The sequence below is a fragment of the Photobacterium damselae genome (assembly GCF_003026815.1).
Classification (GTDB): domain Bacteria; phylum Pseudomonadota; class Gammaproteobacteria; order Enterobacterales; family Vibrionaceae; genus Photobacterium; species Photobacterium damselae.
The window spans coordinates 57,672-115,342 of record NZ_PYOG01000007.1; the positions used below are offsets into that span (position 1 = coordinate 57,672).

A 57,671-nucleotide genomic window follows, 5' to 3' on the forward strand; every position below is an offset into this window, starting at 1 on the left:
TTCCTGACTGTGCTGACAAAGTCACCCTCATATTGCCTGTTCCTTCATTAGCATCAACATCACTAATTCTGAGGCTGTTAATAAGCAATGGGGTATCTTCATTTACACTAAGTGGAGAGCTCGGTACTGTGTTTATTGGTGCATCATTTTCAGGGGTAATATGCAATGTGATAGGTTGGTTAATAGCCAGAGCATCAACGGCTGGGACTCCGTTATCTACTGCTCGAATATTAAAATCTAAAACAATCTCACCATTAGCATCAACTGGATTAAAGACGAGATCATCCAGATCACTGCTCGCAACGGTAAGAACCCAAGAACCATCACCTTGTTTTACCGCACTGCCATTATTTGGCGCATCAAATGTACTGGAGTCAGGCACATTGGTCACTACGATCAATAGCGTTTCTGGTGGGTTTTCTATCACATTACCAACAGGTGGAACCACACTGTCACTATCATCTCTGGCCTGTAATTTTAAGGATATATCAATAGGGCTGTTCTCTTTCCCTTGATATTCAGTGGTGATATCTGAATCGACTCGGTCAGCAATGGGCTCTATATTAAAATTAAGTTGAGTACTTTGCTCTTTAACATCTGGCAATAAATCTTCTTTGGTATAAACCGTTAAATTAATATCAAGCGTTCCGCTAAAATCTTTCGGTGGCACCAGCGACACACCTGCCAGCGTGCCCGTTTGTTGACCTGAAGGAATGGCAATAGACCACTCTCCACCACCTAAATTTTGAGCTGGTGCCGTTAATGTAAAACCATCTGGGATGTCAGTTAACTTAACTGATACAATCGTCTCAGAACCATCGATATCCTCCATAGAAAAGCCAATACTGCCTAAGGAAATACCGTTAGTTTGATCTTCATTACCTGAGATCACTGCTTGGTCACCAGTAAAGATCACCTGATCATTAACGGGAATAATATCAAAGCTTACCGTTGCGTTTACCGTACCGATATCTTGCGCTGTTGGCGGCGATGTTAGTGTGTAGTCAACGTTATCTTCAATGGTACCGGCAACACTGATATCAACAGAGCCACTATAATCCTGATGAGGCTTAAATAAGATGTCACCAAAACCGGCTGACGGTACGGTAATAGTTTGAACTTCACTTAGATTACCGCTGCCATCATCTTGTAAGAAGGACCCTTTAGTGATATCAACGGTGAGCACCGCTTGAGTCATGGTTTCCAAACCTTCGGCCGTACTGGTGCTAATATCTGCAAGAGAAGAGCTTAAATCAAGTTGAATAATCCCGTCTTCATATGCTTGATTTGGAATAATAACTTCTGGCTTTCCAGTTTCATCTGTTGGAAATTTATCACTGTCCAAACCTTGAGTTTCCACAACCCCAATGTCCAAACTTGGTGCTCCTACAGGAGGAACATCGACAATCGGAGCTATTCTCACCGTCACAGGCAAATCTTTTAGCTCTGTATCACCGCTGTTTTTATCTGTTGTTACAATACGAGCATTAAACTGAAAATCACCTGCATAATCTTCAGGTAAATTTAACGAAATAGAGTTCAAATTGACGGACCCCGTCACCCCATTATCAATGATATCCGTACTCCAAACATACTCGCCTTTAACAAAGTCAAAACGCATCCCATTTATTGATGCACCATTAGGTAAGTCACTACTAGCGATAACAATCGACAGAACATCATTAGCCTGATCGTGATCGTTTGCTCCAATAACTAAATAGTCATCTAACTGTTCACCCAAATTAACTGTTTTATCTTCATCTCCGGTGATAACAAAATCGATAGGATCAGTACTGATATCTCCTGCCATATCTGGAGAAGAGGAAGTATTCGGTGAGAAATCGAGAGTAATGGTGTCATTGAAAACCACTAAATTACTCACATCGCCTTCACCATTATCGCCTAAATCCTGTACTTCAGCCCAAATCGTAACATCAACAATTTTATCAAAACCATTTGGAGCTATAATTTTGAGATTACTTAATTCAGAAGCAGTTACTGTCCAATCACCTTTACCATCATTGGTCCCACCAATAACCACAAAGTCATCATTTATTGGCGTGCCATCGGTGGCTGTATCAGGAAAATCAATCACAACTTCATAAATAACTTCATGACTTTGATTTTCGATAACAGTTGAATCAAGTGCTTTAGAAAAACTTAATTGACCTTGAGACTGAGCACCTGAGGAAAGGTCAATGACACCATCTGTTGTACTGGTAATATTAGTAATAACCGTTCCATTATCCGTAACTTGAAGCTCACCATCTGGTTCAACGACAGCTTGGATATCAACGGTTAATGTTCCTGTTATCTCTTTTGTTGCAGTAGGCTCACCATCATTGTCTGTTTGTTCTATGGTTAGTATCGAATGAAACGTTACGTCTCTATCTGAATTATCAGGAGCCCGAATTTGAAGCAAACTGCCCGACTGAAGAGCATTCACTTGCAAAGGCGTTAATGTGACAGCCCCACTCACTAAAGATAATGGTGAACCATCGATTAATAGCTGATAGTCACTTGGAACATCTTTAAATTGAATACCCACAATATGTTCTTGGTTATCAACAAATCCTTGCGCAGTACCAGGCTTCCAATTGACCGTATTATTTTGATCCTCAAAAGCATGGCCTGAGGTGGTAATAGAGTAATCCCCCGCATCAATTACTGGGGCAATATTAATCAAAATATCACGTTCAAAGGTTTTTACATCACCGTCATCTTCAGTTACAACTACGCGTGCTTTTAGCGGTATGTCTTCTGTGCTGTGTTGTGGGGGAACTACTTCTATATTGGCAAGCGAAGCAATGGAAACTTCATACATTGGATTGCCATGGCTATCGACACCTGCATAAACAAGGGAAGTGCTATCACCAGTTTTATCTCGCAGAGTAACCCCGACAGGAATATCGTAAATCACCATACTGAGTGATTCAGAATGATCGATTGGCTGACGTAAAGGTATTTCACCTGTTATTACGTCAAAATCGAGCGTTGCTGTCGTGTCTTCTAAAATGAGCGTTTCGATTCCTTTATCTGGCGTATTATCAATAAATGCCCATTCCCCAATATCCAGAACACCATTGCCGTTAGGATCGATATCGATCACCACACTGGGAATATCTGATACGCCTTTCAAGGCAACTTCGATTGGTTTAGCTGGAGTAATAAATATATCTTGCGCTGGATTTAAGAGGCCCGAAGGATCGGTTAACGTGGCGTCATCTTTAACGACACCTTGCACGGTAAAAGAAAAATCTAAGTTACTCTCAGGTGTAGGTTTTAGAAATGCATTTCCCAATTCACTATAGAGAATTTCATAAACTCCAGAGCCTGGTGTTAACTCTGCAACCTCGACGCCATTTAGTAATAATTCACCATCAATAGGAAGATCAGAAAAACGTAAATACAACGTCTCGGAACCGTCAGTATCTACGGTATTGGCTAAAGTAATATGGCCAGATAACGCTATCAGCTCATCTTCTAACGATTCAACCCGAGTTACTTTTAATGTTGTGGAATCGGCAATCGGTTCTACGTTAATTACAATCTCTTTTACAATAGAGTCTGCAGTGCGCTGACCAGAAACATAAACGTGTTTTTCTTTACTTTCGGCCACAACTTCAAGCTTAATATCACCACTAAATTGGTCATTAGGATTTACAGTCACTGAATGAATATGCTTTGCCGCAATTTTATATTGGTTATTTCCTAAATCTGAAATCCCCGTACCTTCCAGCACACCATTAATATTGCCATTACTATCAGGTACCATAGTAATAATATAAGAAAGTGTCTCGGACCCATCCGTATCATTTAAATTGGCTTTTAGCTGCAGGGCAACATTAGCATCATCTTCAGCAACCGAGTAATGCGTTATTGTCTGAGCATCATCCCATGTAGGTACATCAGCAATTCCTTCCACCGTGATAGTAAAACTGGCAGTTTGTGTTGGGTGATCTTGAGCGGCTCCGGATGTTGTTCCCACAGTGATCGCAATGTCGTAGTTCAGATCACCATTAATCGTTGAGAAATCAGCATTCGGGATAAAACTAACACCCACTAATTGATAATTCACACCGTCACTACTGATAAAAGCTGAAGGTGGTACAACATATGACAGACCATCAGAGCTCAGCGCTAATGGCGATCCATTGTAATAAAAGATGCCATGAACGGTCGCGGGTATGGGTATGAGAGCAGTATCAATAAACTCGCCACGATCATCATCACCAATACTGATTTGTACATCAATAGGCTCACCAATAGCAGGATTAAGTAAGCTTTCATCAGGATCAGGGTGACGCCCCTCATCTTCATAGGCAATGACAGGGCTGGTCACAATCACAACTGGGTCTTGGTCGCTAATAGTTAAGGTAATATTACGTAATTCTGTATCACCATCGCCATCGGTTACTCGATACTGCACAACATGTGTTAGAACCTCATCAATATGCTTGATATGGGGCTCGGGTTCAAAAGAAACTTCTCCTGTAGCTTGGATGGCTAAAGCACCAAGTAACTGCCCCGTATCATCATGAATATCGAAATAATTAATACCAGAGCTTGTTAATGCATGCTCTTGATTAAGATCGATGATAGCAACCACTTTTGCGCCATCAGCCCCTTCGCCAGCAACAGAAAGTACATCTTGTTGATTCGTTGCGCTGTCTCCTTCTGTGATAGAAAAACTAATATTTTCTCCATTTGGCAGATCATCAACGATAGTAACAGGTAAGGTAACATGTGCACTAAGATCGTTATCCGCATCAACGGCTTGTACAGGTAACCGAACCGTTAACTCATCAGCCCCTTGCAGTGGGTGATCAATTGCACCTAACAAGGTAAATTGATAGTGGCCAAGTGTTGAAAGCGAAACGGTAAAGATAACCCGACCACCTGCTACTCCCTGATATTGACCACTGCCCAAATCTTGCAGTAAAACGGGCTCTCCTTGGCTTTTAACATGGGTATTATCAGAAGAAAACTGTTTATTATCAAAGAGGTAGTTAATGACAGCATCACTTCCTTCTTTTACCGCTACTATACCGCTAGCCGTTTGTTCTGGTTGATTTGGCGTTGACCCTTGGTGATTAGCTCCCCCGCTATCAATATCACTTTCTTCCACTTTAAGAGGTTCTGTTGAAATAATCTGAGGGAAAACACCATCATTAATTGTGACGGAAACAGGAATGGCATTGGTCAACCAATCTTGATCGGTATCTTGAATTTGTAATTGCAGATCAATCACTATCTGCTCACCATTAACACTCACAAATCCAGAACTATCGGCGGTTTGGTTATGATTTAGAGGCTGATATTGTCTAACCGTTACCGATACATCTGCATCCAATCCATTTACACTATTGGTGGCCGTTAGTACTAACTCAAGATAGGTATCAGTCCCTAGCGAACCAATAAGAGTCGATGTGGCAGCATCATAGTGATAGCTTAATATTTGCCCATTTGACGTTACATCATTGGTCAGTTCATTAAGTAAACTGGCAAGCTGACTTGATGCTATCGTTATTGAGTTTGGCTCCAACCGATCAATACCCGCACTTACCGTTAACTGAGCAGTATCAGAAACGGGATAACCATCTATGCTTCCTCTTATTTCACTCAGGCTACCTTCCGTAATATCCAGACTTTGATCTCCTGTAACAGAGCCATCAGAATCAGTACCATCAGAAATAATAATTTGTAACAAACCATCGGTAACAGTGACATCATCATCCTTGTCAGTAGCAATAACGGCGAGGCTCAACTCTGTCGTATCAGAGGTATTTGTTTGGTCTAACGGTTGAGTTTGCACAATTTGATAACCGCCATCAGTTTGTACCGTAACCGTCAATACAGTAATAGAGGGATTATCTTTTCTTACTAAAGTCAGTTGGTTATCCACCACTTGATACTGAGTAGAGTAGCCATGACTGGTTAACCCATCTAAACTTGGTTGCTTGGTGGCAAAAACCAAAGATGCAATAACATCACTACCGATATTTAGACCAATCGCACCATCAGCAGTGCCTACTTCCACTAAAGTTGTGCCAGGATCCGTTGTAAATTGAGGTATATCACCATCATCAATGCGAACGGTAATATCTAAAGGGTGTGATAGCGGATCACCATCGGTATCAAACAATTGCAGAGGCATGTCGAACGCGATTTCAGTACCATTTGCCGTTACATAACTACCGCTATAAGGAAGATGATCAAGCGGAAGATGTTGCTCTAAATGATATAGAACTTGAACATTGCTGTTGTCTTGCGTTGGTGTAATGGTTAGGGCAAATACCAATTGACTCGTACTGACCGCGTTAGCCTGCCATGTCATCTCTCCCGTGGCACTATCTTGAGTAAAGGTTACCGATAAGGCATCACCTTGGGAGGTGAGTTGTTCTAATTCTTGGATGATCTGGTTTTTCAAACTGGCATCAATGGCTAATGAACTGGCAACTAAGTCATCATCGGTTGCCAACAACACCCACTTTTTCTCTATTTGCACCGGGTATTGTTGTGTTGACGGACCAATTTCAGGTGGTACTAAATCACCTTCAACAACCATCATATCGCCCGTTGTCCCGTCAGGATTTTCTCCATCGGTAATTTCTAACGATAAGGTGGACACTTTACTTCTATCGCCATCAAAATCGATCACATCAACCGCTAAATCGATGTGAATTTTATTGCTACCTGCAGGCTCATCCAACGGTAAATACTGTTTGATGACATAACGTCCATCATCAGCGATCTCTAACGACAATACCGGGGTTGTGGTACCTAAAAGAACCAATGTCATTTGATTGGGATGACTGGCATCGAACAGTACTTCGGTTGCTTGGCCGTTACTGGTTAATCCTGCAAATGCGTTTTGAGGATCATTAAATTCAACCGTTTTTATCTGATCGCTATTGGTATTAACGGTCAATTGCCCTGTAATTTCTTGAACTTGAGGGTTTTGTGGATCGTAACTTTCTGTCCAAGCAATATTGCGCCCCACAATACTCGGTGGCTCACCATCTTGTAAAATAACCTGCGCGGTTGCGGGTACATCAAGAAAATCATCATCACTATCGTGGCACTGAAAAGGAATGTCTATGGTGATGGCATCATCGGTAACTTGAACATATTGGCCTCCGGCATACACATTAGGATCGTGATCCAGCGGCAAATGTTGTTCGGCAGCGACCGTTAATTCTACCCCCAGCCCACCACCAGAAGTACTCACTGCGGTTGGCGTTAGCGTAACGGTTAATACCGTTTGGTTTTGACTATCAACGCCGGTTAATAACACACTGTATGGGGAAGATATACTGCTTACCGTAAAGGTTAGAGCTAAACCTGAAGCGGTTAATTGCTCCAACTCAGCCACCAATAACGCTACTTGCCTGCTATCGATGACGACGCTATCTGGCACCAAATCATCATTTAAAGCGGGGATTGTTACCGAACCTTGACCTTGTGTTGGGTAGGTCATTGGATCGAGGTCGCCCTCTTGATTAACGGCCTGAGCGATCAACCCTTGTCCATCAGGATTGATACCATCCAATATTCCTATCAATAGATGACCAACATTACTGGTGTCATCGTCTTTATCTGTCACCGTCACATCGAGTGATAACTCGGTTAGGTTGGTCGTTGGGTCTTGATCTATAGGATGATACTGAGTCAGGCTGTAACTGCCATCAATGGCTAAAGTCACATCAAATACGGTTTGCTCAGCCGTGGTTGCCGTTGCGGGAATATAGACGGTCAGGACATTACCCGAGACTCTAAAATCAGTTTGGTGACCATTACTGGTAAGCCCTTGTAAACTGGCTTGATCTAACAAGAAGTTAGCATGGTCTATTTTATCACTGCCAACAATAACATTGATTTGCCCAGTAACGGTTTGAGTCGCAAGTGTTTCAGTAATAAGAGTCTGAGCACCATCTTGCAGCACAGGATCATTTCCATCCAAGATATCGATAACTAACTCACCGATATTGCTTTGGTCATTATCTTTATCTGTCGCCTGAACCTGTAAACTAAGCGAGATCAGGTCTGTGACAGTTGGCTGATTTAGGGGCAAGAACTGATCGACTTGATAGGTACCAGCCTTATCTATGGTCACTGTCAGCACATTAGCATCACTACCAACAACCTTAAGTGCTAACTCATTATCTGTAACGGTAAAATACGTTGCCTCATCATTGCTTAATAAACCTTGTAAGCTGGGTTGATCAGATAGAAAAATTAATTTCGCAATCTCATCACTGCCGACATTCAGTCCAGCAGAGCCTGTTGTTGAACCAATTTCCGTTAACTGAGTACCACCGCCAGGAGCAAAATGGGGAATATCACCATCATCAATGCGAACGGTAATATCTAAAGGGTGCGCCAGCGGATCACCATCGGTATCAAATAATTGAAAAGGCATATCGAACGCGATTTCAGTACCATTTGCTACCACATAACTACCGCTATAAGGGAGATGATCAAGTGGAAGGTGTTGCTCTAAATGATATAGAACTTGAACACTACTGTTGTCTTGCGTTGGCGTAATGGTTAGGGCAAATACCAATTGACTCGTACTGACAGCGTTAGCCTGCCATGTCATCTCTCCCGTGGCACTATCTTGAGTAAAGGTTACCGATAAGGCATCACCTTGGGAGGTGAGTTGTTCTAATTCTTGGATGATCTGGTTTTTCAAACCGGCATCAATGGCTAATAAACTGGCAACCAAGTCATCATCGGTTGCCAACAACACCCACTTTTTCTCTATTTGCACCGGGTATTGTTGTGTTGACGGACCAATTTCAGGCGGTACCAAATCACCTTCAACAACCATCATATCGCCCGTTATCCCGTCAGGGTTTTCTCCATCGGTAATTTCTAACGATATAGTGGACGCTTTACTTCTATCGCCATCAAAATCGATCACATCAACTGCTAAATCGATGTGAATTTTATTGCTACCAGCAGGCTCATCTAACGGTAAATACTGTTTGATGATATAACGTCCATCATCGGCAATCTCTAACGACAATACCGGGGTTGTGGTACCTAAAAGAACCAATGTCATTTGATTGGGATGACTGGCATCGAACAGTACTTCGGTTGCTTGGCCGTTACTGGTTAATCCTACAAACGCGTTTTGAGGGTCATTAAATTCAACCGTTTTTATCTGATCGCTATTGGTATCAACGGTCAATTGCCCTGTAATTTCTTGAACTTGAGGATTTTGTGGATCGTAACTTTCTGTCCAAGCAATATTGCGCCCAACAATACTCGGTGGATCACCATCTCGTAAAATAACCTGCGCGGTTGCGGGTACATCCAGAAAATCATCATCACTGTCGTGGCACTGAACAGGAATGTCTATGGTGATGGCATCATCGGTGACTTGAACATATTGGCCTCCGGCATACACATTAGGGTCGTGATCCAGTGGCAAATGTTGTTCGGCAGCGACCGTTAATTCTACCCCCAGCCCACCACCAGAAGTATTCACTGCGGTTGGCGTTAGCGTAACGGTTAATACCGTTTGGTTTTGACTATCAACGCCAGTTAATAACACACTGTATGGGGAGGATGTACTGCTTACCGTAAAGGTTAGAGCTAAACCTGAAGCGGTTAATTGCTCCAACTCAGCCACCAATAACGCTACTTGCCTGCTATCGATGACGACGCTATCTGGCACCAAATCATCATTTAAAGCGGGGATTGTTACCGAACCTTGACCTTGTGTTGGGTAGGTCATTGGATCGAGGTCGCCCTCTTGATTAACGGCCTGAGCGATCAACCCTTGTCCATCAGGATTGATACCATCCAATATTCCTATCAATAGATGACCAACATTACTGGTGTCATCGTCTTTATCTGTCACCGTCACATCCAGTGATAACTCGGTTAGGTTGGTCGTTGGGTCTTGATCTATAGGATGATACTGAGTCAGGCTGTAACTGCCATCAATGGCTAAAGTCACATCAAATACGGTTTGCTCAGCCGTGGTTGCCGTTGCGGGAATATAGACGGTCAGAACATTACCCGAGACTCTAAAATCAGTTTGGTGACCATTACTGGTAAGCCCTTGTAAACTGGCTTGATCTAACAAGAAGTTAGCATGGTCTATTTTATCACTGCCAACAATAACATTGATTTGCCCAGTAACGGTTTGAGTCGCAAGTGTTTCAGTAATAAGAGTCTGAGCACCATCTTGCAGCACAGGATCATTTCCGTCCAAGATATCGATAACTAACTCACCGATATTGCTTTGGTCATCATCAAAATCTGTCGCTTGTACCGATAAAATAAGTTGTTCAAGATTCGTATCTGTAGGCTGATTAAGAGGAAGATACTGGTTAACGGTATAACGTCCATCAAGATCAATTTCTACAGTAAGAACGGTTTGCTGACTCCCCTCTACTTTCAATGAAAGCTTATTTGCCACAACCTCATAATAGGTAGGAAGACTATTACTTAATAATCCATCTAAACTACTCTGTTGCGGTAAGAAATCCAGCGTCTTTAATGCATCACTACCAAGATCTATGGCCAGAGATCCATTCCCTCGAACTGGTTGGGTACTGTTATCTAAAGGATCGGTGATTGATATACTTGATGATGCTGCAAGTTGTGGTGCCATACCATCTTGTATGGTGACATCAAGCTGCGCCGGTTTTTGTAATACATCACCGTCTGTCGTGGTTGCTTGTAGTGACAACGAAAAATTCAGTAACTCACCATTCATAGTCAGGTGCTGAGTGCCTAACCCTGCTGGCAATTCATCAATTGGGATATTCTGCTCAATCGATACATTCACCGTGATATTTAAAATATCGCTCTGACTTGGAGTTAAAACTAACTTTAATGCTGGCTGCCCAGTTTCAAGCAGACCTGTCAGTGTCAGTTGCCCAGATGGTAATTCAACAACAGAAAACTGCAGCGATTGTCCTGCACTGGTTAGCAAATTAAGCTCATCCAGTAATGAATTAAGATCAGATTCAACAAAATGAAGGGTATTAGCAAGTAAGCGGTCAAAACCGGCATCTATAACAAAAGAGGATTGATTTGAAACAGGATATTGCTCTGCTACTACTGCGCTATCGAGATCCCCCTCAGTTAAAATAATATCTCCAGTATTACCGCCAGGAGGAGCATTACTGTCTTCAATAATAACGGTTATTGTGCCGATATTACTGTTATCACCGTCGAAGTCCGTAACAAAATAGTTCAGAGGTAAGATAAGATCAGCTAACGTTTCTGATTGATCCACAGGAAAATAGGATGTCACCACATAATCACCTGAGGTTTGTAACTCAACCGTCAGTATTAAGGTATCGGGATGATCAACATAACTTAGTGCCACTCGGTTACCTTCCACTTGATATTGAGTGGCGAGCCCTTCACTGGTAATCCCAACTAAGCTTGGTTGTAACTCTGAAAATGCAATTGAAGCAATATTATCACTGCCAATATCAATGTGAGTAACCCCTGAGACACTATGAGCCGTTAAACTTTCCTCAATTCTAACCGTGCTATCGCTTGAAACATTGGGCAATACACCATCATTGATAATCCCTTCTATGGCTAGACTATTAAGCGGCGCATTATTGCCAACATCATATATTTCAATATCAAATAAAATTCTTAGCTGTTGCTCTGTAATTGAAATAAACGAAGAATCTATCTTATCTCGATGATCTATTGGCATTTGTTGATTAATGGTCAACGTAACATTAGCATCGATACCATTATTGGCTTGTGAGGCAGCTAAAACAAAGCGAATCACTTCATTTCCATCAACTGTACCCACCAGCGATTGAAAATCAGTATCATAGCTAAATATTACTTTTTGTTGGCTCGATGTGATTGTTTGATTGAGTAAATTCAGTAATTGTCCCCGACTTTCTGGCGCAAATTGAACCGATTCAGGGTTTAAAGGGAGAGAACCCGCGTCAACCAAGAGTATGGTCGATGCTGTAATAGGGTACGTTTTAGGTTCCAGATCACCTTCAGTTAATTCAATAGCACCAGACTCACCGCCTTCAGATGGAAAGTAAACCTCTGGATCATCATCAAAAGCCTGAGCTTGGGGTTGATAGTACGTTTCAAAACCCGCTTCAGCTAATAGTTGGTCATTATCATATTGAATTTCAACATCACCTGTATTGGCGGCGTGTTCACTGATATTTACACTAGAGTCGCTACCTGCATCTGGTGGCGTAAAAGCTTGAGTAGGATCTTTACCTTCTAAAACTAAATTAAAAAACTTTTGAATATCTAAATTGATTTTAGGTGCTTCGTTAAGGGCCTCATTTTCAATCAAGACATCAAAAGGCAACGTAAAACCAATTCCTGTTAAATCAACAAAAAGGTTAGGAGAGTTTGACTGAGCGATAATCGCCGCAACGCTATGAGGCTCAATCACATAAAAGTCATGACCAACAAGGACACTAATATTCGCATCATCAGCAGTAATAACAACTTCACCTGGGTAAAGTATTTGCCCACCAATAACAGGTTCTAGTTTCCCTCGCCCATCATAACTGTATGCATTTCCATTTACACCCACGACAATAATGGGCTTATCAACCTCAACCCTAAACATATCAACCCCGATTATATCAATAATGATTCGCTGCAAAGTTAACAAACATGCAACATATCAAGTATGGGTCATAGGATTTCTCAAAACCAAACAAAGTTGATACAAATCAAAAATAACAAGTTAACACTAGCAAAACATTGAACTAATTAAATATCTAAAAAAAAGATAATCTTTGGCTTACTCCCATAGATTTCGGTAAAATTTGCTTTTAATTAATTCATGTAGAAAAGAAGATAATGATCGACTTTGCTGTACTTCCCGTCTATCTCACCGCGGTAATTGCCCTATTATTAATTCCAGGTCCAGACATGCTGCTAATAACATCATCCAGTTTAAGCTATGGTCGCAAGGTGGGCGTATTTGCAAGTTTAGGTAACGCGACTTCTGGAATTATTCTAACTTTATTAGCGTCAATGGGTGTTTCTGCATTAATTGCAATGAACCCAATGGCATTAGAAGCTTTACGAATTTTAGGAGGGGCATACTTATTAAAGATGGGATGGGACTGCATCAGAACACAACATGTTGATAGCCCAGAGCATCTACAAAAAACAAAAAGTATGGCATCAACTCTCTATCGCCGAGCTGTGATCAGTAATCTACTTAACCCTAAGGCTCTACTTTTCTTTGTTCTCTTTTTGCCTCAGTTTGTTTCCACGCACATTAAAGCGTCTTCTGGCGAACAGATGCTGGTACTTGGCTTACTCTTAAATGTTTTAGGATTACTGTTTAACTTATTTCTTGTATCTATGGTCGGTAGCGTAGGGAAATCTCTACTTAAAAGTGAAAAGTTCCGCACTAATCAACATAAATTTATGGGCATCATTTTCTTTATTTTGGCTATTTGGTTACTGGCCTCACAAGTTGCAGCCCCTGCGGTTAACGCATAATTTCCCCCTCTCCTCCCTACCTTTGGGAGGAGTTATTTCCTCTATCTGGTCAAACCTGATTGAATTTGACAAAGAACAAACACAGCCTAATAAATCATCATATAAATTAATGCTATAACCTCATTCATTGAGATACGCTATTAACACATTAATCAATATTTACATTCTTTTACGCTAAAACCTTGCTATAGGGCTTGAATCTAGCGATATAAAGCCACATATATAAAGGATATGTTTTTCTGTTTTTTATTTTCATTTCAAATAGATAAACATTTAATCATACAGACTGAATAAATAGATGGTTCATCCTAGCAAATCTGAATTTTTTTGCTAACAATCAACTAACTGTAATGGGTCAATTATTTATTTAGGTTTGTAGTTCGTGCGACATTTTTCACTTTTTTCACCCTTTTAATGCGCACATAACGATACAACCTGTAATAAATGCAGGGAAAGCATTAAGGATTTATATGATAACTCACGTTGGCATTATCGATCAGGATCCAGTAAGACTGATCACCCCCCTTCTTGATCACGGTGTACCCGCAGACAAGATGATTTTTATTGGTATTGAAAACCAGTATGAGCAATACGAACGTCTCGCTTCAATTCTAACTCCACGTAATATCGAGGTTGAGTTTTTTGAAGTCCCTGATGTCATCAACATTGCGGCAATTCGTGGCCGGTTAGAAGAATTAGCGGCACGATTAAAAGATACCAGCGGTGAGATTTGGTTTAATGCCAGTTGTGGTCTTCGCCATCGCTTACTGTCTGCTTATGAAGTGTTCCGTACCTTCCATTGGCCCATCTATGTTATCGAGCCTTACAGTGATGAAATGTGCTGGCTCTACCCTTCAGATAGAGAACAACAACAAGTTGAAGACCGTATTCAACTAACAGATTACCTGACTATTTTTGGTGCGCGTAGTGAGCTGCCGGAGCACAATATTCCTGACTCTTTAAACGAGCAATTATGGGAATTAGGTCAACGTTGGGCAAGTTCCGCACTAGAGTTAGGCCCAGGTCTTGCGACACTAAACTACCTAGCAACAACGTGTCGTAAAGAACAAAAATTGGATGTTGAGCTAAGCGAAAAACAGCAAGGTTATAAAGAGTTAGGTACATTAATTGCCGATCTTGAAGAAACTGGAATGGCTCACTACCATGAAGGTATTCTGACCTTTAAACACGAAGAAGCTCGCCGCTTTGCTAATGGCGAATGGCTTGAGAACTTAGTACACCTAACTGTTCGAGCTATTCAAAATGAACTGCCAACTATCCAAGATCATTCGTTAGGCGTTCAGGTTTATCGTAAAATTGGTGATCGCGAAGTTCGCAATGAACTGGATGTGGCAACGATTGTTAATAACAAACTGCATATTATTGAATGTAAAACAAAAGGTATGCGTGAAGACGGTGATGATACGCTTTATAAGCTAGAATCCCTTCGAGATTTATTAGGTGGTCTACAAGCTCGTGCCATGTTGGTAAGTTTCCGTCCACTGCGTCATCATGACCTAGTTCGTGCTCAAGATTTGGGACTTGCCATTATTGGTCCTGATCAACTAGGCGATTTACAAACCCATTTGTATGAATGGCTAAAAGGTGCCGGTGGCCAAGCGCATAATATTGCGTAATAAAGAAATCAAAAACGGGAGAGTCTAACTTTCCCGTTTTTTATTACTGACAACAAAAAGCCGATGTTATAGTTGCTCATTAAAAGCGTATAACATCGGCTTTATTAGTATTTAATAATGCTCTGATAGCGATTATTCAGCTAGCATGCGACGTGCCGCATCAACAACAACTTTAATTGATTTAGCTTCAGTCTCTTTTAGAGTTGCGTGATCTGGGATCTCTTTTTGAGTACGGTTAATAATTACACCCGCAACACAACCCGCGCGTAGACCTGAACTTGCACACATAGTTAATAGTGTTGCAGATTCCATCTCAAAGTTCAGAACACCCATTTCTTGCCACTCTTTCATTGAGCCTTGGAAACGACGAACAACACGACCTGTGAATGTGTCATAGCGCTCTTGACCTGGGTAGAAAGTATCGCTTGATGCAGTAACACCAGTATGAACAGTTAAACCTTCATCATCACAAGCATTCTTCATTGCAGTTGCCACATCAAAGTCAGCAACAGCAGGGAATTCCATTGGAGCAAAGTGTAGACTTGCGCCATCTAAGCGAACAGAACCAATAGTTACGATCATATCGCCGACGTTGATATTAGGCTGAATAGCACCAGTTGTACCAACACGTAAGAATGTACGAACGCCTAATTGCGCAAGTTCTTCCACTGCAATCGATGTTGATGGACCACCGATACCGGTAGAACAAACAACAACAGATTTACCATCTAATTTTGCACGGTAAACAGTGTATTCACGAGAGCTAGCAAGAAACTCAGGCTCATCCATAAGATTAGCAATTTTTTCAACACGAGCTGGATCGCCTGGAATGATAGCAAGCGTTGCGCCATTAAGATCAGCTTGATTCACGCCTAGGTGGAAAACTTTGTTGTCAGACATAATCTTATCCTTTTTTGTCTTGCCGCTCTGAGGTAGGTACAGAAATTATCGGCTCATGAATTATGATAATTTTCGACAGTGTTTAGTCACAAATAATTATGAGTATAAGCACTCTCGAAACTTGTAAAAAGCAGAAAAAAGATACACTTCACTTGGCATCTTTCCTCTCAAGAACATGTCATAACCATAGCTGATAGATTCAGAGAATTAAGTGATAAAAATCACATATAACGAAACATTTTTATTTTCAGATTTCAACTTTTAGTGATTTAAATCACACTTTAACGTTTGCTTTTGTCGTGTATCACAAAATTAAGTCATATCAAGTGACAACCAATTCAGCTCCTTTTAGACAAAAACTTGTTCATTTCAGTCAAATAAGCACTCATTATTTTAAGCCGTAAAAATCTCTAGAGACAAAAAAGCGGTACCTTTCGATACCGCTTTTAGTTAATGGTTAAACCATCATACTTTTGATTTAAATTTTAATAGCCTTAATGCATTCAATGTAACTAATGCTGTAGCGCCACTATCTGCTAAGACCGCGACCCAAAGACCGGTAAATCCAAGTAAGGTCGTTACCAAAAACAGAGCTTTTAAACCAAGTGCCAATGTAATGTTTTGGCGAATGTTGGCCAGTGTTGCACGAGAAAGCTCAATCATAACAGGCAGTTCAGCCACTCGATTATGAGTCAAAGCGGCTTCAGCTGTTTCAAGGGCAACATCAGTACCGCCACCCATCGCAATACCAATTGAAGCTGTTTTCATTGCTGGAGCATCATTGATACCATCACCAACCATCGCAACATGGGCTTTTTCTGTCGCTTTACGAACCTCTGTTACTTTGTCTTCAGGCAATAAGCTGGCTCTAAACTCCATATTACCTAACTCACTGGCAATTGCTTGAGCCGCCCTTGGGTTATCACCAGTTAGCATTAAAGAGCGAACGCCGAGTTTTTCAAGCTTTCGTACCGCATCAATAGCATCTTTTCGTAAATTATCTCGCCAAGCAATAAGTCCTACCGCATGACCATTACGAACAGCAACCACTAATGTCTTTCCTTGTGATTCTAATGCAAGAGCTTGTTCTTTCTGATTGTCTGAAAGTTGAATGTCTTGTGGCAGACGATCTGCGGCACAAAGCATAAAATGATCGCCTTCTGTCACCCCTTGAATGCCTCGACCAACAATGGCTTGACGTTCATCAGCTTCAGACAGAGGTAAAGAGCGTTCTTTTGCTAAATTAACAACCGCCATAGCCAGTGGATGTAATGATCCCATCTCAACAGCTGCCGCTTGGCGCAGTAATTTATCATCATCGCCATCCCAACTCACAGCATCAGTCACAACAGGTTTACCCTCTGTTAGAGTACCTGTTTTATCAAAAGCGACCACTTCAACATGACCCAATTGCTCTAATGCTGCTCCACCTTTAATTAGCGCACCATGACGAGCAGCAGCAGCTAAACCCGAGGTAATAGCGGCAGGCGTTGAAATAACCAATGCACAAGGACAAGCAATAAGAAGTAGCGTTAAACCTTTATAGATCCATGTATCCCATACCCCACCAAAAAATAGCGGTGGTACAACAATCACTAACGCAGCAAGACCAATCATCGCAGGGGTATACCAACGACTGAATTTATCTAAGAAGCGTTCTAAAGGAGCCTTCCGAGCCTCGGCATCTTCAATAAGGTGAAGAATACGATCAATGGCATTTTCGCCTTGTGCCGAGATGATGGTCAAACGCACGACTTTATCAACCACCATACAACCAGCCATCACTTTCTCGCCCAGTTGACGCTCAACAGGAACAGATTCCCCTGTTAATGCACTTTCATCAAAACTAACAGAAGATGTTAAAATTTGACCGTCGGCAGGTAAGCGTGAACCAGGAGCGACTTCGATGATATCACCCGGTTTTAATTCACTGGCTGGCACTTTTTTCTGCTCACCATTAGGTAAAATAACCGTAGCCTCTTCTGGCACCAATGCCATTAATGCTTGAACTCCACTACGAGCGCGAGACGCAGCATAACCTTCGAGTTGCTCACCAATTAAAAACAGCAAAATAACCATCGCAGCTTCAGCTGTATCACCTAAATAGAGCGCACCAATAGCAGCCACACTCATCAAGGTTTCAATCGAGAAAGGAGAACCCGATTTAGCTAATTTAATGGCTTTAATCGCGACAGGATATAGACCAACAAGCGTTGTTAAAGTAAACGCAGCAAGACCAATAGAGTGAGAAAATTGATTAATGATTGCCGAAATCAACATTAGTCCAGCAATAATCAAAACAGCAAGATGCTGCTGCCAAAAAGGCTGTTTTACTTCAGAGCTTTTTTGGTTAGCAGAAAGTAAAGTAAAACCTGTCTGTAATGATTTCTGTTCGATCAACGACTTGATGGTTGCCGCATCACCACTATGACTTTTGGTATTTACAATTAACTTCTCAGTTGCAAACATCACCTTCGCGGTTTCAACTGGCTCTAAAGAAGTGATCGCTTTTTCAAGTTTAGCTGCACAGCTAGGACAATCCATCCCATCAACTTTCCAGCTCAATGTTAAGCCATGAGAATTGTGTGCCAGTTGATCTGCTAATTGTTGTTCTTGCTCTTTTGACATAGCAGGAGTTGTAGAGCAGCATTGAGAGCCGTGGTCATGATGGTCATGGTCATGGTCATGGTCATGGTCATGGTCAGTATGATGATGAGATGACTCTATATGAGAAGAGGATTGCCGGCCATCACCACCAGAATCATCTCCCGATTCAGACTCTGATGAACAAGCATTAGAGACTGAACAGCAGCTAGAAGCAGAGCTCTGACAACAAGTATCCAAACTTGCATGTTCAACTTGAACCGTTGCCTTTGTCGTACCAACAGGTTTAACGGCATGAATATGAGGTTTTTTGTTATTACATTGCGCACACATGATCATTCTCCTTTTGTGTACTCAACCCACTATGGGCTTTTAAATTCTGTAATAACTATAAACCTTGGAGTTAAGTCCAAGGTCAATATTAAAATTGCTTATACCCAAGTAAATTCTCCACCTTGACGGTTACTTGGGTATATCTTGAGCAAATAAAGCAGCAAATGAATTAGCGTAGACGTCGATACACAACCGAATTATCTAAAATCTCATTCCACGGCTGATAGTCTAACCCCATATCAAAAATGTATTCTGTAATTAAAGTGCGGGCAGAGGTCAATAATTGTTCCGCTTTCCATGGTTTCTCAAAATAACTTTCAATTCGAGCTAGGTTAATCGCTTCGATGGTATCTTGATGTGTAGCCTGCCCTGTTAACAACACTTTTTTAGTGTGCACAAAACGGGCATCTTGTGAGATTTCAGTGAGTAGTTCGACTCCTGTTTTTCCTGGCATAACATGATCTGAAATCACCAAAGCAATAAATTCACCCTCAGCATCAAGATCATCCATAAGTTCTAATGCTTCATCTGCTGACTCACAATCTTCAACATTAAAAAAATCATTCAGCGGTGCGAGATCTTTTAACACCGCACTGAGCACTTCTCGTTGATCATCAACACAGATAATATTGAGTTTTTCCATAACCATCCCTTACGCTATTGGTAATTTAATCCTAAATTTTGTCCGTTCAGTATCACTCTTTAGGGCTACTGTTCCGCCATAACTGTCGACAATACGTTGTACAATCGAAAGTCCCAGTCCAAGTCCAAACGATAATCCGCCTTTCTTGGTGGTGAAATTTGGCTGAAAAATCTTACGCCGAGTAGCCTCATCTATCATCGGGCCGTTGTTGCTGATCGTAATGAGTAACCGATTTTTTGAATGACGAGTGATAATTTCAATTGTTGGCTCTTCTGTATTTTCTAGCGCATCACATGCATTCTTGATGATATTGACCCATACTTGAACCAATTCGGTTGTACTGGCCGTAATCGTTGGTAGCGTTGCTGAATGAGTCACAACATTAACACGGCGCAAATTACTCTGTAGCAGAGCCAGTGATTTATGAATCGTGTCATTAACATCTACGTCGGTCTGCCGATCTTGATCGCTGCCACCTAATTGCTTAACCGAACGCACGATACTCGCAGCATGTTTTGCCGCAATTTTCATATCATGCAGATCACGTCCGATATCCCAATACTGCAAAGCCATATCCAAATCATTGAGCCAATCTGGCGTAATATCACCATTAGGCACCGCTCTGGCTAATAACTTAGCTTGCTCACGCGATAACGATGGATATTGTGCCATCAGCGCTTTGCTACGAACACGAACATCAGCCGAGCCTGATTGCTGCCCAGATTCTATCCCCTGTTCAATAAAAGCAATGGCTTGAGGACGCTGAACTTCAAGTTGCTGACATAAAGCTTGTTGCAGACTTTCCGTTTTACTGCTTAATACACCCACAGCATTATTGAGCTCATGAGCAATGCCTGCGGCTAACTGACCTAATGTCGTTAACTGCTCAGAGGCATACAGTTTTTGCAGTGCTTTTTCCTTCTCGATCGCTTGTAAACCGGTAAGCATCTGCCTTTGAGCCAACTCATGAACCATCACAGGCATAAATTGCTCCACCAGCGAGCCATACAGTTCGGGTTCAACTGCTTTTGTTGATGCATCAATCCAAGCAATTTCACTGTCTTTTTCAGCAATAACTGTTGTGGAAGCCATTAGCGTCTGAGCAAAAAAGCTGTGTACCCCAAAAAACATGCCTTGTTCAACTCGAAATACTTTTGCCGTAAGCCCAGTTGCCTCATTAAGCAGATAACCCGATAGTTCGCCTTTTTTTACCCAATATAGGCGATCGTTATAACCATTTTGCTGTAGTACTTGAGTGCCCGTACTCACCGCTTGAGTACGAGCTGACTCACGGAAATACACATCAATGATTCTCTGTAACGCTTTAGGTTGATGCATATATTTCCTTATTTAACATCAAATATGATCGATAAGATGGAGCAACCAAATCATCGCAAAACTTAAGATGACACCAACCACACCAATGACCACACCCACTCGAGCCATTTGATTGCTTTCAACATGACCAGTTGCATGAGCAAGCGCATTAGGTGGTGTACTAATAGGAAGCGACATACCAAGAGATGCAGCAAAGGTAACCACTAAAATCAGCGTAATTTCGCCCCCTAGCGGCACTAATGAAGTCATCGATGTACCCAAGGCAGCCATAATCGGCATCAGCAAGTTTGCCGTCGCGGTATGAGACATAAAGTTCGCCATCAGAAGACACAATACAGCAGAACCAATTAGCACAACGTATGGCGAATAATCATCAAATGGGATGCTATGAACCATCAATCGCGCTAAACCAGTCTGATCAAGAGCTAAACCTAAAGCGATACCACCGGAGACCAACCATAAAACATCCCATGAAATCTTTTTCAGATCTTCTTTATTGATAATTCCAGTAAGCGAAAAAATAGCCACTGGAATTAAAGCAACAGTATAAGAGTTCATGCCATGTGTTGAGCCCATAAGCCAGAGCAAAATGGTTAGACCAAAGGTAATGTAAACCGTAATAGCTTTAGGTGTTTTTAAGAATTTACCTTTAATAGCAAGCTCAATCTTTTGTTGATCGGCAGGATACAGTGCATTTAATAGCACCCACGCGAACATCAATAAAATAAAGACAAACGGCACACCAAAGAACATCCACTCACCAAAAGTGATCATATTCTCGGCACTCAGATATTTTAATGCGATAGCGTTAGGTGGAGTACCAATCGGTGTACCAATACCGCCAATATTTGCCGCAACAGGAATACACAGTGCAAAGGCGATCTTCCCAGGATCTTTAGCACCAAATAAAGCGATAACAGGAGCTAAAATAGATAACATCATTGCGGTGGTTGCGGTGTTAGACATAAACATCGAAAAAATAGCAGTGATGAGCATCAAACCCAGCATGACGTATTTAGGTTGTGTACCAAAAGGCTTTAATAGCACTCGTGCCAAATTAACATCAAGACGATATTTTGTAGCTGCCATAGCAAGAAAGAATCCACCTAAAAACAGCATAATAATAGGGCTTGCAAAAGTTGCCATGATATCGCTGTAATTCAGTAACTCGCCAAAATGAGGCTCTCCTGCACCTTGCTGGAAGAGGAAAAAGCCTTTATTTGAGAGCAAAAGCAGTTCAAGAACAATGATCACAACAGATGTAGCATAAATAGGAATAGGTTCAAGAACCCAACAAAGTGCAGCCAGTAAGAAAATAGCTATCACTCGTTGCTGAATAACAGTCAGCCCCTCAACTGGAAATGCCTCTGCAGGAAGTAATACAACTAATAGAGGAATGAGGATCGGCACGATATACTTAATGTATTGACGCATAACAACTTAGTCCCTTAAATAACAAATCTTTTGATAGCGCAATAGACCGAGAATCAGCTCAGTCGATGCGTATCTTATGGCAATCCTTGCCTCTGCCACTTTTATATCTAATTGGCACATCTAAAAATGAACAAATTGGATATCAAAGTACGCTGTTACATTTAGCTCGGCTCTATTTTGGATAGCTATGACAATGTTTTCCCCGAGTTAGATCAATAATTCGACGAAATATGAAAAACTTTTTTAGAAGAATGGGTTATTAAAGGCGAGAAACAGAAAAAAAGCGCCCACAAGGAGCGCAAGAAAGAGAGATTACGATCAGAACAACGAGTTTAAAGTGGATGTTTAAAACAATTACCAATTTGTGTGCTGATAGCATTGAGTACATCTCGGCGTGTAATAACACCGATCAAACGCCCATCTTCCACAACAGGATAAATTTTTGGCTTTTGGCCTGACATTACATCAGCTAATTCAATAATCGAATCATTGGGAGAAACCGTTAATACATCGGCGTGCATACACTCTTCAACAGTATGTGTATCTTGACAGTGATAACCAACCTTAAGCAGTTTATGAAGCATATCTTGTTCGGAAAGAAAGCCGACAACATGCTTAAATTCGTCTACCACTGGGCCACCAATTTGCTTTGACGTTAGCATCTTATCAAGAGCAATCGATAGCGACATCTCTTTGCTAAACGTCACAGGGCGAACATTCATATAGTCTTTCACTTTGAGTGATTCCATATAACCCCCACAATATAATTGCATCTTCCACTGTGCAGAGTGATATCGTGTTTTATGCTAATACCCTGCCCCATTTCTTTTAATTGTTAGTCAAAAAATTAAAAAATACGAAAAAAATCGATAAAAAAACCCAACAAAATCGAAATTCTATTGGGTTTTATGATGGTAACTATCTGTATTACATAAATGGAATCAACAGCATAGAAAGTGGTAATTTAGCACCAGAGGCTAATACTAAGTAATCACCCTCCACCTTCATGGCAAGATCATAAGTATTCTCTTTTTGCTCTATAACGCCCATTTTCTTAAGTGCTTTAATTTGCTGTGCCACAACAGGGTTATTATCAACTAACGCTTTTGGTGCCACTAAACTTAGATCGCCCGTTAACTGCTTCGTAATCGCGGCAATATTTTGAGATGAGTTTTTAAGGCCAGGAGCTACGATTAATTTCATATGGCTATTAATGTCGCCTTGCTCTGTCTTAACACTTAAATCTTCTAAATTAAATATCACACCTTGTTCAACAAGCACATCAAGTGCATGTGCGGCAGCATCAACATCTTGCTGAGAAAGTTGACCATCAGCTGGATTTGTCATCTTACTCAGTTCAGTAATCGCTTGATAATTTAAGTTTTCAAACGCCATTTTGAAATTGAAATTAGTGAACTTCTGTCCATCTAAAGTCACAAACTGGCCAACAGAAACGGCATTAGTATTTGTTACTTGCTCAGTTGCTTCCGTTGGTTTGACTGCATTTTTAGGCTGACTCAATACATTACTCATCGTAACTTTAATGTCACTCGCTTGAATATGTTGAGTATCTTCAGCAGTAGCTAACTTAATAGCTGCTAAATCAAAGAATTGTGAACCGATCCAGAATTGATCAACAAATTGACCATCACCACCACCTTTCAAGCCAGACAATGCCATGGTTTCCTTAGCAACCGTTGTGACATCAAACTGTGGTAGCTGATATTGGAAATTCCCTTTACCATTCACATCCATATCACCTGAAAGCACAAATGCTTTTGAGTCTACTTTCTCTCCAAGTTCACTTTGATAATGAATTGGATTCACTGTAAACGTAAACTCGGTATTACCATTTAATGCCGTTTCTGTTTCTAGTGTTACCGGCTGTACATCTTTACCCCAAATCGCATCTGCTTTTTTTCTTTCAATATCAGTTAACTGAACAGTGCTATCAGAAGTTATATGGAAAAAACCATGCTTAATATGATGATCTAGAGTCCACGAAGTTGGTAAACCATCCTCTTCAAACAATGATTTATATTCGTCTTTAACTACGATTTTAGAAATAACATTAGAAGAGAGATAGCCACAATCATACTTTTCATTAGTAATAGTAAGGTAAGGGCTTTTATTTTTCGCAATAGAGTCTAAATAAATTCTCTCACCAATTTGACCGGTGATAAATGGCCAACACAGCACGATAGAAACCGCACCCGCACCGGCAAAAGCTTTCTTCCACATATTCAATCCTAGTTACGTGAATGTTTTAATTGTGCTCAGTGTATTACAACTTACGCTCACACCCAACCCAATTGAACAGACCACAAAAAGAATCCCTACCTTTGCAAGCTAAATCGCAAACTGAAATGAACAATTAATATACACTTGAAATTATTACGAAGATAACGAGAGCTGAAAATGAATAGCTTTGTAATTTTGTGCTTAGATGATGACCCTACCGTAGTCCAGCAGCTTCAGCAGGACTTAAACGGATTTTCCCATTTATTTGATATTCTCACCGCACAAACCATTGCAGAGGCTTATCAAATTCTGGTTCAAGTAGCGCAAAACAATCAAACTGTTGCTATGGTGCTGTGTGATAATGACTTAGGCAATGATAGTGGCATTGATTTTCTGATTCAGCTCCACCAGCACCCCATTACTGAGCAAGCGAGAACGGTTCTTCTAAATGATAAAGCTCAGCTTGATGATATTATGCAAGCAGTCAATGAGGGTCGATTAAACTACTGCTTGACCAAACCTTGGCAATCTCAAGAACTGCTCCCCATGGTTGCCAAAGAACTAACCAGTTATGTATTAAAACATCCAGAAGTTGATTGGTTACTCTACAGCCAAGTTTTAGAGCATCGTCGAATATTAAAAGCGCATATTGATAGGCAAATGTCTCGTTTTCGTTCTCGGTTTATTCAAACAACAGAAGAGGTTAACGATGAACGACTGGCTCAACAGGTTTCTAGTGCCTTAAACCAATTTTTTGCCCAAAACGATGAAACCAAAGCTCGTCGTACTTATAGTCCAGGTCATATCTTAACAACGGAAGGCCAACCTAATGCTTTTCTTTGGTTTATTTCTCAAGGGGAAGTCGCGCTCTATAAAAAAGACGAACAAAATAAGCAACATGAAGTTGTTCGAGTCGGAGCTGGGCATTTAGTTGGCGGTATGTCGTTTATGACGGGGGAAGTCTCTTTTTCTACCGGAATTACACAAACCGTCACTGATGTAATTAAACTCGATCAACAACTTTTTACTCAAGTGATGAACTCTCAAAATGAGTTGCTCCCGCTTTTTACCAACCTGTTATTACGTAACTTCAACCGCCGCTTACAGGGCAGCATCCAAACAGAAATGAAGCTACAACAGACCTTGCAATCGTTAGATGACGCTTATCATCAACTCATAGATAAAGAAAAGATGGCGATGCTTGGTCAACTTGTTGCGGGAGTTGCTCACGAACTGAATAATCCTGTGTCTGCGATATTACGAGGCAGTGATACTCTCAAAGAGACCATTATTAAACTAACCGATAGCCAGTTGAGCTTAGAGAATCAACAACGCGGCAATATAATTTTGCAACAAGCTATGCACTCTCGTCCGTTATCGACCTCTGATGCGCGAGCAAAAGCGAAAGAGCTGCAAAGCCAATTGGGTGATCGTCAGTTAGCCCGAAAAGCCGTACAAATGGGATTAGATGACCCTGAATTATTAACCGATTGGCTACTTAGTCAGAAGAACGATTTACCCCAAGTTATGGCCGAATGGGATAACTACTATCAAATGGGTAATTTTCTGCGTTCTATTAATGTGTGTGCCCAACGTATCGCCGATCTCGTCAAAAGCCTCAAAAGTTATGCTCGTCAAGATGATGAAAGCCAGCATATGGCCAATATTCACGAAGGGATCGAAGACACGTTAATCATTTTTGACAACAAATTAAAACGTAACACGGTAATAAAAAATTACGCCAATTTGCCGGAGATCTGCTGCCAACCTATTGCTTTACAACAAGTGTGGACTAATCTTATTGCCAATGCATTGGATGCCATTGAGCAACCAGGAGAAATTATCATTACCACCCAATATTCCACAATTTTGGACAATGCGATTGATATCATCTTCCAAGATAACGGCAAAGGTATTCCAGCTGAGTTGCAACGAAAAATATTCGAACTGAACTACACCACAAAACGTGAAGGTAATTTTGGTCTAGGGATCGGCTTATCCGTTTGCCAACAAATCGTCAATCAACACCAAGGCCGTATTAGCGTCGAATCTAAATCAGGCTGCTACACCAAAATGATTGTTACCCTTCCTATTTCGCTACCGTTTAATCAGCAGGAGGCTGTATGAACAAATATCTTATTTTATGTGTTGATGATGAACGCGAAGTACTTGACAGTGTCTGCCATGATCTCAGTGAACTGGAAGAATATTTTGTTATTGAAGCCGCAGAATCAGTAGCAGAAGCCCGTGATGTCTTAGCCGATGCGATAACCGATGAGATCCCCCTCGCCTTAATTTTGTGCGATCACATCATGCCAAACGAAACCGGTATTGATTTTTTGATTGAATTAAAACAACAGCAAGAAACCGCTTTATCTCGTAAAGTTTTATTGACAGGACAAGCTGGATTAGACGAAACCGTACAGGCTGTAAATAACGCTAGCCTCGATTACTTTATTGCCAAGCCATGGAGTGGTGAAGCTCTGAAGCAAATAGTAACGGATCAATTAACTACTTATATCATTGAAAATGAATCAGATTTAATGCCTTGGGCTCGAATATTGGATACAGCGAGAATCATGCAGGCGATCAGTGATAATCGACTCTCACTTTCCGACAGTTAATTTATCATACAAAACTTTCATCACTTACAAAAAAGTGATATGGTCATCACAGAAAAATAACCCAGTAGATTGGTCGGATATCTTACGTCTTGCGAACTATCATTAAAGAATAAATCCAAGAATATACCGGCATAATTTAGGTAAAATTTTAGGTGGTAACGATGAAAGTAGCTGTATTTAGTACAAAAAATTATGACCAAAAATCTTTTGAGCATATCAACAAACACTACCATCACGAACTGACCTATTACGACTTTCGCTTAACTCGACATACCGCAAAAATGGCCCATGGTTTTGATGCGGTATGTGCCTTTGTTAATGACGACCTTAATCACCACGTTATTGCACAATTAGCACAATATGGCGTTAAAATTATCGCAATGCGTTGTGCGGGATTTGATAAAGTCGATTTAGAGGCAGCTAAAGTCTTTGGGATTCAAGTGGTTCGTGTTCCAGCTTATTCTCCTGAAGCTGTCGCAGAGCACACACTAGGACTTATGTTGAGTCTAAACCGTCGCATTCACCGAGCGTATCAGCGTACTCGTGATGCTAACTTCTCTCTTGAAGGTTTAACCGGGTTCAACTTCCATGGTAAAACGGTTGGTGTGATTGGTACCGGTAAAATTGGTATTGCGACCATGAGAATCTTAAACGGTCTTGGCATGAATATTCTTGCTTTTGATCCTTTTGAAAACCCTGCCGCCATTGAACTTGGTGCCAAATACACCACACTCGATGATATCTATCAACAAGCGGATGTTATTACTCTGCACTGCCCAATGACACCTGAAAATCATCATATGCTTAATGAAGAATCATTTAACAAAATGAAAGATGGCGTGATGATTATCAATACCAGTCGTGGTGGTCTACTCAACTCAGTAGATGCCATTGAAGCACTTAAACACCGAAAAATTGGTTCGCTTGGCGTTGACGTGTATGAGAACGAGCAAGATCTGTTCTTTCAAGATAAATCTAATGATGTTATTCAAGATGATGTATTCCGTCGCTTATCTTCATGTCATAACGTTCTATTCACAGGCCACCAAGCCTTTTTGACCGAAGAAGCTTTAGCTAATATTGCAGACACAACGCTTAATAACTTAAAACTATTTAAAGAACAAAAATCATCTGGCAATGAGTTAATTGAACTTTAAATTGAGTTATACCCAAGTAACCTCAGGCTGATAAGTCATCATTATCAGTCTGAGCAATTTCACTCATTAGCCAAGATTGAAATGCTTGTATACGAGCTGAATCTTTTACGTCTTGTCGACAAACAACATAATAATGCTGAGGCGAGAAAACAGACATATCAAAAGGCGTAACTAATCGATTCTCCTTTAGCTGCTCAGTGATGAATGACCGTCGCCCCATTGCAACACCAATACCTCGTTCTGCGGCTTGTAATGCTAAATCCGCACGATCAAAAGTACAGCCATTATCAGGCAGTTCTACCCCAAAACGCTTAGCCCAATATTGCCATTCATCATTACGCCCAGCACGAGCCCAAGGTGCCGCATCATGTAACAACAAGCATAAAATTAAATTCTCAGGATGATGATATAAATTATGCTCAACAGCGTATTCATGGCTACATACAGGTAACATAGTTTCATCCATGAGTTTTACCGCATGTAGGCCAGCATATTTACCGTGGCCAAAATAGATCGCACAGTCAAAACTTTCAGTCTGAAAATCAACTAAATCATTACGAGTACGCAAATGTACTCTTACACTAGGATATTTATCTAAGAAACCTTTTAGCCGAGGTACGAGCCAACGCTGAGCAAAGGTTGGGGGCACAGAAACATTAAGCTCACCACTTAATTCTGTACTTTTAAGATCTCGGATCTCAAGGGCGATATCACCAAAATTATGAGCGAGAACCTCTTTTAGATGCTGCCCTTCTGGTGTTAACGTTAATTTTCGTGGTTGACGGATAAACAGCTTAACACCCAGAATTTCCTCTAAGTTCTTAATTTTATGACTAACAGCACTTTGAGTAAGGCATAACGTTTCCGCTGCCCGAGTAAAACTCATCTGATCGGCTGCAATCAAAAAACAATGTAACCCAGAAAGGACCGAGCCCGAAAGCTTTGGCAACTGCATAAATTATCTCATCAATTTGGCTTTGTTTAAAAAAGAGTAACAAAAAAGCCACTAAAAATCAGTGGCTTTACATAACCTTTAAAAAGAAAGCTTAAAATGTGGGTTAGTTATTTAATGCTTTTAGTAGTACTGATTTTTGCTCATCTTTTAGTAATGTCCAATGGCATCCATCGACGGCACCAGCAAAAATCCATAACAATTTCACATCAACACCACTACCATGAGAGCGACGAACTTTACGGTATACTTCAACAGCCCCCAATGACATAAAGCTCTTTACATCTGGAATCCCAGCTTTTTTCACCATGCGTTCTAAGGTTAAACGCATATTCGGTAGGTCACGAAGACGACGACTGTCTTCAGAAAACTTAATGTTGCGTTCTGCACAAGCATATTGAATTGATTTATTGACTAAATCACGGCATTTAGGCTCATTATCAAGATAAATAGTCGTAATATCATAATAATTAACAATGGCTGTTGTGCTACGTTTTACATGCTTGAATCTTCCGCAGTTTAAGCCGATCAATTCGTCATCTAGCGTTTCTCCACCTCGTAAAAAAATTCGACCGTTATTGATAATGGCATACATAGCACCATCAACAAAAACACCGGTTCCACCGAACATCGAACGTTTTTCAAAAGGACCGAAGTCATTCAAATAATTAAGAAATTCATCCTTGATATTTCTCACAACAGCCTCCTAGTAATCAATATTCTTCTCTCAAATATATCCAAAATACACACCTTTGTGCGTCAACAGATTGACAATAATCCATCTGTTTTATAAAGGCTACATATGAAATCAAGAACATTATAAATTTGAGAATACAGGCATATTATTCATCGCAAATAAAGCAAAAAGTGACAAAAAGAGACCATAATATTTGAGCACAATCTCCCATTTTTCATCCAAGTGGTGAAAAAAATCTTTGCATTTTCGATGGTTACGTGTCTTCACATTTTTAACAAAAGCACTCTTTTGCAGGATTCTATGTGTCAAAAATCTGAACGTACTCACAGATGTTTTTTATAAATTATGTTGAAACTGATGTATTTTTGTAAATAACACCTTGACCGCAATTCCTATTAACAATACCGCAACAAGATTGGTTATTTTTACCATTGCCCACCATACGAACATCATTTAATTGACTTAGATATAAGAAACTTTGAACTTAACAACGGCATCCAAGGTTAAAATACGTATAATGCCTTCATCAAAAGCCACTATATAGAAAGAATGTCGCACTTATCATTTTTTTGGTTAAACCCAGAACATAATAAATTAATAAAAGGAATTGAGTCTGAGTTTTGTAATCTAGTCAAAACATCAATTCGAAATAACCAGCTAACCTTGCCTCAAATACCAACAGTATTAACTCGATTACAGCAAGCATGTTTACGTAAAGATATTACGGTAAGGGAAGTAGCAAATATTGTTATCGATGATCCAGCACTGACCGCTAAAATTATTCGTACTTCAAATGCGGTCTTGTTTAATCGCCGAAATATTGTGTGTAATGATCTTTCTACGGCAATTACCCGCTTAGGGATCATGCGAGTTAGAGATATCGCTACAGTGCAAGCTATTGAAACATTAAAGTTTTCATACAAAAAGCACGAACAATGTAATAAAGTTCTACAACATAGTGCTCATCGTTCACGCCAATTAGCAGGCACAATGGCTCTAATTTGTTATTCTATTAATCAACATCCTGATAACGCAGAACCTCTTCTACCAGAGAAAGCATTATTAACAGGCTTATTGGCTGATATTGGTTTATTCAGTTTGCTTTCCGAATACCAACTCTATTTAAAGAATGGAAATTACTTAGAGTTAGATGCAGCTTTATTTATTTTTCAAGAGTGCTGCAGTGATATTAGCCCTATTATTTTAAAGCATTGGGGTTTTGATAATGATTACCAAGAAGTCGCATCAAATAGAAAATTATACTCTAATGACAATATTAACTATTTAGATATTGCAAGAATGGCTAACCATCTTCTTTTAATGAAAAATAATGACGATGCTATTCATGATCATTACATTGAATTAGATCTACTTGGTGCTGAGGTTATGTACGAGTTATCACAACTTGAGCTTTCAGAGCTTAATAAACAGGTCCATGACATAATCAAGCGTTGTGGTATCTAATCCACAATTAGCCTGTTGCCAAATATAATACCTATATTATCCCTCCTACACTGCGTTGCTGCCCCTCTAAGTGAGAGTTGCAGCAACGCTTTCAATTCTATTAATGTCAGTATCACTATTTTTTGTAAAAATCGTTACAAAAAATAATCACCTGATTTACCTCTTTTGATTGACCTCTGATTATAACTATTGATAAGCTCATTTCCAATGACAGCTTGTGACATAAGTCATTATTATAAAAGCAATTTATACCAAAAATGAATTAAATAAACCCCAAAAATACCAGAGAGGTTACTATGTTTTCAGGGATGCTATTTATCTTTTTGCCTCTTATTATCGGTTATTTAATCCCAATAAAAAATGCATCCCTACTAAATCATGTTAATGTCCTGACCAGTCGACTGGTTCTTGTTATCCTTGCTCTGATGGGATTAAGTCTGGCTAACTTAGATAACCTCAGCCAAAACCTAGAGCAGATTCTACTATATGCAGGTACATTCTTTGTTGCGATCAGCTTTTGTAACCTTGTCGCCCTTCCTTTTCTGGATATCCGTTGGAATTTAGCAACAGAAAAAAAGCAGAAATCCATGCCACTTATGAAGATGTTATTTGAGTCTTTTCAGCTGATTTTTGTTGTGGGCGGCGGATTAATCATTGGTCTACTTATCAATATGAATCTCTCTTGGGTGGATAAAGCCAGTGAAATCATACTGTTTATTTTATTGTTTTTTATTGGAATTCAACTTCGAAACAGCGGCATGACGCTGCGTCAGATTTTATTAAATAAAAAAGGTATGATCTTAGCCTCTGTCATTCTAACAACATCCCTTTTAGGTGGCGTGATTGCGGCACTCATTCTCGATATTCCCATCAAAAATGGATTGGCTATGGCATCAGGGTTTGGTTGGTACTCTCTTGCCGGCATTTTAATGGGCGATGGCTTAGGTCCTATATATGGTGGTGCCGCTTTTTTAAATGAACTGATGCGTGAGTTAGTGGCACTAACTTTAATTCCCATGATTATTAACCAAAGACCTGCAATGGCTATCGGTTATGCTGGTGCAACAGCTATGGATTTTACTTTACCTGTCATTCAAAACTGTGGCGGGATCCGCTGTGTACCTATAGCTATAGTCAGTGGCTTTATTCTGAGTATGTTAGTGCCAGTCCTAATGCTTTTCTTCATTTCTTTATAAAACCGACAATAACAAAAAAACCTCAGCGTTATTTCGCCGAGGTTTTTGTAGTTACTTGGGTATAACCAAATAGTTTCCAAGGTGAAATTATTTGGGCATTGGTCTAGTTATTTTTTACCAAATAAGCCTGCAGCCATATTCAGTAGACCAGAAACACCACCTACGGCGTTTAGTAACTCACCAGCAATTTCACCAGCAGGACTTGCATTATCAACCATCGCAGGAAGAGCTTCACTTAAACCCGTTTTAGCATCTTGCTCTGATAGGTTTAACTCATTAGCAAAATCAGATAGCTGAGAGCCAGAAAAGATATTAGCAATATCATCAGCAGAAATGGCATTGTTCTCACCATTACCTAACCAGCTCTGCAGAACATTCGCTAAACCTGCACCATTAATAGATGATAATAGCTGTTCAAAGTTAACGCCTTGACCATTTTCATCGCCGCCAAGCAAACGAGACAGTGCAGATACAATTGAGCCCTGATTTAAACCACCCGTATTGGCTTGTGACTGGCTAAACAACTGCGCACCAATTTCTAAGATTTTTGTAATATCCATAAACACCCTCGTTTACCTTATTTAAAATAACTGACTTATTGATTCATTATGCCTGAGTAATGCGAAGTTTTTGTCCAGGGAAAATCAAATCTGGATTTTGAATAACTTCTTTGTTTTCTTCAAAAATTTGCTCGTATTTCGCACCGTTACCCAGTGTTTTTTCTGCAATTATCCACAAGCTATCGCCATCTTCAACGATGTAATAAGTCACATTTGCCATTTCTTCAGGTGCAGAAATATTATCAACAACGCTCTCGATACCCTGAGCATTACCCGCCATCAGAATCGCTTTTTCTCGTGCTGCAGCAGAATCTGCAGAACCAGACAGAGTTGCAACTCCATTTTCAACATTAACCTGAAGATCATTTACGCCAGGATTATTTTCTTCAATATGTTGAGTAATTTTGGCTGGTGCTTCATCTTCATTTGAAAACAGCTTCTTACCAATATCGCGAGCAAAATCTAATAAACCCATATTTCGTCCTTTATTTGCATTTTTATAATATTCGGATAATTGCAACAGAATCGTGGCACGACCACTAAAAGATAGCGTTCAGAGATAAGAGCTCAACTCTTACTTATGGAAATAAAATTGCATTGAAGAAAAACATAACCATAAGCGCCACTGCATCAGCACAAGTATAGTAAAGAGTTTAAAAAACGCACTCACATAAAATGTCAATCCAATGTAAAATATAAAACACCGTTTAAATAAAAATGAGTATTTGTTGGAAAAGCAGTCGATTTCTAATTTTTGGAATAAAAAAAGAGGCCTCAATGAGACCTCTTTACATTACCATAGGGGTTATGGTGTGAGATTAGTGGCTACGAATCCACTCATCCATATCTGATTTCAAGTTATCTGACTTAGTACCGAAGATTGCTTGAACACCGCTACCAGCAACAACAACGCCTGCAGCACCTAGTTTCTTCAATCGGTCTTGATCTACTTTATTTACATCAGCAACTGATACACGTAGACGAGTAATACAAGCGTCTAAGTTAGTAATATTGTCTTTACCACCAAATGCTGTTACTAGCTCTTGTGCCATTTCAGATTCAGAACCTGTAACCGCAGCTGAAGTATCTTCATCTTCACGACCAGGAGTCTTAAGGTCTAGTTTAGTAATCACTACACGGAACACTACATAGTAGATGATTGCGTAGATGATACCCATTACAGGGAATAACCATAGTTTCTGAGAGTTTGCTGATAGAACAACAAAGTCAATGAAACCGTGTGAGAATGAAGTACCGTGAACCATACCTAATAAGTTAGTTAACACATAAGCAGAACCTGCAAGGAATGCGTGGATAACGTATAGGATAGGAGCTACGAACATGAATGAGAATTCGATTGGTTCAGTAATACCTGTTAGGAACGAAGTTAGCGCAGCAGAAATCATGATACCGCCCACTTTCGCCTTGTTTTCAGGCTTAGCACAATGCCAGATAGCGATTGCAGCAGCAGGTAGACCAAACATCTTGAACATGTAACCGCCAGCTAGCTGACCAAAACCGTTACCAGCAAGACGAGTTGCTTCATTTGCTTCTAAGTAACAAGTTAGGATACCAGTACGAGCTTCGCCAGCTGCGTTCACACAGCTACCCGCTTCGAAGAAGAAAGGTACGTTCCAAACATGGTGTAGACCAAATGGGATTAGAGAACGTTCGATAATACCGTAGATACCAAATGCTACTGTTGGGTTCTGGTGTGCGGCCCAATCAGAGAATGCTGCGATACCTGCACCTACTGGCTGCCATACAACAGATAGAACAAGAGCAAGAGCAATCGCACAGAAACCAGTCATGATTGGCACGAAACGCTTACCAGCAAAGAAGCCTAAGTAATCAGGAAGCTGAATACGGAAGAACTTATTAAATGCCCATGCAGCGATACCACCAGTTAGGATACCACCTAGCACGCCTGTATCGATTTTATCTACGCCCATCACTTGCGCCATAACACCTAGTGTTGCAGCCATGATGCCGTAACCTACGATTGCAGCAAGACCTGCTACACCGTCATTGTTAGTAAAGCCAAGCGCCACACCTACTGCAAATAGTAGAGGCATTTGGCCAAACACAGAACCACCTGCCTGTGCCATAACTTGAGAAACGATATCTGGTAGCCAGCTAAAGTTAGCGGCACCAACACCAAGTAGAATACCAGCTACCGGCAAAACCGATACAGGCAGCATAAGTGCCTTACCGACTTTCTGCAGGCTAGCAAAAAGGTTTTTAAACATACTGAAGCTCCTGAGTGAGATGCTTTTATTGTTAGTGTGTAAAAACGAAGCGACATACCCCCGTAGTCATAATGCTTCATTTCGTGTTTATGTTTTTTTCAGCATATATGTAAGATGCGAAGCAAAATATAACGTGGGGTAAAAGATAAAAGCTATCGAAAGCAAAACTATAGTTTCAAAATATCGTTTCGATCACAGAGGTTCTAACAACAACTCATGAGCAACAGCTGTGTAATCCATTGATTTAAAATAAAAAAATAACAATAAAAACTATGACCGTTCTTTTGCTGTCCTTTTCCTTATTGCAACCTTTGTTACTTTATGTAACGAAGTAAGATAGCTTAAAATCTGGCTATTTTTAGAAAAACAACAATATCAAATAGTTACATCCTATATAACTAACTGATTTTAAATGAATTCAAATATTTACAACGTAAAATAAGTTTCATATTCAACATTTAGAATAGAAATGCGATATTAAATACCAGTTAAACATATATCAGCATGGTTAAACATTTTTTCGCATAAAATTCGCATAAAAAAAGCCACAGTATAGACTGTGGCTTTAATTGTCTTCTTGAATTATTTAACGCGATACAACGGTCGTATAATTTTTCTTGTCGTGCCATGGTAAGTGACTAAAGGCAAGAAACTGAGCGCCGCTGTAGAGCGCATACAGACCCAATGTCGCAACACATAAATAAATCTTGTTAAACTCTCGTTTTAGGTATCGCTCTTTGGTTAAAGTTTTTCCATCGGTTGAAACAACTTTAACACTGAGTAGGTATCGAGATAAGGATGTTCCAAGTAAACGGAAACACAACCATTGATATCCCATATAAATACCAATAAATAGCATCATAATACCAATAATTAACGCAAGTAATGTTGGCAAAGCCATCGCGTCATTAAGCGATATTTTCGCGCCGGTCCCTTTAGAGATATAAGCGATAATTCCTAAGTACAGATCTTGTGCAACCATGACAAACATTTGCACAATCGACAAATCGATCAGAAATGTACCTATTCGCTTATATTTCAGCGCGAAATTCATTACTTACCTAACTTAGAGTTAATCTGAGCTTTATAACCTGCGGCTTGTGCACCGTAGATAGCCTGAATACCAGTACCACCTACTTTAACTAAACCTTTAGCACCAAGCTCTTGAGTCCAGTATTGGTTATCTTTAACAAGATCGCCATTCTTAACGGTGATACGTAGACGAGTGATACAAGCATCAACATCTTCAATATTATCTTTACCACCTAATGCTTCAATCATCAGATCAATTTGATCATCGTCTGAACCTGCAGCGCCTGCAGCTTTAGATGCTTGGTAATCTTTCTTACGAACAACAGCAACTGCACTACCCTTACGGCCAGGAGTTTTAATGTCGTACTTCAAGATAAACCAACGGAATAGGAAGAAGTATAGCGGACCATAAATTACACCTAGTAGAGGAATGTAATACCAGTGGTTATTAGTACCCGTTAGGCCTGGAAGCATACCAAATAGTGCGAAGTCGATAAAACCACCACTAAATGTCATACCCACTTTCACGTGCAGCAAGTCCATAATCATAAATGATAGACCCGCTAGAGGTACGTGAATGAAGTAGTAAAGCGGAGCTGATAAGAATAGGAAAGTAAACTCAATTGGCTCTGTAATACCGGTTAAGAACGCAGTAAGAGCTACAGAGAACAGTAGACCACCAACTTCTTTTTTGTTTTCTTTATCTGCTACAGTGTACATCGCGTACGCAGCTGCAGGTAGACCAAACATCATGAATGGGAACTTACCACTCATAAAGTTAGTTGATGAGAAGTGAGAGTAATCACCATTCGCTAAAGAGCCAAAGAAGATGTTCTGAGTACCTTTATAAACATGACCTGCAATCTCAGCTGTACCACCAATTTCTGTCTGCCATAGAGGTAGATAGAATACATGGTGAAGACCGACAGGAATAAGAGCACGTTCAATAATACCAAAGATGAAAGAGGCAATATAACCGTGACCAGAGGCTGTCATTTCACCAAGCATTGCACCAATTGTACCAAAACCTGCACCGATGAATGGCCAGATAAATACAAGTGCAATACCGTAAAATAGTGCAGAGAATGCACTTACGATAGGTACGAAACGTGCGCCACCAAAGAAGCCTAGGAATTCAGGAAGCTTAATATCGTGGTATTTGTTATGTAAAACAACAGTGATACCACCAGCAATCAGACCACCAAACACGCCCATACTTAACGTATTGTGGATGCCCAACACATCAGCAAGCACACCCGTATAATGACTGCCCATCAATACAACAGTGTTATCTGCTGTATCAACCATACCAGCTACTGATAATGTTTTTGCAATCGCAACGTTCATTACCAAGTAGGCAATAGTTGCAGCTAGGGCAGCCGCGCCTTTTTCCGCACGAGCAAAACCAATTGCAATGGCAAGAGCAAACATTAGAGGTAAGTTAGCAAATACAATACCACCAGCGGCGGTCATGATTTGTAAGAAACTGTTTAAAACGGTACCGTCTTGCAAAATACCAATATTGTACGCTTCGATCATACTTTGGTTGGTAAAGCTACCACCAATACCTAGCATGATACCTGCTGCTGGTAGTAAGGCTATCGGAAGCATTACTGCTTGCGATAGTTTACTAAAGAAGGCTTTCATGAATTGTGTCTCCTCAACATCAACTTTGAAGTGATCTTAAATATTAAAAATAGCATCCAGCTCTATATAAATTTTACGATTATGCGATTACGCTTTAATAAACTACAGATTATGAATTTCGTATTTATATCTACTATTTTACTAAACCAATAGTTAATTAAATTCGCTATAATCACTCAGGCATACGCAAAAAAAAGCATACAATCCACATTCTGCTTTCATTCCGAAGTTGGATACTGTATTTGCCTGAGGAATCCTAAGCGTAAATATAGCTTGATGCCCATCACAATTTCCACGAAAAAGATAAACAACACAATTAAAATGTAAACCGGATCACACTTATAGAATTAATCAAACATTCACTCATTACCTTCCACAGAATAATTTAAAATTACATCAGCTTTTATTTTTTAATATCACATTTAGTTAAGTTTAAATAACCACCACACAGGATATTTTACACTCTAATAATATGGAGAGTTAGATTGCAGATATAAAAAAAGGAGCACTAAGCCCCCTTTTTGTTATTCAATTATATTCTTATTTACGTGTTGCAAATGAGAATAAGTTAAAGAAATTATCTGTGGTAACACTTTCTACTTCTTCAACCGAAACGCCTTTGAGTAAAGCAACATATTGAGCAACTTCACGAACATAAGCCGGTTGATTCTCTTTACCTCGGAATGGAACTGGAGCTAGGAATGGAGAATCAGTTTCAACCAAAAGACGCTCTAGCGGCAACTGCGCTACCACATTTTTCAAATCGCTTGATTTATTGAAGGTAACAATGCCTGAAATTGAGATATAAAAACCTAACTCAATAGCAGCCTGAGCAAATTCTAAATTTTCAGTGAAACAATGGATCACACCACCACATTTTTGTGCGCCCTCTTCTCGCAATATACGCAGCGTATCTTCTCGAGCCATTCGGGTATGAATAATAAGAGGTTTGTTTAATTCCACAGCTAGACGTACTTGCATACGAAATGCTTCTTGCTGTTTTTCTGCTAACTCTGGCTGATAAAAATAATCTAACCCGGTCTCACCGATAGCAATTACGCGATCATGGCTGGAAAAAGCTTTTAGCTGCTCGTAATCAAATCCTTCTTCAATATCAAGAGGATGAACGCCACATGATGCAAAAACATTATCGTACGGTTCGATCAATTCCATCATGGTTGGAAACCCTTGTAGAGTACAACCAATCGATAGAAAATATTCAACGCCACGTTCCTTGGCTTTCGTTAGTACATCATCAATCCCGGTGTGTAGTTCGCCATAGTTCAATTTATCTAAATGGCAATGTGAATCGACTAACACAATACTTTCCTCATAACTAATGAACGTGGAACCTTACAGCTTCAGAGCTCATTTTCTTTAAATTAACGTACTCATTAAGTAAAAATACCAGCAAATTTTACTTAATTAAGTATAAAACCAGTCAACCATTCAACAACCAGCAACTCGATATTTAGTCCACTATGACGTTCAAGCTTGCGATGTAGTTCATTCAGTTTTTGGATTTGATCTATCACTACATGAATCGGTAAAACAGCAGCAACCTGGTGAACCAGAGCCAAAGATTCATTATGGACAAAACCTGATTGAACACCTTGTTGGACTTTTAAACAATCGACTAAAAAATAGCTCAACCATTTCAAACTTGCGATACCATCTTGCGTACAGAGCGCAGCAAGATCGTAAATCCCAATATGAGGAGGTTGAACAAAAGCCGTGAAGGTTTTAATCAAATTAACATGACGGATATCCATGCCATTTTCGACAAAATTTAAAGAGGCTATCGGTGCGCCATTATTTAAATTTACTGCTTCAGTTGAAATGGACTGCATTAACTGATTTTCAACCCAACGTTGAGTATCTTTACTATTTGGTGTAGGCAATCGCCATTTGTTACAACGACTCACAATCGTCGGTAACAGATTATCTAAAGACCGAGCGGTAAGAATAAATTGGCAACCAGCAGGAGGCTCTTCTAATGTTTTCAAAATAGCATTAGCGCCAGCTTCGCCCATTGCATCAGCCTCTTCAATAAGAATCACGCGTTGGCCGCCAAGCTGTGAGGTTTCAACAGCCCAACGATTAGACTGACGAACCGCATCAACGCCTATCTGCTTACCTTCTTGTTCCGGCTTAATCACATGAAAATCAGGATGGTTACCCGCAGCAAAAAGTTTACAGCTGTGACACACACCACAGGCTTGATGATCATTATTCTGGCACAGAACGGTTTGGGCAAGTTCACGAACTAAGGCATCTTGCCCACTACCTTTAGCAGCAAGCAATAAAATAGCGTGGTGGAAACGCTTTTGCAGTAACAGTTGCTGCCAATTTTGCCATACACTCTGTTGCCATGGGTAAATCATTTACTGCTGCTCCAACCATTGTGTCAAAGCGCTAGAGATATCCGCCGTTACCGCTTCTAAAGACTGACTAGCATCAATAATAACTGTATTCGGATCTTGCTCTGACAACTCAAGAAAACGCGCTCGAGCACGATGGAAAAAGTCGATATTCATTTGTTCAATACGATCAAGTGCCCCGCGTCCACGAGCTCGCTGTAAACCAAGCGCAGGATCAATATCCATATATATTGTAAAATCAGGACAAAAATCACCAAGTACGGTATTACGCAGATTCATCATTAACTGCTGTTCAAAACCACGGCCACCACCTTGATATGCCTGAGAAGACATGTCATGACGATCACCAACAACCCAGCGTCCCTGTGCTAAAGCCGGTTTTATCACATTATCGACTAACTGAATACGAGCGGCATAAAGCAGTAGTAGTTCAGCCATATCGGTTAACGGCTCATCTGGATGCCCTTCTTTAACTAATGCTCGCATCTGTTCAGCAAGTGGTGTACCACCAGGCTCACGAGTTGCCACAGGATCATGAATACCATGTTCAGCAAGTACATTAATAACTTGTGATATTGCTGTACTTTTACCAGCCCCTTCAAGGCCTTCAATTACGATAAATTTTCCGTTCATTTGTTTCTTAATGTTCTTAAATACTGACGCACAGCACGATTATGCTCTGCCAATGTTTTTGAAAATGTATGCCCACCTTTACCATTAGCAACAAAGTACAAGTATTGCGTTTGTGCTGGATGTACCGCGGCTAAGATAGATGCTTTACTTGGCATGGCGATAGGAGTTGGCGGTAGACCGAAAATAACATAGGTATTGTATGGTGTTGGCGTTGTTAAGTCGCGTTTGCGAATATTGCCATCGTATTTATCACCCATACCGTAAATAACCGTAGGATCTGTCTGCAATCGCATCCCCTTCTCTAAACGATTAGTAAACACAGACGAAACAACATCACGCTCAGAGTCAACAGCAGTCTCTTTTTCGATGATCGACGCCATGATTAATACATCATAAGGAGTTTTTAGTGGCAGATCTTTTTCTCGACCTTGCCATGCATTTTCTAATACCGATTCCAACTTATTGTGAGCACGTTTAAGAATATCAAGATCACTCATACCAGCCGTATAATTATACGTTTCTGGTAGCATATAGCCTTCTAGCTTATTGGTGTCAATATTCAGCGCCTTTGCAATTTCAGCTTCAGACAAACCAACGGTTTCATGCTGCATTTCAGGTGCTTGCTGCAGTTCTTTTAGCCATTCACTAAAACGCTCGCCTTCAACGAGAGTAATCGAGAATTGATGCTCTTTTCCAGAACCGATTAATGTCAGTAACTGCTGTAATGTCATTTTCGATTCAACTAGGTAACTACCGGCTTTCAATTGCAATAATTCAGGCTCTACATGGCCAATCCAACGATACCATTGTGAGGCGGGAATGATATCCTGCTTCTCAAGTTGATTTAACAAACTGCGAAAGCTTGTGCCAGGTTTAACAGTAATCAACTCTTTCTGTTCTGTTGTTACTGGTTGAGATAGAGATGCCATCACTTCCTGATAGGCAAAAACAACGCCCCCTGCTGCTATTACGCCCAAGAGCACTATCACAATCATTAATTTTTTTAGCACGCTGTTAACCCCTTTATAAGCGCATTTAATAGCTGACGTTGATGAAATGTCTGATTTTCAATTTGATTAATTGGTACTAACGACATTAACGCATTAGTAATAAAGACTTCTTCAGCCCCCATAATCTCCTCAATAGGAGCATCAATAAATTCTAGTTGATAAGGCAGTGTCTGTATCAGCTCAATTACTTTTCGTCTCACTACGCCATGAACACCAGCAAATTTAAGTGTTGGAGTAAAAACCTTGCAACCTTTTCGCCAAAAGATATTCGCGACACTGGTCTCAGTAATATTGCCATTAAGATCAAGAACAAGGCCATCTAGCCAATGGTTATTTTCAATTTCTTGTTTTAATAAGACTTGTTCTAATCGATTAAGGTGTTTCCAACCAGCAAGCATGGGGGCAAGACCTAAACGCTGGGAACACACACCTAAACAAATCCCTTGCTGTTGCCATTGAGAATAATGTTCGGGCCATGCAAAGGTTGTAATAATCACTTGTGTTTGAGAGCAATCTTGGCCGCTATAACCACGACCACCAGAGCCTCTAGAGATCAGTATCTTAATACCACCTTTCTCTTTGAATTTCTGAGCTAGTACGAACACCTCTTGGGTAATATGTTGCCAATTTGGCGCGCTTATCGCGAAGTAAGCCAAGGTATCTTGTAACCGCTGGAGATGAAAGTCCCACAACTGAGGCTGGCCATCTATCACCAAAATTGTTGTAAAGCAGCCATCACCATATTGTGTTGCTCGATCGCTTATCGATAAAGAATGCTGTTGTTGACCGTTAACCCAAGCCAAATTCAATCCTTAGAAACCACTTTTCAGATAAAAAAACAGCCCGGTACTAATACCGAGCTGACTTATCATATCAGGTTAATTGCTTTATTTCTCGCGGTGATAAGCTAAGAAATCGTCAATTAATCCGATTCAATTAGATTTTCTTAAACAGAAGCGAACCGTTAGTACCACCGAAACCAAATGAGTTACATAGAGCATACTCAAGGTTTACGTCACGAGCAGTACCTGGTACGTAGTCTAGGTCACAACCTTCGCCTGGGTTATCAAGGTTAATTGTTGGTGGAACAACCTGATCAACTAGAGTTAGTGCTGTGATGATTGCTTCAACAGAGCCCGCTGCACCTAGTAGGTGGCCGGTCATAGATTTGGTTGAAGAAACCATTACTTTATCAGCAGCACTACCCATAGCGCGTTTGATGCCTAGAGTTTCAGCAACATCACCAGCGGGTGTTGATGTACCGTGTGCATTGATATAGCCAAGTTGATCAGCATTAATACCAGCATCACGTAGACATGCTTCCATAGCAAGTGCACCGCCTGAACCGTCAGCACTTGGAGAAGTCATGTGATAAGCATCGCCACTCATACCAAAGCCGACGATTTCTGCATAAATTTTAGCGCCACGTGCTTTTGCGTGTTCGTACTCTTCCAGTACCATCACACCTGCACCATCACCTAGAACAAAACCATCACGGTCTTTATCCCATGGGCGAGAAGCTGCTTGAGGATCATCATTACGAGTTGATAGCGCTTTAGCTGCTGCAAAGCCACCCATGCCTAATGGTGTTGATGCTTTTTCTGCACCACCAGCAACCATAGCGTCTGCATCACCGTATGCGATCATACGTGCCGCATGGCCAATGTTATGAAGGCCTGTTGTACACGCGGTAGAGATTGCAATGTTTGGACCACGAAGACCAAACATGATAGACATGTGGCCCGCAATCATATTAACAATAGTTGATGGAACGAAAAATGGGCTGATCTTACGAGGGCCTTTTTCCATCAGAGCTTGATGACCAGCTTCAATTAAGCCAAGACCACCAATGCCAGAACCGATAGCAACACCGATGCGCGCTGCATTTTCATCTGTAACTTCAATGCCAGAATCTTTCAATGCTTGCACGCCAGCTGCGATACCGTATTGGATAAATAGATCCATTTTACGAGCATCTTTTTTCGACATGTAATCTTCGCAATTGAAGTCTTTTACCATGCCTGCAAATTGTGTAGCAAAACCTGTTACATCAAAATGCTCGATAGTGCTAATGCCGCTAGTACCTGATAGAAGTGCTTTCCATGAATCTTCAACAGTATTACCAACCGGTGTTAGCATGCCCATGCCAGTTACAACAACACGACGCTTTGACACGATTAATATCTCCGGAATTGAGGGGTAAAAATAAGGTAGAAAAGAAATCAGGCGGCCATGAGGACCGCCTGGAAGTGTTCTGAATTACTCAGCAGCGCTATTAACGTAGTCGATAGCAGCTTGAACTGTAGTAATCTTCTCAGCTTCTTCGTCTGGGATCTCTGTGTCGAATTCTTCTTCAAGAGCCATAACTAGTTCAACTGTGTCTAGAGAGTCAGCGCCTAGATCGTCAACAAAAGATGATTCGTTCTTAACTTCAGACTCGTCAACGCCTAGTTGCTCAACGATGATTTTTTTTACGCGTTCTTCGATGTTGCTCATACTAATATATTTCCTTAACAAGAATTCGCTAATGCGATTTGTTGTAGTTTATTCATTACTACAAAAGTTGCAACACTCATTGTTGCTGGTCAAACCACGATTTTCAATGAAAAACCACTTAATTGGACCTTTTTCGCCGAGAATTGCATCTTTTGTGCTTAAATCATGTACATGCCGCCGTTTACGTGCAAAGTTTCGCCCGTAATATAAGCAGCATCATCAGAGGCTAAAAATGCAACAGCTGCTGCAATTTCACGCGGATCACCTAAACGACCTGCTGGAACATTCGCTAATGTTGCAGCGCGTTGATCATCATTTAGTGCGCGAGTCATATCCGTTTCAATGAAACCAGGAGCGACAGCGTTTACAGTAATACCACGAGAAGCAACTTCACGAGCCATTGACTTAGTAAAGCCTAATAGACCTGCTTTTGCTGCTGCATAGTTAGTTTGACCTGCGTTGCCCATTGTACCAACAACAGAGCCAATACTGATAATACGACCATTACGCTTCTTCATCATCGCACGCAAAACTGCTTTTGATAGACGGAAGATAGACGTTAGGTTGGTATCCATGATGTCTTGCCACTCGTCATCTTTCATACGCATTAGCAAGTTATCACGCGTAATACCCGCGTTGTTCACTAGGATATCAACATCACCAAAAGTCTCTTTGATTTGCTTCAATACTGCTTCAATTGACTCAGGAGACGTAACATTTAATGCCATACCTTGACCTTTATCACCAAGGTATGCACTGATCGCTTCAGCGCCACTTTCTGAGGTTGCCGTACCAATAACGGTTGCGCCACGCTCAACAAGAATTTCTGCGATTGCACGGCCGATACCACGGCTAGCACCTGTTACTAGAGCAATTTTTCCTTCAAGGCTCATCAGTAGTCCTCTTTCAGATCTCAGATTACTTAGCTAGAGCTGCGTCTAATGATGCAATATCATTAACAGCAGAACCGCCAAGTGAACGATTAATACGTTTAGTTAGGCCAGTCAGTACTTTACCTGGACCCATTTCAAGTAATTCTTCAATACCTTCTGCTGCCATACGCTCAACAGACTCAGTCCAACGAACTGGACCATAAAGTTGTTTTACAAGCGCAAGTTTGATTGCAGCAGGATCAGTTTCAGTTGCAACATCAGCATTATTGATCACAGGGATCGCTGGAGTATTGAATGTCATATTTTCAAGAGCTACTGCTAGTTTGTCAGCAGCAGGCTTCATTAGTTCACAATGAGATGGAACTGAAACTGGTAGAAGTAGTGCTCGTTTAGCACCGGCTTCTTTACACAAAGTATTTGCTCTATCAACGGCTTCTTTGTTACCCGCGATAACAACTTGACCTGGAGAGTTAAAGTTTACAGGCGAACATACCTGATCTTCTGCCGCATCAGCACACGCTTTTGCAATAGCATCATTATCTAGACCAATAATTGCAGACATCGCACCAACACCCGCAGGTACTGCTTCTTGCATTAATTGACCACGTAGTTCAACTAACTTAACTGCTTCTTTAAAATCAATAACGCCCGCGCATACAAGTGCAGAGTACTCACCTAAGCTATGGCCAGCAAGAACAGTTGGTTGCTCACCACCCTTCTCTTGCCATACACGCCAAATTGCAACAGAAGCGGTTAATAATGCTGGCTGAGTACGATGCGTTTGATTAAGATCTTCAGCAGGACCATTTTGAACTAGAGCCCATAGGTCGTAACCTAGAACTTCAGATGCTTCGGCAAATGTCGCTTGAACAATTGGAAACTGCTCAGCCAGTTCAGCAAGCATACCTACAGCTTGAGAACCTTGACCTGGAAAAACAATCGCGAACTTAGACATTCGAGAATCCTTATTGATTTAACTGCCTGTTACTTCATCGTAAAATAAGCAGCTTGAAATATTATCTACTGTGCCAACTGATTAAAATCAAGGTTAAAAAGCGGCACAGCATCCATGAATTTAGCAACCAGTTAAAACTTAACCAGTGCAGAGCCCCAGGTAAAACCACCACCAAAGGCTTCGAGTAATAACGTCTGACCACGTTGGATACGACCATCACGAACAGCTTCATCCAATGCAGTTGGCACTGTTGCAGCTGAAGTATTACCGTGGCGATCTAATGTCACAACAACTTGGTCTAAAGACATAGATAATTTCTTCGCTGTGGCTGAAATAATACGTAAATTAGCCTGGTGAGGAACTAACCAATCTAGCTCAGATTTATCCATATTATTTGCAGCAAGAGTATCTTTAACTAAGTTTGATAACTGAGTTACCGCAACTTTAAATACTTCATTACCAGCCATATATAGCCAGTTATCATCGCTAAAATCTTCACCATGCTCAGGAATACCAAGACTTAGCAGGCCACCAAAATGACCATCAGCATGGATATGAGTCGATAAAATACCCGGCTCTTCACTTGCACCAACAACAACCGCACCTGCAGCATCACCAAATAAGATGATTGTTGAACGATCAGTTGGATCACATTTATGCGACAATGCATCAGCACCAATTACCAACACATTTTTCGCCATGCCGGTTTTAATGTGTTGATCGGCAATGCTCAGTGCATACATAAAGCCAGAACATGCCGCAGACAGATCAAATGCTGGGCAGCCTTTAATATCGAGCATTCCCTGAACCTGACATGCAGCAGAAGGGAAAGAGTGACTCGCACTGGATGTTGCCATGATAATAAGATCGATATCTTCTTTGGCAATACCAGCCATATCAATTGCATTTAATGATGCTTGATATCCCATGACTGCGACGGTTTCTTCGGTGTTAGCGATACGACGCTCACGAATACCAGTACGCGCAACAATCCACTCGTCATTCGTTTCTACCATTTGCTCTAAGTCAGCGTTAGTACGAACTTGAGCTGGCAGGTAGCTGCCTGTACCTAAAATTTTGCTATACATGAAGACTAATAGTGCCTCTCGAGTAAGACTTCTTCCAAACGGTTACTGATTTTTGTTGGTATTTGTCGTTCAACCTCGTACACCGCTTCACTGATTGCGTTGGTAAATGCGGTTATATCTGCACTTCCATGGCTTTTTACTACAATACCACGCAATCCTAACAGACTTGCCCCATTATACTGGTCGGGGTTCAACTGCTTGAGGCTGTCAAATAGGTCACTAAACAACCATTTGGCAAGAATTTGTTTAAACTTACTGGTTCCTACGGCTTGGCGAATCCGGTCAATAAAGAGATGAGCCACCCCTTCACTGGTTTTTAGACTAACGTTTCCGACAAAGCCATCACAGACGATAACATCAGCTAATCCAGAATAAAGCTTGTCGCCTTCTATATAGCCAATGTAGTCAATATCATCACACTGACTTAACATTTCAGCACAACGTTTGACTAAATCATTGCCTTTGATTTCTTCTTCACCAATATTAAGTAAAGCGACGCGAGGTTTACCAGATAACCACTGCTCTGCTAAAACGGCTCCCATTACCGCAAACTGGAATAATGTGTCGGAATCGCACGAAACATTTGCCCCTAGATCAAGAATCCAAGTTTTAGTGGCTGCAGCAGTTGGAATAGCAGAAACTAGAGCGGGACGATCGATGCCAGGTAATTGTTTGAGGATATATCGAGACAGTGCCATTAGTGCACCAGTATTGCCAGCACTGACACAAGCGTCAGCGTTACCTTCAGAGACAGCTTCAAGAGCCATTCTCATAGAAGAACCATGGCTTCGGCGTAATGCTTGAGAAGGTCGAGCATCATTTGCAATAGCGCTATTGCTATGCACAATGGTAATTCGAGGATGGTTGAGTTGGTTTAGGAGAGTCAGCTGTGTAGTGATCGCACTCTGATCACCGAATAAGGTTACTTTGAGCTCCGGGAAGTGCAACAGTGCCTGCACAACGGCAGGCACTGTTACTTGAGGACCGAAATCCCCGCCCATTGCATCGAGTGCAACGGTTAGACCCATAAAGGTTCAACCTTACTTGTTGATAACCTTACGGCCACGGTAGAAACCGTCAGCAGTCATGTGGTGACGTAGGTGAGTTTCACCACTTACAGCGTCTACAGATAGTGCTGCAGTTGTTAGTGCATCGTGAGAACGACGCATACCACGTGCTGCGCGTGATTTCTTGCTCTTTTGTACGGCCATTAACCCTACTCCTGTTAAATTTTTACTTCTTAAGATTTTTCAATACTGCAAACGGATTCGGACGCTCATCAGCAACGGGGATCTCACCAAAAGACATGTTCGCTGAACCAACATTACAGTCGGCATCATCGTGCATAGCAACTTGAGGTAATTCTAGAATCATCTCATCTTCGATAAGTTCAACTAGGTTGATCTCGCCATTTTCGTCGACTTGAGTCGGCTCATAGGCTTCCGGTAGCTCGTCTTCCGCATTCATATTGCGAACTGGACTATAACAGAATTCAACACTGATTGTGTGCTGAAATTCTTCCTGACATCGCTGACAGGTCAACATCACTTCAACTTCTGCACTTCCGCGCATAAAAGGAATACGACGTTGGTCCAAATCAAAAGACAAGGTGACGTTTGCATCACTTATTACGCCATCAGTGGATTCAGCTAAACGCTTCAGATTTCCGATAGTGATGATGCCATCATAATCGAGTTTTTTCTGAGCTGCGCGAACTGGATCGACCTTCAGCGGCAATTTTACCTTTTGCATAGGGCGCGAATATTAGCCTTATAGTCTGTTTGAGTCAAAGGAAATGTGTCCGAATTAACAGCTTTTAGTCAATAATCGTACTGATCAAAAGCTCAAACTCGCTATGACAACATAATCCATCGCAAAATTAAATTAATTGTTAACGAGTCATGCACTTGGTTAGAAAAAAACCAGATTAGAAAGACCCATCACTGCCAATTTAAAATCGAGGCAAAAATACACCTCATCACTTCGGAGTTCAATCAGAAACTGCTTTAAAGATTCTCTTTATCTCAAAGTCAAAACTTAGGTACACTCCCTCACCATTGATACTCAGACAACATTACGTTCTAGTAAGGATTGTTATGCCTCAACCGTTACTTTTAGCTTCGACCTCAACTTATCGCCAAGCTTTACTCAAAAAATTTGGTTACCCCTTTGAAGTAGCCAGTCCAAATATTGATGAAACAGCTCAAGAGAACGAAACTGCACAACAATTGGTATTGCGCCTAGCTCAAGAAAAAGCAAAAGCATGCGCAAAAGATTATCCCACACACCTTATTATAGGCTCAGATCAAGTCTGTGTTATTGATGGGAAAATCATTGGCAAGCCTTTAACCGAAGAAAAAGCGTGTCAACAACTCAAACAAGCAAGTGGACAAACCATTACCTTTTACACCGGCCTTGCTTTATATAATGCTCAATCGGGAGAGTGCCACAGTCTTTGTGAACCTTTCCACGTACATTTTCGAGAACTCACCGATGAGGAAATCCAACATTATGTTCGTCGGGAGCAGCCCCTATATTGTGCGGGAAGTTTTATGTGCGAAGGATTAGGTATTGCTCTTTTTGAGCGCTTAGAAGGACGAGACCCAAATACGTTAGTAGGCCTACCCTTGATTGCTCTACGTGAACTGCTGGCAAAAGAGGGAATCGATATCCTTACCAGTCAATCACGCTAAAAAGACAAAAGGAGTATCCTAATGGTACTCCTTTTGTTGATGTACTGCTTATCAATAGAAAATCAAATTAATGGACGATTAAGACATCGTGCGTAATTTTTCTAAGCAGCGTTCTAATTTAGGTTCCATTGGTGCATTAATTTCCATTGCCTCATCCGTGCTTGGATGAGTAAATTGGATATTTGCAGCATGTAAAAATAGACGATTTAACCCGGTTTTCTTGGTATAGGCATCAAAACGTGGATCACCATAACGATCATCCCAAGCAATTGGATGACCAGTATATTGGCAGTGGACACGAATCTGATGCGTACGGCCAGTTACAGGGCTTGCTTGAACTAAAGTTGCCTGGTGGAAGCGTTCTAAAACTTTGAATCGAGTATCTGACGGTTTACCATTTGGATTAACTCGGACAATGCTATTCACTTCATTTTTCAGTAGCGGTGCAGTTACCTTTTTGCACGACGCTTTCCACTCGCCCATCACAAGGGCAAAATAATACTTCTGAACCGTTTTATTACGGAACTGCTCTTGTAAACGGCGTAATGCTGAACGCTTCTTTGCAACCAATAAAATACCAGAAGTATCTCGGTCAATACGGTGTACTAGCTCTAAGAAGCGAGCATCTGGACGTAATGCACGAAGCGCTTCAATCGCACCGAACTTCAAGCCACTACCACCATGTACCGCTGTACCCGATGGCTTATTTAATACCAATAAATGATCATCTTCATAAATAATGCATGACTCAAGTTCAGCCACTTTATTTAGATTGGTACTGATCGGTGCTTGATCCTCTTTTTCGGGAATCGATACAGGAGGAACACGAACCAGATCACCATCTTGCAACTTATATTCAGGTTTGATGCGTTTTTTGTTTACTCGCACCTCACCTTTGCGCAAAATGCGGTAGATCATACTTTTAGGTACGTTTTTAAGCCTAGCACGCAGGAAATTATCTATGCGCTGTCCGGCAAAGTCATCGCTAATTTCGATGAATTGTACTTTAGGTTTAACTTCTGTCATGAGTGTGATTATAAGCCTAATGAAGCAATGCAGCTCTGCCAGTATCGGCAAAGTTATGAACACGATTAATGGAAGGGAGTGTACCACTTTTCTTACTTTGATGAGATGTTTTCGCAGAAAATGATTGGCTAAATGGTCATCATTGAAAGTTCATTGGCTCAATAACGCAAATAATCCAGATTGCCGCTCTAGTGGCTCCCTGCTATTATTGCGTACTGTAGTAGGATAACAAGCCTACTTTTATAACAAGATGAATAAAATATCATCACAATAATTATTTTTTACACAACTCTAGCGAAAACCGCTGCATATGGCATAAGACGGAAACGTTTCGCGGAGTAACTTTTAGTGTCCGATTACAGATTTTTTTGGTGTGACAGATACGACCGCTTTGTCGGTGATGCCAGCTACAATTTAGAGACTTAACCGTCTGCAAGTAGTTGGTTTAAATAGTGTAGCCAGAGAGCACTCCTGTTTTTCCAACCGTGAGGTTGTACCCGTATATCAGTCTTGGAGTCCGGCACCACCATAAAAAAACTGTCATTCGCTCACTAAGACAATGACAATTAATGAGTAAATATAAATGAAAAGAATGTTGATTAACGCAACTCAGAAGGAAGAGTTGCGCGTCGCATTAGTTGACGGTCAGAAGCTATTTGATCTTGATATCGAAAGCCCTGGTCATGAATCTAAGAAAGCAAACATCTATAAAGGCCGCATCACACGCATCGAACCAAGCCTGGAAGCAGCGTTCGTTGACTATGGTGCAGAGCGTCATGGTTTTCTACCTCTAAAAGAAATCGCGAAAGAGTACTTCCCACAAGATTATTCTTACCAAGGTCGTCCAAACATTAAGGAAGTCCTAAAAGAAGGTCAGGAAGTTATCGTTCAAGTCGATAAAGAAGAGCGCGGTAACAAAGGTGCAGCCTTAACTACATTCATCTCTCTTGCTGGTAGCTACTTAGTTCTTATGCCAAACAACCCTCGTGCAGGCGGTATTTCTCGTCGAATCGAAGGTGAAGAGCGTACGCAACTAAAAGCGGCGTTAAGCACATTAGAACTGCCTCACGGTATGGGTCTAATTGTACGTACCGCAGGTGTTGGTAAATCAGCTGAAGAGTTAGAGTGGGATTTAAATGTTCTGTTAAATCACTGGAGTGCAGTGAAAGAAGCGGCTGACGCTCAACCTGCCCCATTCCTAATTCACCAAGAAAGTAATGTGATTGCTCGTGCAATTCGTGACTATCTACGTCGAGATATCGGTGAAATCTTAATCGACAGTCCAAAGATTTTTGAACGCGCTCGCGATCATATCAAATTGGTTCGTCCAGATTTTATCTCTCGTGTTAAACGTTACGAAGGCGAAGTTCCACTATTTAGCCACTACCAAATTGAAAGTCAGATTGAATCCGCGTTCCAGCGCGAAGTTCGTCTACCTTCTGGTGGCTCTATCGTAATTGACCCAACAGAAGCATTAACCTCTATCGATATCAACTCTGCACGCGCAACAAAAGGCGGAGATATCGAAGAAACAGCATTACAAACTAACCTTGAAGCGGCAGATGAAATTGCTCGTCAATTACGTCTTCGTGACCTTGGTGGCCTAGTTGTTATCGACTTTATCGATATGACTCCGGTTCGCCATCAGCGTGAAGTAGAAAACCGTTTACGCGAAGCTGTTCGTATGGACCGCGCACGTGTACAAATTGGTCGAATTTCTCGTTTTGGTCTATTGGAGATGTCACGTCAGCGCCTAAGCCCATCCCTAGCAGAAGCAAGTCATCATGTATGTCCTCGCTGTACAGGTACGGGTGTTGTTCGTGATAACGAATCACTGTCTCTATCTATTCTTCGCTTAATTGAAGAAGAAGCATTAAAAGATAACAGCTCACAAGTATTAGCTATTGTGCCTGTTGCTATTGCATCTTACTTATTAAACGAAAAACGTCGTTCAGTTCAACACATTGAAAAATATCACGATGTTCGTGTCATTATCGTACCGAACTCAGATATGGAAACACCACACTTTGAAGTTTCTCGTGTGCGTGAAGGTGAAGAACAAGAAGCACTGTCATACCGCATTCCAAAATTACTTGCAGCACAGCGTGAAGCAGAGACTCAAGAACCTGTACAGCCTGAGCGCGTAATTAAGAAGCGTGAAGAACCTGTACTTCAAGGTTTTACTGCACCAAAAGAGCCTGCGCCAATTGCTAAGCCAGCCGCTTCTAAACTAGCAGTGCAACAACCAAGTATTTTCAACCGTATTTTCTCAGCCATTGCAAACTTCTTCTCAAGCCATATGAGCAAGAAAGAAGAAGAGCAACAACCTCAAGAAAATACGAACAATCGTCGCAATAATAACCGTCGCAACGATCGTAATGACAATCGCCGTAACGATAATCGTCGCAATGACAACCGTCGTAACGATAACCGCCGCAATAATCGTCAACAAGATTCAGAGCAGCGCGACAATCGTAACAACGAACGTCAAGAAAAAGACAACACTCGTAACAATGAGCAACGTCAGAACAATCGTCGTCGTAATAACGAACGCAATAATGACCGTAATAACGACAAAGCGACTAAACAAGACCAGCGTCAACAGCAACAAGCTGAGAAGCCTCAAAAAACGCAGCAGCAGCGTCAACGAGACGAAGAGAAAGAGCTAAAGCGCCAAGCTCGTAAAGAAGAGATCCAAGCGCAGAAGCAACAACGTCGTCAAGAGATGCAAAAAGAGAAAACTGAAAAGCAAAATCTTGAAGCTCAGCGTGAGAATGAAGAAAAAACAGCAAAAGTAAAACAACGCCGTCAACGTCGTCAGCTACAGAAGAAAGTTCGTATTGATGACCAACAAGATGTTGTTGAAGCTATTGAAGTATCATCAACTGCAACAGCAGAAGCGAAACCATCACCACTAATGGAAATGGGTACCGCAATGGCTAAAGCAGCTCAAGATGAAGTTAAGACTCAAGCTGTTGATATGCCAACTGCACCAGAGATGGAAGAAGCGGAAGATCAAGAGGATGCACCTCAACGTCGTAACCGTCGCTCTCCTCGTCATTTACGTGCAAGTGGTCAACGCCGCCGTCGCATGCGTGATACTCGAGTTGAAAAACCTGAGCACGTAACGCACGAAGATGTGAAGATGGTGCCAATTGATATGATGGCAACAGATTCTGTTGATGCTCTAAACGACATTGAAAATACGGTATCTATCGTTGAGAAACCAAAATCAATTCAACGTCGTCCAGCAACAGGCGTAGCGTCTCCTGAAATGGCAATGGGCAAAGTATGGCCTCGTCATACTAAACCAGCGGTTGCAGCTGCAGAAGTGATTGAAGAAACCGTTGTAGAGCCTGAGCTAGACTTAGCGCAAGCTGAAGCTGCAATGGATAACGTGCTAACTCCTGCAATCATTGAAACACAACAGATTGCAGAAGTAGAAGCGGTTGAGACTGTCGTACGCACAGGTGTGGCAATGCCGGAACTTGCTATGGGTAAAGTATTCCCTATGCGCGCGGTAGAAGAGACACAACCCGTCGTTTCTCTTACTGAAGAAGTAGAGGCTGAGGCTCCAGTTTTAGAACAAACTGAAGAGGTTATTGTTGAAGCAGCTCCTGTTGTTAAAGAGAAAGAAGAAGCGGTTATTGAGACCACAATTTCTCTTGCGCCAACAAAAGTGAAAGCAACAATGGCAACAAATCCTCGTGGCTTCCATGCAACTGCACCAATGGCAAAAGCTCCTGCTCCTGTATCAATGGGTCACGCAGAAACTGTTGCTGTTGCACCAACACGCGATCTTGCAACTAGCCGTCCTGCGGGCAGTCAAGTTGCAACAAACCGCGCAAGTGCACCAATGACAAAGCCAAACTTTAACTAAGTTAGAGTCTACGCCAATACAAAAACCACACTCATTTGAGTGTGGTTTTTTTATGCGCATGCCCCACCAATGATTGTTCTCTCCCTTAACATTTCTAAATTTTCATCCTTAGGTTTAAATTTCCCACTAAACTAAGAAAAACAAAACCAACCTTTGTATAAAATAAGTTTAGTCACTTATAACTATGGAAAACATTAACAACAGTTAAGTATTTCCTGAATAAAAGTTGAACTAAATCACATATTTCTATAGTATCTAGCGCTTTATATGTGCATAAATCAATCGGACTAGAGCAAAACTTAATAAAATGTTTGAATTCCCATCTTTTTCGCGTCAATCCGTCAAAAATGACATCTTATCAGGGCTTACTGTCGCGTTAGCACTGATCCCTGAAGCCGTAGCCTTTGCCTTTGTTGCTGGCGTAGACCCTATGGTTGGCCTATACGCAGCTTTCATTGTCGGTCTAGTTACTGCAATCCTTGGCGGTCGTCCAGGCATGATTTCAGGCGCTACTGGTGCAATGGCCGTTGTCATGGTAAGTCTTGTTGCTGATCACGGCATCCAATACCTTTTTGCTGCCATCATGCTTGCTGGTGTATTCCAAATTTTGGCGGGGGTATTCAAACTGGGGAAATTTATCCGAATGGTGCCACACCCAGTAATGATAGGCTTTGTAAACGGCCTAGCGATTGTCATTTTCTTAGCTCAGTTAGGACAATTTAAAGTCACCAATGCCGCAGGTCAGCTAGAGTGGATGCAAGGGACCCAACTCTACATTATGTTAGGTTTAGTCGCTTTAACGATGGCAATTATCTACTTCTTACCAAAGCTTACCAAAGCTGTGCCCTCTTCTCTTGTTGCCATTTTAACCGTTACGGCTTTGGTTCATGTTGTCGGTCTAGACTCTCGCACTGTTATTGATTTTGTCCGCTCAATGAGTGGCAATCCAAATGCAACTCTTGCAGGTTCATTACCCACTTTTGCCCTACCTGAAGTTGGCTTTAACCTAGAAACATTACGCATTATTCTTCCATATTCATTGATCCTTGCAGCTGTAGGACTTATTGAGTCACTGCTAACGCTTACCGTTATTGATGAAATGACAGGAACTCGCGGACATGGTAATCGCGAATGTATGGGACAAGGTGTTGCCAATATCACCTGTTCTGTATTCGGTGCTATGGGTGGTTGTGCCATGATTGGCCAGTCAATGATCAACATTAACTCGGGTGGTCGTGGTCGCTTATCGGGTATTACCGGCGCAGTAGGACTGATGCTTTTTGTTCTCTTTGGCGCACCTCTAATTGAAATGATCCCAGTAGCAGCCCTAGTTGGTGTTATGTTCATGGTGGTTATTGGCACATTTGAGTGGGCAAGCTTTAAGATGATGCGTAAAGTACCAAAGCACGACTTCTTTACCATTATTCTTGTAACATGCGTTACCATTGCTGCCGATCTTGCCGTTGCCGTATTAGTTGGCGTTATCTACTCCGCTCTAGTCTTTGCTTGGAATCATGCAAAACGTATTTATGCCTCGACTCATACGGATGAAAACGGTGCAAAAATTTATCGTGTTAACGGTCCTTTGTTCTTTGGCTCTGCAGCTCACTTCCTAGAGCTATTTGATGCGAAAAATGATCCCAACAACATCATCATAGATTTTGCTCAATCACGAGTTGCTGACCACTCTGCCATTGAAGCCATCGACACCATAGCTGAACGCTATGCAAATCAAGGTAAGACTCTGCATATTAAACACTTAAGCCCTGAGTGCCGCTCTTTACTTAAAAAAGCTGGTAACCTGGTGGAAGTGAATATGCTAGAAGATCCAACCTACAAAGTAGCAACAGATACGTTAGGTTAATCTTGAGACTCAGCCCGTAGTTACTTGTGATTACGGGCTTTTTCTATCAACAACATTGCTTTATCTTCCCAACTCAAGCAGTATTTCCTATTCAATATTCTGATTGATACAGGAAAACCATCCATGTTTAGTATTAGTGCACCCGATCGCTCTCATATCGAACAAATCCAACATAAAATTAATAATAAAACCAAACCACTTGGTGCATTAGGTCAATTAGAAACATTAGCCTGCCAGATTGCTCTTATTCAACAGAGCGAACAACTCACTATTACTCAGCCTCACCTTGTTATCTTTGCTGGAGATCATGGCATCACTAAACATGGGGTCAGTATTGCACCCAGTGATGTAACAGGACAAATGGTTGCAAATTTCCTTGCAGGGGGAGCAGCTATTAACTGTTTTTGTCGCAGTAATAACATGGATATCTCGGTTGTCGATGCTGGAATTAAACATGAACCAGAGACTCACCCCCACCTGATAAAACAACGATTAGGGGCAGGTACTCATGATTTTACAGCAACGCAAGCAATGAGCCGTACACTTGTCCTTGAAGGGA

General features: G+C 41.0%; 39 protein-coding genes and 1 pseudogene (2 of these 40 cut by a window edge). 11 read left to right on the forward strand and 29 right to left on the reverse strand.

Annotated elements, in window-relative coordinates; all coding sequences use genetic code 11:
* Window positions 1-12,595, reverse strand: the 5' portion of a protein-coding gene (locus CTN07_RS08880; RefSeq protein ID WP_005298557.1) for a retention module-containing protein. The gene continues 1,856 nt to the left of window position 1, outside the view; the window shows 12,595 of its 14,451 coding nt (coding positions 1-12,595); the start codon lies at window positions 12,593-12,595; its stop codon lies beyond the left edge, outside the window.
* Window positions 12,596-12,831: 236 nt separating this feature from the next.
* Between CTN07_RS08880 and CTN07_RS08885 the strand changes: the two genes are divergently transcribed.
* A complete protein-coding gene (locus CTN07_RS08885) occupies window positions 12,832-13,485 on the forward strand; it encodes a LysE family translocator (protein WP_005298556.1) in 654 nt (217 codons plus the stop codon).
* A gap of 470 nt (window positions 13,486-13,955) precedes the next feature.
* Complete coding sequence (locus tag CTN07_RS08890; RefSeq protein ID WP_005298554.1) at window positions 13,956-15,122, forward strand: Card1-like endonuclease domain-containing protein; 1,167 nt, start codon at window positions 13,956-13,958, stop codon at window positions 15,120-15,122.
* Between the two features lie 132 nt (window positions 15,123-15,254).
* On the opposite strand, the gene udp is transcribed toward CTN07_RS08890, so the two are convergent.
* The 7 genes from udp to CTN07_RS08925 all read right to left on the reverse strand — a co-directional run bounded on the left by udp (window position 15,255) and on the right by CTN07_RS08925 (window position 24,615).
* Entirely contained in the window at window positions 15,255-16,022 is a 768-nt protein-coding gene (gene udp, locus CTN07_RS08895) for a uridine phosphorylase (RefSeq protein ID WP_005298552.1), read from the reverse strand.
* Between the two features lie 465 nt (window positions 16,023-16,487).
* On the reverse strand, window positions 16,488-18,959 hold the full coding sequence (locus CTN07_RS08900) for a zinc/cadmium/mercury/lead-transporting ATPase (RefSeq protein WP_005298550.1): 2,472 nt from the start codon (window positions 18,957-18,959) through the stop codon (window positions 16,488-16,490).
* 169 nt (window positions 18,960-19,128) lie between these two features.
* On the reverse strand, window positions 19,129-19,602 hold the full coding sequence (locus CTN07_RS08905; protein ID WP_036763515.1) for a response regulator: 474 nt from the start codon (window positions 19,600-19,602) through the stop codon (window positions 19,129-19,131).
* Between the two features lie 9 nt (window positions 19,603-19,611).
* Entirely contained in the window at window positions 19,612-20,940 is a 1,329-nt protein-coding gene (locus CTN07_RS08910; protein ID WP_005298547.1) for an ATP-binding protein, read from the reverse strand.
* A gap of 18 nt (window positions 20,941-20,958) precedes the next feature.
* Window positions 20,959-22,374: an SLC13 family permease gene (locus tag CTN07_RS08915; protein WP_005298546.1), complete on the reverse strand. Its 1,416-nt coding sequence runs from the start codon at window positions 22,372-22,374 to the stop codon at window positions 20,959-20,961.
* A gap of 332 nt (window positions 22,375-22,706) precedes the next feature.
* The gene (locus CTN07_RS08920) at window positions 22,707-23,123 is read right to left on the reverse strand and encodes a CBS domain-containing protein (RefSeq protein WP_036764892.1); all 417 of its coding nucleotides are present in this window, start codon (window positions 23,121-23,123) and stop codon (window positions 22,707-22,709) included.
* A 178-nt stretch (window positions 23,124-23,301) separates the two neighbouring features.
* A complete protein-coding gene (locus CTN07_RS08925) occupies window positions 23,302-24,615 on the reverse strand; it encodes a DUF945 family protein (protein WP_005298545.1) in 1,314 nt (437 codons plus the stop codon).
* 177 nt (window positions 24,616-24,792) lie between these two features.
* On the opposite strand from CTN07_RS08925, the gene CTN07_RS08930 reads away from it, so the two are divergent.
* The 3 genes from CTN07_RS08930 (at window position 24,793) to CTN07_RS08940 (ending at window position 28,396) form a co-directional block, all read left to right on the forward strand.
* Complete coding sequence (locus CTN07_RS08930) at window positions 24,793-26,742, forward strand: ATP-binding protein (protein ID WP_005298544.1); 1,950 nt, start codon at window positions 24,793-24,795, stop codon at window positions 26,740-26,742.
* The gene (locus tag CTN07_RS08935; protein WP_036763513.1) at window positions 26,739-27,239 is read left to right on the forward strand and encodes a response regulator; all 501 of its coding nucleotides are present in this window, start codon (window positions 26,739-26,741) and stop codon (window positions 27,237-27,239) included. Before CTN07_RS08930 ends, CTN07_RS08935 begins: the two co-directional genes overlap by 4 nt.
* A gap of 161 nt (window positions 27,240-27,400) precedes the next feature.
* A complete protein-coding gene (locus CTN07_RS08940; RefSeq protein ID WP_005298543.1) occupies window positions 27,401-28,396 on the forward strand; it encodes a 2-hydroxyacid dehydrogenase in 996 nt (331 codons plus the stop codon).
* A gap of 22 nt (window positions 28,397-28,418) precedes the next feature.
* Here the strand turns inward: CTN07_RS08940 and dsdC are convergent, their stop codons facing one another.
* Window positions 28,419-29,351: a DNA-binding transcriptional regulator DsdC gene (dsdC, locus tag CTN07_RS08945; RefSeq protein ID WP_005298541.1), complete on the reverse strand. Its 933-nt coding sequence runs from the start codon at window positions 29,349-29,351 to the stop codon at window positions 28,419-28,421.
* Window positions 29,352-29,454: 103 nt separating this feature from the next.
* Window positions 29,455-30,045, reverse strand: a complete 591-nt coding sequence (locus CTN07_RS08950; protein ID WP_005298539.1) for a TfoX/Sxy family DNA transformation protein — start codon at window positions 30,043-30,045, stop codon at window positions 29,455-29,457.
* A gap of 549 nt (window positions 30,046-30,594) precedes the next feature.
* Here CTN07_RS08950 and CTN07_RS08955 point away from each other — a divergent pair.
* Window positions 30,595-31,509: an HDOD domain-containing protein gene (locus CTN07_RS08955; RefSeq protein ID WP_005298537.1), complete on the forward strand. Its 915-nt coding sequence runs from the start codon at window positions 30,595-30,597 to the stop codon at window positions 31,507-31,509.
* Between the two features lie 296 nt (window positions 31,510-31,805).
* Complete coding sequence (locus tag CTN07_RS08960) at window positions 31,806-32,705, forward strand: LysO family transporter (RefSeq protein WP_005298535.1); 900 nt, start codon at window positions 31,806-31,808, stop codon at window positions 32,703-32,705.
* A 107-nt stretch (window positions 32,706-32,812) separates the two neighbouring features.
* Here the strand turns inward: CTN07_RS08960 and CTN07_RS08965 are convergent, their stop codons facing one another.
* From CTN07_RS08965 to yceD, 18 genes are all read right to left on the reverse strand, one after another.
* The gene (locus CTN07_RS08965) at window positions 32,813-33,265 is read right to left on the reverse strand and encodes a YidB family protein (RefSeq protein WP_005298533.1); all 453 of its coding nucleotides are present in this window, start codon (window positions 33,263-33,265) and stop codon (window positions 32,813-32,815) included.
* A 46-nt stretch (window positions 33,266-33,311) separates the two neighbouring features.
* On the reverse strand, window positions 33,312-33,740 hold the full coding sequence (gene lysM / locus CTN07_RS08970) for a peptidoglycan-binding protein LysM (protein WP_005298531.1): 429 nt from the start codon (window positions 33,738-33,740) through the stop codon (window positions 33,312-33,314).
* A 343-nt stretch (window positions 33,741-34,083) separates the two neighbouring features.
* Window positions 34,084-35,514, reverse strand: a complete 1,431-nt coding sequence (gene ptsG, locus CTN07_RS08975; protein WP_005298530.1) for a PTS glucose transporter subunit IIBC — start codon at window positions 35,512-35,514, stop codon at window positions 34,084-34,086.
* A 586-nt stretch (window positions 35,515-36,100) separates the two neighbouring features.
* Window positions 36,101-36,568 carry an RDD family protein gene (locus CTN07_RS08980; protein ID WP_036763511.1) on the reverse strand — a complete coding sequence of 156 codons (468 nt, stop codon included), beginning with the start codon at window positions 36,566-36,568 and terminating at the stop codon, window positions 36,101-36,103.
* Entirely contained in the window at window positions 36,568-38,193 is a 1,626-nt protein-coding gene (locus tag CTN07_RS08985) for a PTS transporter subunit EIIC (protein ID WP_005298528.1), read from the reverse strand. The genes CTN07_RS08980 and CTN07_RS08985 overlap by 1 nt, the downstream gene beginning before the upstream one ends.
* A gap of 540 nt (window positions 38,194-38,733) precedes the next feature.
* A complete protein-coding gene (locus CTN07_RS08990; protein ID WP_005298526.1) occupies window positions 38,734-39,513 on the reverse strand; it encodes a TatD family hydrolase in 780 nt (259 codons plus the stop codon).
* 101 nt (window positions 39,514-39,614) lie between these two features.
* Window positions 39,615-40,577, reverse strand: coding sequence for a DNA polymerase III subunit delta' (gene holB, locus CTN07_RS08995; RefSeq protein WP_005298525.1), 963 nt, complete (start codon window positions 40,575-40,577; stop codon window positions 39,615-39,617).
* Complete coding sequence (gene tmk / locus CTN07_RS09000) at window positions 40,578-41,207, reverse strand: dTMP kinase (protein WP_005298524.1); 630 nt, start codon at window positions 41,205-41,207, stop codon at window positions 40,578-40,580.
* Entirely contained in the window at window positions 41,204-42,217 is a 1,014-nt protein-coding gene (mltG, locus tag CTN07_RS09005; RefSeq protein WP_005298522.1) for an endolytic transglycosylase MltG, read from the reverse strand. The genes tmk and mltG overlap by 4 nt, the downstream gene beginning before the upstream one ends.
* Window positions 42,211-43,020: an aminodeoxychorismate lyase gene (pabC, locus tag CTN07_RS09010; protein WP_005298519.1), complete on the reverse strand. Its 810-nt coding sequence runs from the start codon at window positions 43,018-43,020 to the stop codon at window positions 42,211-42,213. The genes mltG and pabC overlap by 7 nt, the downstream gene beginning before the upstream one ends.
* A 133-nt stretch (window positions 43,021-43,153) precedes the next feature.
* Entirely contained in the window at window positions 43,154-44,392 is a 1,239-nt protein-coding gene (gene fabF, locus CTN07_RS09015; protein WP_005298517.1) for a beta-ketoacyl-ACP synthase II, read from the reverse strand.
* 84 nt (window positions 44,393-44,476) lie between these two features.
* Window positions 44,477-44,713 (reverse strand): acyl carrier protein, encoded by a 237-nt coding sequence (gene acpP, locus CTN07_RS09020; protein WP_005298515.1) that lies wholly within the window; start codon window positions 44,711-44,713, stop codon window positions 44,477-44,479.
* Between the two features lie 158 nt (window positions 44,714-44,871).
* Window positions 44,872-45,606 carry a 3-oxoacyl-ACP reductase FabG gene (gene fabG, locus CTN07_RS09025; protein WP_005298513.1) on the reverse strand — a complete coding sequence of 245 codons (735 nt, stop codon included), beginning with the start codon at window positions 45,604-45,606 and terminating at the stop codon, window positions 44,872-44,874.
* A gap of 25 nt (window positions 45,607-45,631) precedes the next feature.
* Window positions 45,632-46,561: an ACP S-malonyltransferase gene (gene fabD / locus CTN07_RS09030; protein WP_005298512.1), complete on the reverse strand. Its 930-nt coding sequence runs from the start codon at window positions 46,559-46,561 to the stop codon at window positions 45,632-45,634.
* A 131-nt stretch (window positions 46,562-46,692) separates the two neighbouring features.
* A complete protein-coding gene (locus tag CTN07_RS09035) occupies window positions 46,693-47,649 on the reverse strand; it encodes a beta-ketoacyl-ACP synthase III (protein WP_005298510.1) in 957 nt (318 codons plus the stop codon).
* A 5-nt stretch (window positions 47,650-47,654) separates the two neighbouring features.
* Window positions 47,655-48,677 carry a phosphate acyltransferase PlsX gene (plsX, locus tag CTN07_RS09040; RefSeq protein WP_005298508.1) on the reverse strand — a complete coding sequence of 341 codons (1,023 nt, stop codon included), beginning with the start codon at window positions 48,675-48,677 and terminating at the stop codon, window positions 47,655-47,657.
* Window positions 48,678-48,689: 12 nt separating this feature from the next.
* Window positions 48,690-48,860: a 50S ribosomal protein L32 gene (gene rpmF, locus CTN07_RS09045; RefSeq protein ID WP_005298506.1), complete on the reverse strand. Its 171-nt coding sequence runs from the start codon at window positions 48,858-48,860 to the stop codon at window positions 48,690-48,692.
* Between the two features lie 22 nt (window positions 48,861-48,882).
* Window positions 48,883-49,401 carry a 23S rRNA accumulation protein YceD gene (yceD, locus tag CTN07_RS09050; RefSeq protein ID WP_036763509.1) on the reverse strand — a complete coding sequence of 173 codons (519 nt, stop codon included), beginning with the start codon at window positions 49,399-49,401 and terminating at the stop codon, window positions 48,883-48,885.
* Between the two features lie 344 nt (window positions 49,402-49,745).
* Here yceD and CTN07_RS09055 point away from each other — a divergent pair, with 344 nt between their 5' ends.
* Window positions 49,746-50,342, forward strand: a complete 597-nt coding sequence (locus CTN07_RS09055) for a Maf family protein (protein ID WP_005298502.1) — start codon at window positions 49,746-49,748, stop codon at window positions 50,340-50,342.
* 78 nt (window positions 50,343-50,420) lie between these two features.
* Here the strand turns inward: CTN07_RS09055 and rluC are convergent, their stop codons facing one another.
* Window positions 50,421-51,368: a 23S rRNA pseudouridine(955/2504/2580) synthase RluC gene (gene rluC, locus CTN07_RS09060; RefSeq protein ID WP_036763508.1), complete on the reverse strand. Its 948-nt coding sequence runs from the start codon at window positions 51,366-51,368 to the stop codon at window positions 50,421-50,423.
* A 583-nt stretch (window positions 51,369-51,951) separates the two neighbouring features.
* Here rluC and rne point away from each other — a divergent pair.
* The 3 genes and pseudogenes from rne to cobT form a co-directional block, all read left to right on the forward strand.
* A complete protein-coding gene (gene rne, locus CTN07_RS09065; RefSeq protein WP_036763503.1) occupies window positions 51,952-55,248 on the forward strand; it encodes a ribonuclease E in 3,297 nt (1,098 codons plus the stop codon).
* A 307-nt stretch (window positions 55,249-55,555) separates the two neighbouring features.
* Entirely contained in the window at window positions 55,556-57,112 is a 1,557-nt protein-coding gene (locus tag CTN07_RS09070) for a SulP family inorganic anion transporter (RefSeq protein ID WP_005298497.1), read from the forward strand.
* Window positions 57,113-57,235: 123 nt separating this feature from the next.
* A pseudogene (gene cobT, locus CTN07_RS09075) lies at window positions 57,236-57,671 on the forward strand (nicotinate-nucleotide--dimethylbenzimidazole phosphoribosyltransferase) (it continues 585 nt past the right edge of the window).

What these genes read in the sequence shown, in the direction of transcription:
- fabD (WP_005298512.1), bottom strand. Translation starts at nt 46,561, where the DNA reads ATGTCTAAGTTCGCGATTGTTTTTCCAGGTCAAGGTTCTCAAGCTGTA.
- CTN07_RS08960 (WP_005298535.1), top strand. Translation starts at nt 31,806, where the DNA reads ATGTTTTCAGGGATGCTATTTATCTTTTTGCCTCTTATTATCGGTTAT.
- CTN07_RS08890 (WP_005298554.1), top strand. Translation starts at nt 13,956, where the DNA reads ATGATAACTCACGTTGGCATTATCGATCAGGATCCAGTAAGACTGATC.
- holB (WP_005298525.1), bottom strand. Translation starts at nt 40,577, where the DNA reads ATGATTTACCCATGGCAACAGAGTGTATGGCAAAATTGGCAGCAACTG.
- rne (WP_036763503.1), top strand. Translation starts at nt 51,952, where the DNA reads ATGAAAAGAATGTTGATTAACGCAACTCAGAAGGAAGAGTTGCGCGTC.
- CTN07_RS08955 (WP_005298537.1), top strand. Translation starts at nt 30,595, where the DNA reads ATGTCGCACTTATCATTTTTTTGGTTAAACCCAGAACATAATAAATTA.
- CTN07_RS08905 (WP_036763515.1), bottom strand. Translation starts at nt 19,602, where the DNA reads ATGGAAAAACTCAATATTATCTGTGTTGATGATCAACGAGAAGTGCTC.
- yceD (WP_036763509.1), bottom strand. Translation starts at nt 49,401, where the DNA reads ATGCAAAAGGTAAAATTGCCGCTGAAGGTCGATCCAGTTCGCGCAGCT.
- dsdC (WP_005298541.1), bottom strand. Translation starts at nt 29,351, where the DNA reads ATGCAGTTGCCAAAGCTTTCGGGCTCGGTCCTTTCTGGGTTACATTGT.
- CTN07_RS08920 (WP_036764892.1), bottom strand. Translation starts at nt 23,123, where the DNA reads ATGGAATCACTCAAAGTGAAAGACTATATGAATGTTCGCCCTGTGACG.
- acpP (WP_005298515.1), bottom strand. Translation starts at nt 44,713, where the DNA reads ATGAGCAACATCGAAGAACGCGTAAAAAAAATCATCGTTGAGCAACTA.
- fabG (WP_005298513.1), bottom strand. Translation starts at nt 45,606, where the DNA reads ATGAGCCTTGAAGGAAAAATTGCTCTAGTAACAGGTGCTAGCCGTGGT.
- rpmF (WP_005298506.1), bottom strand. Translation starts at nt 48,860, where the DNA reads ATGGCCGTACAAAAGAGCAAGAAATCACGCGCAGCACGTGGTATGCGT.
- CTN07_RS08930 (WP_005298544.1), top strand. Translation starts at nt 24,793, where the DNA reads ATGAATAGCTTTGTAATTTTGTGCTTAGATGATGACCCTACCGTAGTC.
- plsX (WP_005298508.1), bottom strand. Translation starts at nt 48,677, where the DNA reads ATGGGTCTAACCGTTGCACTCGATGCAATGGGCGGGGATTTCGGTCCT.
- CTN07_RS08900 (WP_005298550.1), bottom strand. Translation starts at nt 18,959, where the DNA reads ATGTGTGCGCAATGTAATAACAAAAAACCTCATATTCATGCCGTTAAA.
- CTN07_RS08940 (WP_005298543.1), top strand. Translation starts at nt 27,401, where the DNA reads ATGAAAGTAGCTGTATTTAGTACAAAAAATTATGACCAAAAATCTTTT.
- CTN07_RS08910 (WP_005298547.1), bottom strand. Translation starts at nt 20,940, where the DNA reads ATGCATCAACCTAAAGCGTTACAGAGAATCATTGATGTGTATTTCCGT.
- CTN07_RS08925 (WP_005298545.1), bottom strand. Translation starts at nt 24,615, where the DNA reads ATGTGGAAGAAAGCTTTTGCCGGTGCGGGTGCGGTTTCTATCGTGCTG.
- lysM (WP_005298531.1), bottom strand. Translation starts at nt 33,740, where the DNA reads ATGGGTTTATTAGATTTTGCTCGCGATATTGGTAAGAAGCTGTTTTCA.
- CTN07_RS09070 (WP_005298497.1), top strand. Translation starts at nt 55,556, where the DNA reads ATGTTTGAATTCCCATCTTTTTCGCGTCAATCCGTCAAAAATGACATC.
- rluC (WP_036763508.1), bottom strand. Translation starts at nt 51,368, where the DNA reads ATGACAGAAGTTAAACCTAAAGTACAATTCATCGAAATTAGCGATGAC.
- udp (WP_005298552.1), bottom strand. Translation starts at nt 16,022, where the DNA reads ATGTCTGACAACAAAGTTTTCCACCTAGGCGTGAATCAAGCTGATCTT.
- ptsG (WP_005298530.1), bottom strand. Translation starts at nt 35,514, where the DNA reads ATGTTTAAAAACCTTTTTGCTAGCCTGCAGAAAGTCGGTAAGGCACTT.
- CTN07_RS08915 (WP_005298546.1), bottom strand. Translation starts at nt 22,374, where the DNA reads ATGCGTCAATACATTAAGTATATCGTGCCGATCCTCATTCCTCTATTA.
- CTN07_RS08885 (WP_005298556.1), top strand. Translation starts at nt 12,832, where the DNA reads ATGATCGACTTTGCTGTACTTCCCGTCTATCTCACCGCGGTAATTGCC.
- CTN07_RS09055 (WP_005298502.1), top strand. Translation starts at nt 49,746, where the DNA reads ATGCCTCAACCGTTACTTTTAGCTTCGACCTCAACTTATCGCCAAGCT.
- CTN07_RS08965 (WP_005298533.1), bottom strand. Translation starts at nt 33,265, where the DNA reads ATGGATATTACAAAAATCTTAGAAATTGGTGCGCAGTTGTTTAGCCAG.
- CTN07_RS09035 (WP_005298510.1), bottom strand. Translation starts at nt 47,649, where the DNA reads ATGTATAGCAAAATTTTAGGTACAGGCAGCTACCTGCCAGCTCAAGTT.
- CTN07_RS08980 (WP_036763511.1), bottom strand. Translation starts at nt 36,568, where the DNA reads ATGAATTTCGCGCTGAAATATAAGCGAATAGGTACATTTCTGATCGAT.
- CTN07_RS08935 (WP_036763513.1), top strand. Translation starts at nt 26,739, where the DNA reads ATGAACAAATATCTTATTTTATGTGTTGATGATGAACGCGAAGTACTT.
- CTN07_RS08985 (WP_005298528.1), bottom strand. Translation starts at nt 38,193, where the DNA reads ATGAAAGCCTTCTTTAGTAAACTATCGCAAGCAGTAATGCTTCCGATA.
- tmk (WP_005298524.1), bottom strand. Translation starts at nt 41,207, where the DNA reads ATGAACGGAAAATTTATCGTAATTGAAGGCCTTGAAGGGGCTGGTAAA.